Source organism: Cohnella sp. GbtcB17, assembly GCF_019091135.1.
In the GTDB taxonomy this organism is placed as follows: Bacteria; Bacillota; Bacilli; order Paenibacillales; family Paenibacillaceae; genus Cohnella.
On the sequence record NZ_JAGXJW010000045.1, the window covers coordinates 1 to 57503 of the forward strand.

Here is a 57503-nt window from a genome sequence, read left to right on the forward strand (position 1 = left end):
AAGCTGACCGACGAGGAATACGATATCATCAAGTCGCACACCCGGATCGGGCACCAGCTGCTCAAGGGCTCACGCCGCGAGCTGCTCGCCGCGGCTGCGATCATCGCGGAGCAGCATCACGAGAAGTGGGACGGCAGCGGCTATCCGAACGGGCTCGCCGGCGAGGACATTCATATTTTCGGCCGGATCACCGCCGTGGCCGACGTGTTCGACGCGCTTAGCGCGGAACGCGTCTACAAGGCCGCCTGGCCGCTCGACCGCATCGAAAAGCTGTTCCGCGAGGAGCGAGGCAGGCATTTCGATCCCGCCGTCGTTGACGTGTTTTTTGAAAAGCTGGACGTCCTGGTCGACATCCGCGACCGTCTGAACGACAGGCTTGGCGAGGAAGTCGGGTAATCAGTCCGGCTCCCCACTCCCCGCGCCTCATGCATTGCGCTGCGACTCGATGAACGGCGCCAGCGCCTCGAGCCAAGCGGCAGCCTTCTCCTCCAGCCCCTTGTGCTGCCGCGTCGGGATCGGGCTCGTCGACGGCAGCTTTAACACGACGCGCCGCAGCACTTCGGGATGCCGGCCGTGGTGCCTGGCGAGCGTATCGTACGCTATTCCCCCGTTGCACACAATGACCTCGATGCCCGGATACGCCCGCAGCAAGCCGGGAATATCCGTCGGCTCGGCCTCCCTTATATCGGCGTCCAGACTCCCTTTCCGCTCGCAGGACGCGATCGTATCCCAGAGCGCGCAGCCGTGCGCGAGCGCAAAACGAAGCCGATCCTCATAAGACTCGTCAGGCGCGCCTGCGCCGTACAGTCTGTAGAGGATCGGCCAAAAGTGGTTGCGGGCATGACCGTAGTAACGGCTCGCGGCAAGCGAAGCCGTCCCCGGCATGCTGCCCAAAAAAAGAATCCGCGAATTCGCGTCAACGACCGGCGGCATGGCATAAACCTTGTTCGACGTCGCCATGTCGGCTCACCTCCGTCCCTCCATTTTGTCATAGCGGAGAGGCGGAAGGCAAACGAGACTTGCTTGGAGAGAGCCGGGCTCGGGCGGTTCAGGCATCAGCCTTTGACGCTGCCTGCGGTCAGGCCTTCGATGATTTGCCGCTGCAGGAACGAATACAGGAGCAGCACCGGCAGCACGCTGAACACGATGCCCGTGCAGACGAGCGCGTAGTTGGTCTGGAAGGCGTCGCGGAAGCCGACCATGCCCGTCGGCAGCGTGCGAAGCGCATCGCGGCTGATGAAGAAGTTGGCGAGCAGGTACTCGTTCCAGTTGCCCAGGAAGTTGACGATAAATACGGTGACAAGCGCCGGAATCGTTAGCGGCAGAATGATCTTCCAGAACATGCGGATCGCGCCCATGCCGTCGATCGTCGCGGCTTCCTCGAGCTCGTGCGGGATATTGTGCATGAAGGCGACGAGCAGCAGCACGCTGAACGGCAGCGCGCCCGCCGTGTAGGGCAGGAACAGCGCCCAGTGCGTATCGAGAATGTGCAGGTCGCGGACCAGAAAATACTGCGCAATGAACAGCACGTTGCCTGGAATGAGCATGCCGACGAGCACGAGCTGGTAGATCCATTTGCTGATTCGCGTCAGCTTCATGCGCGCCATCGCAAAGGCGGTGGCGGCAGCCATCAGGACGCCGACGATTGCCGCGCTTGCGGCCAAATACAAGCTGTTGAAAAAGTAGACGCTGATTTTCGCCTTGACCCAGGCTTCCTTGTAGTTTTCGAACACCCAGGTTTTCGGCAGGCCGAACGGGTGCAGCGCGATTTCCGTATTGTTCGCTTTGAGCGAGGAAAACAGCACGAACAGGAACGGCACGAGAATGACAACGACGTAGACGATCATAAAAAAGTGCGGAATCGATTTTTTGACGGCGACCGGCATCAGAACTCAATCCTTTCCTGTCTTCTCGCGATGAGCAGCTGATACAGCGCGGTGAGGATGAGCGCGATGACAAAAATGATGATGGAAAGCGCGGAGCCGTAGCCGTAATCGCCGTACTTGATCGCTTTGTTGACCATGTAGGAGGCCATGACCTCGGTGCTGCCCGCGGGTCCTCCGCCCGTCATGACGAGGACGATGTCGACGACGCGCAGCGCGCCCGCGATCGACAGCATAATAACGACGTTAACGATCGGTCGGATGAGCGGCACGGTCAAATACCAGGCGCGCTGGACGCCGGTCGCTCCGTCGACCATCGCCGCCACGTCGATCTCCTTCGGGATGCCGAGAATCGCCGCCAGAATCAGTACGATATAAAAGCCCATCCACTGCCAGGCGTTCGTAAGCAAAATCGAGAACATCGCCCACTTGGGCTCGGCCAGCCAGTAGATCGGATCGATGCCAAATAAGCTCAAAAAGTTGTTGAGCAGCCCCACGTCCGGATCGTAAATATAGCCCCACAAGATCCCGATGATCGAAGTCGAAAGGATGGACGGCATGAACACCGTCGTTTTGTAAAAGCCCTGGAACCGCTTGATATTGCTGATCAGCAGTGAAAAAACGATGATCAGCGGCACTTGGATGCAGCAGGAAAACAGCAGAATAATGAGGTTGTTCCAGATGGAACTGCGGAATTCGGCGTCTTTAAAAGCGTTCACGAAGTTGTCCAGACCGATGAACTGCCTGGCGTTCAGTCCGTCCCAATCGGTGAAGCCGAAGACGAACGACGTAATCGTCGGATAAATAAAAAACAGGAAGTACATCGCGACCGTCGGCACGACAAACAGCATGTAGACATAGGGATTTTTTAGCGTAGTTTTCATTTCGGACCCTCCCCAGCCGTCTTCGAAGGTATAAAGAAAGCGCCGCCTGCGCTGATCGGGCGGCGCTTCTCGTTCGCTTCCGCCGGCGGCTTACTTCGCGGCGGCGTTTTCGGCGTCTTGCACTTTTTGAATGGCGTCGCCGACTTGCTTCGGCGTCGCTTTCCCCGCGATGAGCTTTTGCAGCTGCGTCTCGGTCTCGGTGTATACCTTCGACTGCACGACAGAGTCGAAGTGCGGGAACGTCTTGCCTGCGGACTTCAGCACGTCGAGCACTTGCTTAAGCAGCGGATCCGTCACCTGCGCGATGGATGCGTCGGACAGCTGCATCGAAGGCAGGACGCCGTCCTCGAGCAGGCCGCGGAGCTGCATTTCGTCGGAGTACATGTTTTTGATGAACGCCTTGACGGCGGCGAGCTCGTTGTCGTTCAGGTCGGCGGAGAAGCCGTAGCCTTCACCGTAGTTGGCGTTGACGGCGGTCTGATCGCCCTTGCCGTTCGGTACTGCCGGGAGCGCCACATAAGCGACTTTGCCCGCGATCGCGGCACCGACCGCGTCGTTCTTAAAGGCCGAGTTGCGCCAGGAGCCGTCGAACATCATGCCGGCTTTGCCTGCGACGAAGTCGTTCAGCATGTCGCCGTATTCCTTGCCGAGCTCGCCCTTGGTGAAGTAGCCCTTCTTCTCCCAATCCGCGTACAGCTGGTAGGCAGCTACCACGTCGGGCGAGTTCCACTTGGCTTCGCCGGACTTGAAGCCCGGGATGGCGGCTTCGCCCGCGACTCGGCCGATCAGCGTGTTCACGAGCATGTTGGGCACCCAAGCGCCCTTGGAGCCGACGGCGAACGGGGTAATCTTGTTTTGCGCCAGCGTGTCGGCCGCTTTGACCAGATCGTCCCAAGTGGTCGGCGGATTCAGGTTGTATTTCGCGAACAGATCGGTATTGTAGAAAATGCCTTCGGTGTTGCCGCCGATCGGCAAGCCGTACACCTTGCCGTCCACGGAGAAGGAGTCGAGGACGTTCAGGAACTGGCCTTTGATGCCCAGCTCGTCGAGAATCGGCGTCAAATCGAGCAATCTTCCGGCTTTGACGTATTTCTGCGCGTCGCCTGCGCCGCCGAACAGGGAGAATACTTTTGGCGGATTGCCAGCGGCCATCTCGGCCGGCAGCTTCGTGAAGCGGTTGACGCTGTCTTCGACACCGTCCAGCTCAAACTTTAGGCCGGGCACTTCGCTTTCCGTCTTTTTGACGACGTCGTCGAGGATCGCTTTGCGAAACTTTTGCGGCTCGCCGATCTGGATGTGACGGAGGGAAACCGTGAAGTTCTCGACCTTTGCCGGCGCGGAGGCGCTGGGAGATGGAGATGCGGACGCCGAAGCCGAAGCGCTGGGACTGGCTGACTCGCTTGCCGAAGGAGACGCTGCGCCGTTGTTGTCATTGTTGCTGCCGCAACCCGCCAGCACGGCGGACATGGCGACCGATGCGGCCAATACGGAAGTCAGTTTCTTTTTCACTCGTTGACCCTCCCAAAGTTTGGTTTGCTTTGACTTCTTCATTGTAGAAGGAATCGGCCGGTATGTAAGGACGTCAAACCCCTAACGGGGGGATACAATCCTATAGTAGCCCTATGATAGCCAAAAGGACGCGTCCGGACGCGCCGGCAGGCGGCTGTTGTCCGATAACGCGTCCTTCTCATGATGCTTGGCTGCGGTCTGCGGTCGATCAGAAGCGGAACGTACCTGTACCGATCGCGTCGTCGCCCCAAAGGAGCTCGACTTCGTCGCCGTCGGAAAGTCTGCCCACGCCTGCGGGCGTCCCCGTGAAGAGCAGATCGCCCGGACCGATCCCGTACAGATCGCCGACGTGCGCGGTCAGCGCTGCGAGATCGAACACCATGTCGTTCGCGTCGCCGCGCTGAACCTCTTTGCCGTTCAGCCGCATGGCGAACGTACGCCCCGTCTTCTCGGCATCCGCGCCATAAGGCAGCCAGGCGCCGAGCGGCGCCGAATGGCGGAAGCCTTTGGCCGCGAGCCAAGGGTATCCCTTCGCCTTCAACTCGTCCTGCACGTCGCGCAGCGTCAAGTCCAGGCCGACCGTAAAATGCGAATACAGCTCGTTCGGCGCGATGCCGGGCTCGTAGGGCCTACCTGCGATAAAGACGAGCTCGGCTTCATAATGAACGGCGCCGCGCCCCTTCGGCAGTTGAACGGCGGAGCCGTCCAGCCTTACCGCGGCGTGCGTAGGCTTCGCAAAGATCATCGGAGATTCGGGAACCGCGTTGCCCAGCTCCGCGGCATGCAGGCGATAATTGCGTCCGACGCAGTAAATATTCCGGAAATCGACTGCTTGAGGTGTCGTCATGCGATTGTCTCCTTATTTGACGGCCGCCAGCCAGCGGTCCGGGTAGTTCGTGCATAGCTGAAACGATTGCGTGTATGCGGCCAGCTTGTTCAGATCCCGCTGCTCGTTCACCGTCCAAGCCATCACCTCGATGCCTGCTGCCTCGGTCTGCGCCAATAAGGCGACGTTGACGTATTTGTGGTTGATCGACAGCAACTTCGCGCCAAGCGAATCAAGGACGGCCGCGATATTGGACGGCCGCCTGTCGACAATAAGCCCGGTGAGCGTGCGCGGCGCATGGCGCCCCGCGGCGAGCAGCAGCGCATGATCGAAGGACGTCAAGATCGAATCTTCTTCGCGTCCCTCCGCTCGCAGCAGCTCGCCGACTTTTCGCGCCAGCAGGTCCTTGTCCGGCTCGCCGTCCTTGAGCTCGATGTTAAGTCTGCATCTGCCGCGCGTCAGCTCCAGCACTTGCGACAGCGTCGGAATGCCTTCGCCCGCGTACATGCGGTGAAACCAGCTGCCGGCGTCCAGCGCGGCCAATTCGGCCGCGGTCTTGTCTCTCACCCTCGCCTTGACGCCCGTCGTCCGTTTGAGAGACGCGTCGTGAATCACAACAGGAATCTCATCCTTCGACAGGTGCACGTCAAGCTCGATCCATCCGACCGCTGGCTCGCTGAGCGCCAATCTGAACGCGGCCATCGTATTTTCCGGGGCCGCGCCGGACCAGCCGCGATGTGCGACGCACGGGTGCAAGGATGCCTTTTCCGTCACATTCATTCGATTCGTCCTTTCTATCCTTCTCCCTCAACTTCTCTCCATTTACTTCGCCGTAATGCGGCCCTTCGAATCGACGGACGCGCCGTAAGACACCTTGTTCAGTCTGGCCAGCAGCGCCCCTGCTTGTTCGGGCTCCATCGGCCCGGGCTGCGAAGCCTTGGCGTACATCGGGTCGAACTTCAGCTTGCATTTGCCGTCCCCCGAGCAAGTCGCGGTCAATACGCCTGTATCCTGCGTCTTGGAATATTCCGACTTCGTCGTAAACACGAAGTTGCCAAGGCTGTAGGCGATCCACTTGCCCTTGTAGGCTTCAAAGCCTTGCAGCACATGGGGATGGCTGCCGATGATCAGGTCGGCGCCAGCGTCGATCAGCGTATGGCCGACGTTGAACTGCGCGTCTTTGGGCGTGTCGGCGCGTTCGTTGCCCCAATGCACCATGACGACGACGATGTTCGCGAGCTCGCGCGCCTTTTTGACGGCCGCTACGGCGCGGGTCGTATCGTAAGTCTCGGCCACCCCCGGGTGATCGGGCCCCGCCTTCCAAGTGCCGTCCGGCACGACGTTGGAGACGCCGATGTAGGCGACCGATAGGCCGTCATGCTCGAAATAGACGGGCTCGAACGCTTCTTTGTCGTCGGCGCCCGATCCCATATGCTTGAGCTTGATGTCGTCGAGCGCGTCCATGGTGTCGCTCAGGCCTTCCCAGCCCTGATCGAGCGTATGGTTGTTGGCGAGGCTGACGACGTCCAGACCGGCGTTTTTGAGTCCCTTCAAGTATTCGGGCTTGCCTTTGAACACGAACTGCTTGTTCTGCGCGGGCGTACCCCGCGTCGTGATCGGCGCTTCCAGGTTGCCGGCCGCGATGTCGGCCGACTCCAGCAGCGGCTTCGCCAGCTTGAACGGATAGTCCACGCCGTTTTTTTCGATCAATTTGCCGACGGTCGACGCCGGCAAGATGTCGCCGACGAAGGCAAGCGTGACGGATGCGCCCGATGGCGCCGGATCGCTCGGATCGCCGGCCGTTCCGGCGTCGGGCGTAGCGGCAGGCTCTTCTGCAGAGGGCGAAGTCTGTTCGGTCTCGCCATCGCCTGCCGGCGCTCCGCCACCTTCCTCCTCGTCGCCGGGTTCCGCGGAAGGCGCAGAATCAGGCGATTGGGCTGGTTGCTCGGATTCGACGGGCGAGGCCGCTGGGCCCTCCGCGGTCGAATCGGGAGTCGTGGAAGGCGATGATGCGTCCGATGGCAAGGCGGACGATGTGGCCGTAGCGACAGGGGGCGACGCTTCGCCGCCGTCCCCGTCGCCCGAGACGATTGCCGCGTATACGCCCACGGCCGCGACCAGCACGACGGCAAGCGCCGCGAAGGCGACAATCGGCCAGCGGCGCTTTCTCTTGGATTTTTTCTTGGATTGAACACGGGAATAAGACATTCAAATGAGACCTCCGCACGATCGCTTAATGCCCGTAATTATACCATAGACTCGATCGAGACTCGAACGCCGAAGCGAAACTTCAATGCCGAAAGCTGGCAGGTCGACGTAAAGAAACCGTCCTTCGGCGTAAAGGCAGAAGGACGGCGAGCATCAAAGAAAGCGATCGTTAGAAGCTGGCAAACTCCCCGATCGTCACCGGCAACCGCCCGGCGCCAGGCATTCTGCCGATCAATACGCCAGCCAGCGCGGACATCATCGAAGGCTTGTTCTCGTAAGCGCAAATATAAACGGGAACCTGGGGGGCGGCCAGCAGATCGTACGGCGTTCGCAACGAAGCCAGTACGAAGGGTTTGCCCGCCGCCTCGGCCGCTTGATGCAGCGTCCGAATAAGCGCAGACTGGCCCGCGTAAAAGCCCGCGTCGTAGGAAGCGAACACGATCGCGCCCGCAGCTTCGGCGGCAGCCACGACTTCGGCCTTCTCCGCTTCCGTCGGCTCGAGACCGATCGCAAGTTCGGCCGTGTCCAGCCCTTCTGCGCGAAGCGCCGCGCCCAGCGTCCAGCGCTGTTCGACCGCTTCGACCACCTCCGTGCTCGCGCGGGGTTCCGTCCAGACGACCAGCGTGCGGACGTCTCGGCGCAGCGGTAGCCGCTCTCCGCCTTTTACGATCGTCACCGCTTGCTCGCTTAATATTCGCGCCACCGATTCGGCGCGCGCCGGATCCGGACTCGCCGGCGCCGACCGGGCGAACAGGCCGAGCTTCTCCTTCAGCGACCGGACGCGCCGGACGGCTTCGTCGATGCGGGATGCGGGGATTTCTCCCGCCAGCACGGCCTCGTATACCGCTTCGAGCGCCGCGATCTGCCGGTCGAGCCGATGGCTCACGAGGATCAGGTCCGCGCCGCCTTTAACGGCTTCGACTGCCCCTCTTGCAACGCCGATCGTCTCCGAGACGGCGTTCATCTCCAGACAGTCGGTGACGACAACGCCGCCGAAGCCGAGCCGCTCGCGCAGCAGGCCGGTCAGGATTCGCTTCGACATTGTGGCGGGAACTCCATCCGGCTCATAGGCCGGAAAAACGACGTGCGCCGTCATGATCGCATCGACGCCTTCGGCGATGGCGGCCCGGAACGGGACGAGTTCTACCGCATTCAGGCGGTCGGGACCATGCGGCACGACCGGCAGCGCGTGATGCGAGTCGACAGCCGTGTCGCCATGCCCGGGAAAATGCTTCGCAACCGCCGCAATGCCGCCCTCCCGATAGCCGCGAACGACCGCTGCGCCGAATTCGGCCGCCTTGCGCGGCTTCTCTCCGTAAGAACGGACGCCGATGACCGGATTAAGCGGATTGTTGTTCACATCGAGGCAAGGCGCGAAGTTCATATTGACGCCAATGGCCCTCAGCTCGGCGCCGGACAGCATCGCTGCCTCGCGGGCCAGTTCGACGTCGCCTGCCGCGCCGATGGCCATCGCGCCGGGCATGACCGTCACGCCCTCCTCGAGGCGCACGACCATGCCGCCCTCCTGGTCGATCGACACAAGCAGCGGCACCGCAGCCTTTTCCTGAAGCGCTGTCGTCAGACGGGACACCTGCTCGGCATCCTTCAAGTTGCGTCTGAATAAAATAACGCCGCCGAGCCCGTACGCCTCGATCAGCCGTACAACACCTTCGGCCGGATCATGTCCGTCAAATCCGCACATGAACAGCTGGCCGATTTTACATTTTAAGTCCAAGCCGTCCAACAGATTGTTAAGCTTCGCCATCCCGATTCATCTCCACTGCGCAAGCGCGATTATCGGCTGCGTTTATGATGGGCCGTACGCTTCCGTCCGGCCCTGCGTTTGCTCTCTGTATTCCGAGGGCAACTGCCCGGTATACTTGCTGAATACCCGGGTGAAATACCTTCGCTCGGCGTATCCGACCATCTGACCGATCGCCGTAATGCTCTTATCGCTGATGGCGAGCATCGACTTGGCCATTTCCATCCGCTGCTTGGTCACGTATTCGACGAACGTCTCGCCGAAGTGCTGCTTGAACAAAAGACTGAAGTAGCTTCCGCTGATTCCCAAATAATCGGCCATCGCATCGATACTAAGATCCGAGGACAGGTTCCGTTCGATATAATCGCGCGCGGACAGCATCAGAACGTCGCTCGTCTTCTTTTTCATCACATTGTCGATCGAACGGTCCACTAACCGGTTAATGACGGTCAACGTCTCGCGAATGCCCGGGTTGCGGTCTAGCTGCTTCCAGAACTCCGTCTCGTCCTCCCCCTGGATGACGTCCATCGAACGCATCTCCCGCAGCAGATGGAGGCAAAGATAGTGAAGGATCGGCTGCACGCGCTCATACGAATCGTCCGGCAACTGGCGGAAGCTATCGTTCAGCTCTCGCAGCGCGCCCTCCGTCTTCCGTCGGTCGCAGCGTTTGAGCCCCGTGACCATTTCCTCGATCCGATCCCACAATCGCTGCGAATGCTCCGATTGCTCCTTCGTACGCTCCGGCACGATAACCGCATCGTCCCTCCCGACATTCAAGCTGAGCGATCGCTGCAGATTTTTGTATGCCCGCGCCAGCTTTTCCAGCGATACGGGCGCCGGATGGAGCGCTACGCGCATCTGGATCTTGAGGTACCGAGCCACGGCTTCCCTCAGCTGTCGGCCCCATTCCTCGCACTGCGCTCTGTCAAACGTATCGGCAGGCATGCGTTCGATCAGCACGCACCACTCCCCGTTTCGAACCTGCAATGCAGTGTAAGGGATTTGTTGCGACGACAAATACTCCTGAAGGACGTTATGGACCGCAAAATTCCATAGCTTTCGCTCCTTATCGTCCCAATTCCGCTCCTTCTGCGAATAATCCGCCACGTCTGCGAGCAGCATCGCGAACGACAGATCTCCGCCGGACAGCTCATGCTGCTTCAGAAAAGGCTTCGCCGCGCCGCCCCCCACCTCCAGCAGCACGTCATAGAGCACCTTTTCGTAAGCCAGATGAAACACCTGATGCCATTCCCGCTGAATATTTTGCTGCTCCGCCTTGCGCTCCCGAATGCCCTCCGCGAGCCTGCCGATCGTTTGCCCCAATTCGTCGTAGTCCAGCGGCTTTAAAATATAGTCTTTGACCTCGTATCGGATGACGGAGCGGACATAACTAAAGTCCTGATAGCCGGTCATCATGATGACCTCGGCGTCCGAGCCCATCTCCCGCAGCTCCTCCAAAAACTGAATGCCGTCCATCACCGGCATCCGGATATCGCACAGAATCAGCTCCGGTGCATGTTCGCGCGCGAGTGCCAGCGCCGCCTCGCCGTTTTTCGCCGTGCCCGCGACGTCGACGCCAAGCTCCTCCCAAGGAATAACGGCCTGAAGGTTTTTCAAAATGTTGATCTCGTCATCCACCAACAGCGCTTTTAATCTCACGTTCGCCGCCTCCTGACTCGCATGGTATGACGCATTTGATAATCGTGCCCTGTCCCGGTCCGCTGCACAGCAACAAGCCGTAGTTGGCACCGTAATGAATGCGCAGCCGGTCGGCGACATTGCCTACGCCCATTCCGCGCCGCTCTCCCGTCTCAGGCGATTCGCCGTACAGCTGTTCGAGCGTCGTCACGCCGCTGGAAGCAAACAAGGCCAGCCGCTCTTCGGAAATGCCGATACCGTTATCTTCGACGTAAAATACGATTTTCTCGTTTTCCAAAGCCGCCGATACGCGAATTTTGCCCAAATAATCGATGCCTTCGAACCCGTGCTGAATGCTGTTCTCTACGAGCGGTTGGAGCGTAAGCTTCAATATCGAATGCGACATCAGTTCGGGCGGGACCTCGATCGAATACTCGAACAGCTCTTCAAAACGAAATTTTTGAATCTCCAGATAGCTGCGCAAATGCTCCAGCTCCTGCTCGATCGAGATTTCTTCCTTCTGCGTGATGCTGATGCGGAAAATGTTGCCGAGTCGCTGCACCATTTTGCTAACTTTCCGTCCCTCGTTCTGTATCGCCAATATGTTGATCGACTCCAGCGCGTTAAACAAGAAATGCGGCTTGATCTGCGCCTGGAGAAGCATCATCTCCGCCCTCCGCTTGCGCCGCTGCTCCGTCGTCACGTCGCTTAGAAGCTCAGATACCCGCTCGACGAGGCTGTTGAAGCCCTTGGCGAGGATAACCGTCTCATCGTTGCCCGTCACGGGCACCCGCGTCGTCAGATCGCCCCGCTCGACCTTTCGCATCGCGCCCACGACGCTCACGATAAAGCTGATCGTCCGGCGGACGAACATCAGGTTAAATACGAGCGCGCAGGCCAGACAGCCGATCGTGATCATGACGACAAACCGGAGTATCGAAGCGAGATCCCCCGACAAATACCCCCAGTCCGTCACGGTAACTAGCGTCCAATCCCCCGTCCCGAGACGTTTGATGTCTCCCAGGTTGTGAACGGACACGAGGCTTTTCTCGCCGTCGAACTTCATCTTGCGCGTCTGGAAGTTCCGCGCCAAGTCCAGCTTGCCTTCCGGATCGGTCTCGGCGAACGACCGTCCTTCCGTCTTCCCCGCGCTGTCGTATACGACGACGCCTCCTCGGCCTACGATCAGGTAACGGCGGTCGCCATCTCCTTCCGTATTGTAAAAATTAAACGTCCGCGCCAACTCGGTCATTCCGAAGCGCATGACGAGCACGCCTTTCGGCTGAAGCGTATCGATATCGAGCAGGACGCGAATTTGCGTAAACAGGTTGTTGGCACCCGTCAGCCTCGCATCCTCGTTCGGACCGATCCAGACCGGAGCGCCGTTTTTTTTCAGCACTTCTGGATAGATCGGGTTGCTCTCAAGCACGTCCCGCGGGATCGGCTCGTCGACGACGAACCTGAGATTCACGACTTTGCCGTCGAGATGATACAGCGTGACCGACTTAATCCCCGGATAAGTAAGAAGAACCCTGCCAGTCAGCTTCTGTTTCTCGAGCAGCTCCTCGTAATCTCCGCTTTCGGTTTCCTTTGATTGATCCGGTTTGCCCCCCGTGCTCTGCACGCCCGCGCCCAGCGCCTGCTCCACGCTCTCCACGCTGTCCTCCGTCGTCACCCAAAAGTCCGAAAAATAATTGGCTTCCTTGATCATGTTGTTCAGATTGCGGCCGATCGCGTTCATCGACAGTTCCATTTGATCCGAGTACTTCTGCTCCGTAATATGCTGGAAAGCCAAATAAGAGATCGTCCCAAGCACGACGAGCGGCATAATTATAAAGAAAAAAAAGGCGGTAAAAACGCGTTTGCCCAGACTCATCGGCCCCAGCCTTCCTCTATCCCGTTTTGCGCGGGTGATGGGATCTTCTAACTTCCTGGAGTCATTATAGCAGGATAAAAGCGGGCCGTAGTCACATTATAGGGCGCCGGGGCTGCGGGCATAAGCAGGCATTCATACGGTCGGGGGATAAAATCGTCTACAAGCAGCACCGAGGCCACGCGCCGAGGTTATATACCACTTTTTTTGTTTTCATACCATTATCCCCGTCGCTCAGAAAAGGCGCGTTCATTCATTCAATTGTGTCGAACAATTTAATTTTAACAGGAAATTGGAATTTTCCATTTGATTAGAGAACATATGTTTGGTATAATCGATTTGAAATATTTTCTAGAAGGGGCGTTTGTGCCATGGTGGAACCCCCGATGACGAACGACGAGTTTCTTGCTGCATTCGGCACGGAGCAAGCCTGCATTTCCGCCTTGTTCGACGCTCGCTGGCCGGTGGGATTCCGCTGTTCGGCATGCGGCAGTGCCCGATATTATGAAATAACGACGCGACGCCTCCCATTGTACGAATGCGCTTCCTGCCGTCTGCAGACGTCGCTGATCGTAGGCACGGTCCTGGAAGGTAGTCGTACGTCCTTGACGCGGTGGTTTTATGCCATGTATTTGTTGTCCCGAGAAAATGGCATTAGCGCTGTTCGGCTCGGCGAATTGATTCAAGTCACTTACAAAACCGCCTGGCTAATGGCCCATAAGATCAGGAGCGCCATGACCGAAGCCGACGCCTTCGTGCTGTTAACCGGCGATGTCAGAATCGACCGCTGCTTTTACGGCGACCCCACCTTCGACGACGCCCTGCAGCCTTTGCTGATCGGCGCTTCATTTAATGAGGAAGCCGAGCCTGTTGTGATCAAGATCAAACAACCGGATCCCGATCATATTTATGAAAATAAACGATTTATCAAACCGGAAGGCGTTCAAGCCTTCCACGAGGAACAAACCGACTGCTCGTCCATGCCTGACATTTCCCGTTATTGCAAAAATAACCCTGCGCTCGTCATGGTCGTTAAGCAATTGAAAGCTTGGCTCAACCTGACCTTCAACGGCATCGGCGCCAAGCATTTGCAACGATATTTGAACGAATTTACATACCGTCTGAATTGCAAGATTCGCGGCGGCTCGGCCTTCCAGGAGACGGTCGGCTGGTGCGCCAGCTCGCCTGTCATTACCTATCCGCAGCTCACCGCGTTCAAACGGACACTTCAGGTGCCGTGGTTGTATTTCGGAAGTAAATCCCGTTGGAGAGGCTCACATATTTCTCGATGGGGAGCCTGAGCAGTTCCGGTTCATCGCTTTTCGAGAGGTTTTATAGTGGTTTGCTACTTGGGGGTTACCAGAGTCGCCTTAAAACAGGCGTCTCATTCGCAATTTCCTGCATCGACTTAAGGAGGCACCCTCTCGCTTTTCGGGTTCCTAAGTCGCCTTTAAAGTGGTTTCCGCTCTGGATTTACTGAATTGGCTTTAAAAAGGTTCACCAAACGGGATTCTTTGATCGACTTTAGAGAGGCCCCCGTTCGAGATTTCTGAATTGACTCCAGAGGTTCCCTGCTTTGGGCTTGCTAAGTCGACTAAAGAGGCCCCCACTCGGATTTTTCTGAGTCACGGGGATAATGGCATGCTGGAGAAAAAAGCGAATCTCCCTCGCGAATATGGGTTTTATTAGAAAAATAAATCGCCGCTTCGCCAGCAAACGGCGGAACGGCGGTGGTTCGTTTCTCTATAGCCCGAGCATTTGGAGCGCAGCGGTACGGCCCATCTCAACGCAATCGGGCAGGCCAACCGCATCGAATGGAGTCCCGGTCGCGTAGACGCCGGGCAACGACGATTCGATGCGCGCCCGGAGTGCTGCGATAGCTTCGGTATGACCGACCGGGTATTGGGGCATCGAACGGCGAAGCCTCGTGATCTCTACGAACTCGGGAACTGCGGTTAATCCCATCAGCTCTCTCAAATCGCGTCGAACGGCTTCGGCGAGGCGATCGTCTGGAAGTTCGACGCCGGATTCGTCGCCAGCGCGGCCTATGTAGCAGCGGATCAGCCGCTTCCCTTCAGGCGCCGTATGCCGCCACTTGGCGGATGTCCACGTACTGGCCGTGATCGTCCGTCCTTCGGAATGGGGAACCAAAAATCCGGATCCATCCAGTCTATGCCCGAATGACTTGGCGTCGAAGCCGAGCACGACGTTCGCCACGGATACGTAATCGAGCTGCGCCAATGGGGAAACATCAACGTGCGGACTGAGCAGTCCCGACGCCGCGAATGCCGGCAAGGCGATCAGCACGCGATCCGCTTCGAAGGCTGAGCCGTCTTCTAATTGCAGCGTGTATACCGGGCCTTCATTCACGGATCGCTGCGTCGCATCATGCGTGTCAGCGTTCGAGACGCGTTCGAGCGAGCGGACGCCGACGCCGGTCCGAACGTCGCAGCGATAAGCCTGGAGCCTCGTTTGGAGAGCCTCGATCAAAGTGCTTAATCCGTCGCGGAAGGTCAGGAATGCCGTTGGCGGAATCGGATAGCCGCCGACCGCCTCGGATCTTGCGGCCGCTGCCTTCGCGCCGGTGGTGGGGGCTTTGCGCTTCGCATCGATCATGCCTCGAATGACGCTGCCGTACTTGCGCTCCATTTCCGCAAATTGAGGAAACGTCGCCCGAAGGCCTAACTTATACAGGTCCCCGGCGTGTATGCCCGCGAGAAGCGGTTCGGCAATCGCCTCGACCATCTCTCGTCCGAGCCTGCGTTCGAGAAAGTCGCCGACGGACTCGTCGTCGTCCGACATTTTTGGCGGCAATCGCAGCTCGTCGAGCGCCCGCAGCTTGCCGTGCGGCGAGATCAATGAATTTTGCGCGAAAGCGCCGAGGTCGTTCGGGATGCCCAGATTTAGACCTTTGGGCATTGGAGCAAGCTTGCCGCCATGGGCAAGGTACGTTTTAACGGCGGCCGGATTCGTGCCGACGATTTCGCCAAGTAGACCTAGATCTCTGGCCAGGTGAAGCATCGGAAGCTTGCGCCCCAAAAACGAATCCGGTCCGCGTTCGATAACAAAACCGTCGCGACGAAGCGTGTTGACTTTACCGCCAAGCCTGTCCGAGGATTCGAATACGGTGACGCTCGCACGGATTCCCGCTTCGTCGGCCAAGCGGCATGCGTAAAACGCCGCGCTCAACCCGGTCAGTCCGCCGCCGACGACCGCGATTCGCAGCGAACGTTCCCCGCTCATGCCCGGTTCGCTCCGGTGGCGCCAGCCGTCTCGTCGAACCGGCCTGCCTCCCCGATTACCGAATCCGCGAGCGCCTGCATGTATTTGGGATCGTCGTTGAGCATCTCAATGCGCTCCAAGGAAATGCCAAGCTCCGACGCATGGCGTTTGGCCTCGATGTCGATATCGTACAAAACTTCCAGATGATCGGATACGAATCCAACAGGCGTCACGAGCACGAACTTGACGGTTTCCTTGGCAAGCCCGTTCAGCGTCTCCAGAATGTCCGGTCCGAGCCACGGCTGGCCGGTTTGTCCGGCGCTCTGCCAGGTAAACTGCCAACGCGAGATGCCGGCGGCTTCGGCGACAGCCTTTGACGTTTCGAGCAACTGATCCTGATACGGGTCGTTCATTTCCAAGATCCGTGCGGGCAAGCTATGCGCGCTGAACAATACCAGACCGTCGGCGGCGAACTCGCCTGCCTTGTCCAACCCGGCACGGACCCGGTCGGCCAACGCTTCGATGAGCACCGGATGAAGATGGTATTTCTCCACGCCGGCAAAAGCAATGCCGTGCTTGCCCGCCGCTTCCTGCGCCCGCTTCAAATATCCGCCGACGCTCATCGACGAGTATTGCGGCGTCAGGACGATGCCTACCGCTTGCTCGATGCCGTCGCGAGCCATCGCCTCGATGCCGTCCTCGATAAACGGAGATGCATGCTTCAATCCCTGATAGCATACGTAACGTCCTTGGCCCGCCAGTTCGTCTAAACGGCGCTGAAGCGCCTGCACCTGCCGATTCGTGTTTTCCCGCAGCGGAAATACGCCGCCGACGATCGCGCGATACCTGGACGTCAAGTCCGCAAGCTGCTCCTCGGTCGGCGGATGCCCCCGTCTGATATGCGTATAATAAGCCTCGACGCCCTCCAAACTTTCGGGCGTGCCGTATGACATGACGAGGACGCCGATCGGCGCCCGGTCGGAAACGCTCATAGGGATACCTCCGATGCCAGCTTCTGGCCGGTATAATCGTGGACGTAGTCGGTCAGCGCTTTAAGCTTCTCAAGCGAAGCTTCCGGGAACAAGCCGTGACCCAAATTAAAGATGAAGCCCGGCTCCCGCATGCCTTCGTCCAAAATCTCGCGCGCTCTCGCATGGATGACCTCCTGCGGCGCGGTTAGCACGTACGGATCGAGATTGCCTTGAACGGCGAACCGACCGCCGGTGCGCGCACGGCCTTCGGCGATCGATACGCGCCAATCGAGGCCGATGACGTCGGCCTGCAGGCTTTTCATATAAGGAAGCAGCTCGCCGGAGCTCACGCCGGGAAAGTAGATCTTCGGAATGGCGATATCCGCAGTTTTTGCGAAGATGCTCTCGACGTGCGGCAGCACGAATTCCGCAAAGTCGCGAGGCGCCAGGGCGCCTACCCAGCTGTCGAACAGCTGCACCGCTTGGGCGCCGGAGGCGGCGTGCGCGCGCAGGTAGGCGGCAGCCATATCGGCAAGCTTGCCCATCAGCTTGTGCCAAACGGCGGGTTCGCCGTACATCAAAGCCTTGGTCCTGATATAGGACTTGGAAGGCCGGCCCTCGACGATGTAGCTGGCCAGCGTGAACGGCGCGCCGGCGAACGTAATCAACGGCACGTCAAGCTCCCGGTTCAAAATGCGAATCGTCTCCAGCACATGCCCAAGGTCCCGCTCGGCATCGATCGGCTTCAACCGGTCGACATCCGCCTCGGAGCGTACCGGATTGTCGATGACAGGTCCGATATCCTTGACGATATCGAAGTCGATGCCGATCGAGGCGACAGGATTCATAATATCGGAGTATAAAATCGCGGCATCGACGCCGAGCTTGCGAACGGGCATCATCGTCACTTCCGCCGCAAGCTCCGGCTGCCTGCAAATTTCGAGCAAGCTGTATTTCTCTTTGATTTTCCGGTATTCGGGGTCGTATCTTCCGGCTTGCCGCATGTACCAGACGGGCACCCGATCGACGGGCTCGCGCCTGCACGCCCGGAGGAAGCGGTCATTCATATTGCAGTATCCCCTTTAATTAATAGGATGGGTCCCGATCATGAAGCGATCATTCGGTATTATTATGCCCTTTTTGACCGAATGCCACAACCTTCCGCTCTCGGGTCCTTATGACAATCCGTTGACAAACGTTCAATATCCCTTAAGGAAGAGGCGAGGTGCGAGGTTGGAGCGCTGGAAAATCAATTTGGCGGTGCTGTGGCTCGGCAACTTTCTGGTGATGGCCGGCATGACGATGATCACGCCATTTTTGTCCCTTTATTTGCAGCAGGACCTCGGCGTCGTCGGCGAGCATGAGATCGGTGTCTGGGCGGGGCTCATTTTTGCGGCGAATTTTGTCACTTCTTTTTTCTTTCAGCCGCTCTGGGGCAAGCTGTCGGACCGCTACGGACGCAAGGTCATGCTGCTGCGCTCCGGATTCGGCATGTCGATCGTCATGGTGCTCATGGGCTTCGCGGCGACGCCGCTTCATCTGCTGCTGCTTCGGATGGCGAACGGGATTATCTCCGGCTACTCCCCCGCCGCCGTCTCGCTCGTCTCCGCCTCGACGCCAAAAGAGAAAATCGGCTTCGCCATGGGCACCTTGCAATCCGGCGGCACCGCCGGTACGATCCTGGGTCCCCTGATCGGCGGATTGATGGCCGATACGCTCGGTTTTCGCCCCATTTTTTATATGACGGGCTCGCTCATGTTCGTCGCGTCCACGCTCTCCTGGCTGCTCGTGCGCGAGCGCTTCGACCGGGCGGCCGCCCGCATCGCGCCGCAAGTCAGTCTGGCTGCGGCTCTTAAGCAGTTGACCGCGATCCGGCAGCTGCCCGCCCTGTTTTCCGTTACCTTCCTCATTCAGTTCGCGATGCTGAGTCCGATGGCGCTTATTCCGATCTACGTGCAGCACTTGCACGGTGCAACGGAAAATCTCGCCTTCTGGGCCGGCTTCGTCGGCTCGGTGACGGGCTTTTCCAACATGATCAGCGCGCCTCTGCTCGGCAAACTGAGCGACCGTAAAGGAGCCACGCGCGTGCTGGTCTACTCGCTTCTTGGCGCCGGTCTGCTATTTATTCCACAGGCCTTCGTCGCGAATGTGGGCCAGTTGCTCGTTTGCCGCTTTTTACTGGGCTGCTTTGTCGGGGGCCTCATCCCCACGGTCAATGCGCTCATCCGCCGGCATACCCCCGACGACCAAGTGAGTATGGCGTTCGGCTTCAACAGCAGCGCCGTCGCTCTCGGCAACATGGCCGGTCCCGTCATCGGAGGCGCTTTGTCCGGATACATCGGCATCGAAGGCCTCTTCCTCGTCTCGGCCTCCGCGCTTCTCGGAACCTCGGTCTGGGCACGAAGCTCGCTAGTCAAAAGATCGCCCGCTGCGGCTAACGGACCATAAACAGCGCGAGTCCGTCGTACGAAGGCAAGTGCGTGCCGAGCAGGCGGGGATCCGTCGCCAATCGGCGATTGAAGTCTCGCACTGCCTGCACGGCCGGTCCTTGCTTCGTTTCATTTAGCGTGCGGCCTCTGAGCAGCGTATTGTCGGCGGCGATCAACGCGCCGGGCGCCGCAAGCTTGATCGCGCGTTCCAGGTAATTCGGATAATTTTCCTTGTCGGCGTCGATGAAAAAAAAGTCGAAGCGTCTGCCGGCCGCCTGCAGCTGGTCGAGCGACGTCAACGCGTCGCCCACGATCATTTCCGCAAACGCGCCGTAGCCGGCCGTCGCGATATTCGCGGTCGCGAGCGCCGCATATTCCGGCTTCAGCTCGAGCGATGTGAGCCTGCCGCCTGCCGCCAATCCGCGTGCCAAACAGATGCCGCTGTACCCGGCCAGTGCGCCGATCTCGAGCACGGCCTTGCACCGCACCGCGGTGACCAGCATCGTCAGCAGCCGGCCGTAACCGGGCGCCACCGATATGTCGGGCATCCCCCGCTCCCGAATCGACTCCCTCACGCGAGCCAGATCCTCGTCTTCGCCGAACAAGCCGTCCAAGTACGCTTCGGGACTAAGCGCCCCTTCGTTTTCTTTGTTTTCCGTCATACGCGCTTCCTCCTCGAATACCGGATTCACGAGCTTTCCTGAGTGTACCAAATTATAAACGCTGCGCGGCTTTCCTGCAAAATTCGGCATCGTTCAAGCGTGAAAAAAACATGTCAAAGCGTTATACTGTTTTCTGTATGTAAACGCAGCCGCGGACGCGGCGAACAACAACGGAAACGGAATCTCGGTCCATCCGGAAAGTGAGGAATCATCATTTTATGAATACGCAGCTTCGAACGACAGCCGGCAAGGGCGTTAAGCTGGCGGCGAGCGGTCTGGCTTCCTGGCCCTACTGGGGCGCCATGCTGGTCGTCCTTTCTCTTGTATACAAGCTGAACTGGCTCGATCACCAGCTGAACGTCGGGGGTATGAACGAGTGGAAATGGAAGGTCAACTACGGCGCCATGGTCATCGCGACCTTCTGGGTCGTCTGGCTCGGGCGACGAGCTCGCGCAGTATCGCTGGCCCTTCTCGATTTGGTTTTATCCGTTCTTCTGTTCGCCGATCTCGTCTACTTCAGATACTTTAAAGATTTCATATCCATCCCCGTGCTGCTGCAAGCGAATCAAGTCAGCTCGCTCGAAGACAGCATCTGGAGCCTGATCCATCGGGGAGACCTGGTACTGCTGTGCGACATACCGGTAGCGCTCGCATACGCGGTATGGGCGTGCTGGTACTGGCGACCGGCACGGGTTGCCCACCGCAATGGTGGCGTGCAGGTACGCAGCAGATCCCGCTCCCGCCTCATGCTGAACACCGCGCTGGCGGGCCTTCTGCTCGCGATTGGAATATCCATGATCGTCGGCCCTGTCAATCAACAAAAAAACGGTTGGGCCAGCGGTCTTTTCGTCGGCAACTGGTGGAACATTCCCATTTACAACGTGACCGGCCTGCTCGGCTTTCACGGCTACGATACGTACCGGTACGCCAAGGAGCATTGGTTCAGCGGCGGCGTCAGCGAATCGCAGGTTCAAGAAGCGAAGGAATGGTTCGATGCTCGCAAACCTCTCCAGGAGCAAGCCGAATCGGAGCCGCTTTACGGTGCAGCCAAGGGTAAAAACATCTTCATGATCCAAGCCGAGGCGTTCCAATCGTTCGTCATCGGCCAATCCGTAGGCGGACAAGAGATTACGCCGAACTTAAACGCACTGATCGGCAAAAGCCTTTATTTCCCCAACTTCTATCATCAGACCGGTCAGGGCCGCACCTCGGACGCCGACTTCCTGACCAGCTGCTCGCTGCATCCGATGCCGACGGGCTCCGTATTCATCCGGTTCGCGGACCATGACTACAACTGCCTGCCCGAGCTCCTGAACGCCGAAGGCTACGATACGACGGTTCACCATGCCTACGACGGCAGCTTCTGGAATCGCAACAATATGTACCACAATATGGACTACGGCAAGTTTTACAGCATCAAGGACTTCGACGACGACGAGCCGCTCGGTTGGTCAATCGGCGACAAATCGTTCCTGCAGCAGACGGTCGATCAGATCAGGGAGCGCGGCGCATCGCCGTTTTACGCCTTTGCGATTACGATCTCCGGCCATCATCCGTTTAACCTGCCCGACTACAAGACCGAGTTCGAAGTCGGCGACTTCGACGGCACGACGTTCGGCGATTACCTCCAGGCGGCGCACTACGTCGACGCGGCGATCGGAGAGCTCGTGGACCGGTTGAAAGACGAAGGCCTGTGGGACGACACGGTACTGATGCTGTACGGGGATCACGACAACTCGCTCTACGACAAAAAGCCGTACGAGCAGCTGCTCGGAAAGTCGCTGTCTGAAGAAGAGATGGACGCAATCATTCGCAAAGTGCCTTTCTTTATCCACTTCCCGGGCGACGAGTACGCGGGCGTCAAGGAAAAAGCGGTCGGACAGCTTGACACGGCCCCGACCGTCCTGCAGATGCTCGGTATCCCGATGGGCGACAACAAAATGATGGGCGTCAGCATGCTGTCCGCCGCGGAAAAGCCCGTCGTCTTCCGCACCGGGGGCTTCACGGACGGCAAGGTGTATTATATGCCTTCAAACGGCGGTACGAACGACGGTACGAGCGGCGGCTCTTGTTACTCGCTCGCGGATGGATCGATAACGGACGTATCCGCATGCGCGGCAGGCAAGGAAGCGGCCGATAAGGAGCTTCGCGTCTCGGACATCGTCGTCGAGCACGATCTGCTGCCCGAGCTTAAAAAGGAAGAATGAACGAACAAAAAAAGAGCGCATCGGCCGCATTAAACGGTCGGGCGCTCTTTCGGTTTATTTGCGGGCTTTGATAAACGGCTTGACCTTCTCGAGCGCCTCGTCTTCCGTCGGGGCGGCGATATACCGGCCGTTGATGAAAATGAACGCCCGCTTGGCGCAAGGGCCGCAGTACGACTTGCAGCCGACGCGAATCTCGGCGGACGGATCGAGCTTCTGCAGCTTGCTTGTCAGCGTCTTGACCCGTGTATGATTGCATTTGTCGCAAATGCGGATATCGTTGGGGCTCGGTCCCGCAAGCGGGTCCGCGGCAGGAATAACGCGGACCTCGGGTGGCGCGGCTCGATTAATGGTCGCCATGGTTCCCCTTGCTCGGATTGGTGATCACAAAGCCCTCCTGCGGGAAGTAGAGGTAGTCGATCTTGACGCCGTCGAGCAGCTCGACGCCCTTGGCGAGCACAACGTCGATACCTTTATCTGTAGAGACGATCTCGTCTTCCTCCGTCGGCTTGGACATGTCCAGGCCGTAGTGGGCGTGATCGCCGTGGCTGTGCGTAATCAGGACGCGGAGATACAAGTCTTCGTTCTCCGGCTTGTCCAGCTCGAGCTTCAGAATCTTGGCCGCATTGCGCGTAATCTTGCATTGCATGATCGTATTCACTCCAATCGTCGGCATCTCTCCCTGCGGATGCCGTGCCTCGCCGGGGAGATCATGTTCTATTGTATATTCACCCCGGGCTTAAGTCCAGCGCTTCCGTAAGCAGCCGAACACAATTGTCGTATATATCCTCGAAGTCGGATAGCGGCAACGGATTGTGCCCCCAGCCCGCCTCGACGGTAAAGCCGGGACGGCGATAATTCGCGATGAACCAATCCTTGTAGCCTGCGTCGCTGCCCGTGATCTCGACGGGCCTATACCCGGAGGCGAGTCCCAGGCGATGCGCCCATGCCTTCGATTCCTGCGGCTCCAGCCCGCCGTAATTCCAATAGATCTCCTCGCCTTGCGTATGCAGCGCGATGACCGCATCGAAGCTATGCGCATCGGTGAACGCCGCCAGCGCCGCCGCTTCCGGCTCGGAGAGCGGCGCTTCGCCTCCATAATCGCGCGGTGCGGGGCCGTGGACGGCGCGGCGACGGCGCTCTTCCTCCCAGCCTGCGGGAAATTGATCGTTGAGATCGACCCCTCTGGCGTTGGCCTTCCAATTGCGAAAAGAAGCGGAGCCGCGGTTCCATCTGCCGATCCGCGCGCCGAGCGGATGCTCCGGTCGCAGCCCTTCCTGCACCAGCTCGACGCCGTCGGGATTGACCATCGGTACGACCCACAGCGTCGTCCGCCTATACAGGTCGGCCGCTTCGAAGCCGCCGATCTGCGTCTTGCGGCGGCAAGCCCGGCCGTAGTCCTCCAGAAAGCGCATCGCGACGAGCGACGTGATCCATTCGTTGGCGTGCATGGCCGCATTCACGTGCCAGCGGAACGGACCGTCACCGATGCCGGCGGCGAGGATCGGCTTGCCCAAGACGCTGCTTCCGATCGCAGCCGTCCTGATAAAGGGAAATGCGCTCGTCAGACGCTTCAAATCGGCGGCCACCCGGTCCGGCCCGTAAGCGGACGAAGGCATGACGATGCGGCCTGCCGCCGCGGGCAGTGCGATTTGCGTTCCCGGCGCCGGTTCGGCGGTTTCGGCGGTTCCGACTGTTTCGGCGGACCATTGCGGATTAAGCTCTCTAAGCCGTCCAACCGTGCAGCCGCACCATTCGGCGATCGCGGCCAGCGTATCTCCGGGTTGCACGACGTACATGCGATTCTGCGCCGGCACGGCGGGCACGTACAGCAGCTCGCCCGCGCGAATCGGCTCATCCGCAGGCCGCTGCGGGTTCGCGCGGACGAGCTCGCGGACTCCCACTCGGGCCGAGCGGGCGATCGATCTGTACGTATCCCCGAGCGCCGCCACGTATTTTTCCATGCGCATCTACATTCCCTCCCTGCGTTCGCTGCGCACTGCGTCCGGCTCGTCTTGCTTCCGCCGACGCGGTATATTTTTGTATGCCTTGACGGGCGGGGATATGACGCCGAAAAAAACGAAGCCCTCCGATCGTCCGCGGGACGACCGAAAGGCTTCGGTGAATGAACTGCTTATGCGCCGATATGCGGCACCTGCCAGACGACCGGCGTCAGCCGAATCTGCTCGCCGAGCCAGGTCTGGGCGATCTCCCGGAACTTCGCGGGATCGCCGCTGCAAAAAAACTGGTGCAGCGGCGCGTCGTCCGCCTCCGCAAGCTGGCCGGATCGCTCCAAAATCGCGCGGATCTCTCTGGCGGTCTCGTCGGCCGAGCTGATGAGCGCGACGTCCGGCCCCATCGCCTCCGAGATCGCGTCGGCAAGGAACGGATAATGGGTGCAGCCCAAGATCAGGCTGTCCAGATCCTTGCCTTTGAGCGAAGCGAGCGAGGACTCCACGATCTCCTGCGTGCGCGCCGAGCGAAAATTGCCGTCCTCGACGAGCGGCACGAAGTCCGGGCAGGCCCGGCTCACGACTTGAACGCTGTCGCCCGACAGCGTACGCAGTGCCGCCTCGTAGGCGCCGCTGCGAATCGTGCCCTCCGTCCCGATGACGCCGATGACGCCCGTTCGCGTGCGTCCGAGCGCGGCGCGCGCGCCGGGACCGATGACGCCGACCACGGGCACGGAGACGCGGCCCGTGATATCCTCGAGCGCGACGGCCGTTGCCGTATTGCAGGCGATGACGATCATTTTCGGATTGAATTGGACGAGATAGTCGACAATCTCCCGGGTAAATTCGACCACTTGCTCGGCTGAGCGGGACCCGTAAGGCGTGCGCGCCGTATCGCCGAAATATAAAATCTTCTCTCGGGGTAGCTGACGCATCACTTCTTTGACGACTGTCAGTCCGCCCACGCCGGAGTCCAGGACTGCGATCGCTTGTTGCACGAGAACACCGCTTTCTGCTAAGGAGATGACGAATCTAGATAAATTATGAGATTTTCGCGCAAAAGGTACCTACATATTAGCGCATATTCAGATGCGGTTCAAGGCGTGAAGCGGCGCCGCCCGGACGCTCCGGACGGCGTTAAGGGGAAGCGATGCCGCGCTATCGTTATCAGATCGCTGCTTCTTCTTCGGATGCGGGAACGGTCTCCTCGACGCTATTTTTGCCGAACCTGGCGCGCACGCTGCCGGCCCAATCCGCGGACTTTTTCGCTACATTTTGCGCGGCGCTGCCTGCCGCCTTGCCGATATCGGCCGTCTTCGCGCCGACGAGCTGGGCAGTGTCTGCGATATCCTTGCGAAGTTCTTTACCCGGTTTCGGCGCAAATAGCAACGCGGCGGCGGCGCCGAGCGCAGCGCCGGAAACGGCGCCAAAAAGGAATGATTTAACAACCTTGCGTTCTGCCATCGTGAATCCCTCCGATTTTCAAGTTACGTGCGTTGGCTGCCTTCCGATCCGCGCTTGCGGCGTCAGACGGCCCTGCCTTCGTCTTCCGGAGGAGAGACTTCGGCGGACGACTCGCCGTATGACGAGCCCGCAGAATCGGCACCGCCCTGCGTCCAGCGCGCGAACCGTCCGCGCCACGCATCCAGGAACGCCGCCGCCGTCTCGGCCGATCTCGCGGCGGCTTCGCCGAACGCTCTGCCGCCCTCCGCGAGTCTGGCCGCGGATCGGGCTGCGCCGCGGCACAGTTCCGCTGCTTCGGCGGCGCCAGACGCCAGCCGGCGCATCTGCCGCAGCGATTCGGCGCCTTCGGTCTCCAGCGTCCTGGCGGCCTCCCTGCAGGCGCCGAGCGCACGCGCCGCCGCCACCCCCGCGAGCAGCGCCGCGACCGCAACGGCCGCAAACATGACCGCCGCAGCATATCCCGCGATCGTCCAAGCCATCGTCTCTCCTCCTTTCGAATCGAACCTCCGTATGTGAAGCCGGGCATTCGCCCATGCGCTTAACACAGTATAAGAAGTTGCGGCCCGTCCTGACACAGCGGACTGGCTTTATTTTTAAACCGGCGTTCGCTCGCCTGGAGCAGTCGTCCAACGCAATCGCTCCCGGAAGCCATGCATACTTCCTCGACTGGCGCCATAAGCGCCACCGGACAGCAAAAAGCCGGCCCGAGGCTTCCACCCCTGCCGACTTCGATTATCGCTCTATAGAACGCGCGCTAAGATGTCGCCGCTTTTTCCGCTGTCGGACGCCGGATCGCATAGGCGCATTTGACGCCGCCGTCCGCCATGCATTCGGTCCGCTTGACCTCGACGCCCAGCAGCGCCTCGAACAGCTGCTGCTCGCAGCGGCACGCCTCGCGATACTTGCCCGCGACCTGGGCGATCGGACAGTTGTACTCGTACAACATGTACCGCTCTCCCGCCCCGTCCCGCTCCCAGTGGGACATGTAGCCGCCCGCCTGCTGGATCGCGGCCAGCTCGGCCACCCGCTCCTCGAGCGTCGCGCCGGCCATCGCCGCCTTGTGCCTCGCGATGAGCTTGTCGCGTCGCCCCGCGAACATGCGGCCGATAATCGCCTCGCCCGCAGGATCGTCGTCGAGCTCTCCGAGCAGATCGAGCGCAAGCTGCGGATACTTTTTGGGAAACAGATCGTCCGCGCGCGGCGTAAGACGGTATATAGAAACGGGCCTGCCCATCGCTTGCTTCACGGTCTCGGCTTCGACGAGTCCCTCGCGCTCCAAGGCCTGAATGTGGCGGCGGACGCCCATCTCCGTGATCGACAGCGCCTGCGAGAGCGACGCGATGCTGCCGCCGCCTCCCGTCCGGAGCGTCTGGAGCAGCTGCTGGCGTGTTGTCCTTCCTTCGTCGTGCGGCAGCATAGGCCTCTCCTCCCACATGCGAACGGCGTCAAACAAAAAAGCCGCCCGCTTATTCTCCTATTGTATAGGAATAAGCGGACAGCGTAAATTGCCAATCCACGTCAACGCGGCTGCTCCCATGGATCGAGCTCGCGGCGCAAGTACAGCTTGACCGACTCAGAAAACGAGTCGAGCAGCTCCTTGAGCTCGCCGGTCATCGGATGCAGCTGCTGACGCTGCCACAGATCGTAGTCCTGCACAAGCGGTCTGCGAAGCGATACGAGCGAGCGCAGACGCTCGGCCAGGCGTTCGTCGATGACGCCCTCGCCGCCGATGACGCCGACGATATCCTCGTAGCTGCCCGCGTCCCGCATCATGAAGCCGTCGATGAGGAAGCTGCCGACGTCGGTCACGATCTCGAGCGCCAGATGCAGGCAGCGCTCCTGCGCCAGCCCCTGAAGCAGATCGCCCTTCCAGGCGCCCGCGATTCCGGATGCAGCTTCGCCCAGATCCGGCACGCAGCGCAGCCGGCTCGCGATCGCTTCCCTGTTTACATAATACATGCCATCACCCTCAATCCTTCTTGCCGCGCTTGCTGCGCCCTTTGCGCCGCAGCCAGTAGACCATCACCAGCGCGCTGATGATGATCACCAGCAAATAAGTCATCATTTCGTACAAGTCACCGGCGCCGGAGTCGGTCGTCGTGTTCACGCGCTTTCGCTCCCTTTAGCTCTCGTAGTCGACGACGGCCTGCGCTTCGCGCGCGACCGACATATGCTCGATAACCTTTTTGTGCTCCGGATGCACCTGATAAGCCTGCATGTCCTCGAGCGAGGCGAACTTCGTCACAAGCGAGATATCGTAGGAGCGTTCGGAATGAACGACGTCCGTGCCGACCTCGATCGACAGCAGCTGTTCGATTTTCCCTTCCATGTTGCGCAGCACGTCCGCCGTTCTGGCGACGCTCTCGGGGCTGCGATCCTTCAATTTAAACAATACGATATGGGTCAGCATACGTTTGTCCCCTTTCTGGATTGTGCGCATGTATCCGTCCGACTATCCCGCATGTCCGTCCGGCGCGGCGCGCATACTATACGCATTCTCGCTGGACGCCGCGGAAGGAGGCAGGTCATGCGGCTCACTTATACGATTGTCTTCACGGTGATCGGACTTGCGCTATGCTTGTTCAACGCGACGGGATACGATCCCCACAACGCCTTTTTGTTCATGTTCAGCGTGCCGATCTGGTTCGTGGAGCTGTTCGGCGACATTCACAAGGTCAGCGTGATCGGCATGTACGCGCTCACCGTGCTCAGCTACGCCGTCATCGGGGCGGTCTGCGATTATTTGATCGCCAGGCTCTACCGACGAAGAAGCGCCTGAAGACTGGGACGGGAGCGGACAAGCAGCGTTATGAAAAAAAGGAGCCGGCAACGGCTCCTTTCTCCTTTGCGCAAGGATCGTTATTCGACGACGATCGTGGACTTCATGGTCGAGTGGCCTTGTCCGCACATGATCGAGCAATGAATCTCGATCGTCTTGCCCTTGTCGCTCTCCGGGAACGTGTAATCGGCCTCGGGATTTTCCTGGGTGAGGTCGAGATTGGCGGCCTGGATTGCCGCGCCGTGCACGCCCAGCTTGTTCGAAAATTTGATCTTGTAGTTGGTGCCGGCCTTCACGTGATACTCCGCTTGATCGAACTTGTACCCTGCCGATGTCGCGGTGATCTTCAGCAGCTCCTGGCCTTCGGCCAAGCCAGCTTCCTCGCTCTCGGGCTTCGCCGGCAGATCGTTAGCCAAGAGGTACACAGCAAAAAGACAGGCCACGACAAGCAAAGCCGGCATGATCCATTTAAACATCGTTGCTCCCCCTGCTTCCTCGGAATGTCTACCTCTTATATTACCTAAAAGGGGCGCTTTAACTCAACTATTGACGACGTGAAAGCGTCAACTTTTTTTCACATTTGACAATTTAATGAACGTCCTTCTAATAATTTTTTCCATTTTTACGATTTTAAATCATCGTCCTTGCTTTTGCTTTTCAACGCCTGAATGGCCTGCTTCAGCCGCTCCGGCAGCGGCAGGCCGAGCCGCCCGCAGTTTTCGACGACGGAGATCAGCTCGTTGGCCAAATAAAAATAGGTGGCGCCTCCCATGACCGCGTTCGTGCCGAGCAATTGGTCGATCCGGTGGCAGACGAGCAGCACGAGCAGCATCAGCCCCTTTTTCGCCAATCCCCTGAAGCCCGTCCGGCTGTTCAAACCGGGACCCGACCGAATCGCCGCATACACGCCCGTCACATAATCGACGCCCATCGCGACGACCAGCAGCGTCAGCGCCTCGCTCCACAGGCCGAATGCAAAAGTGAGCACGGAGCCGGCCACGGCAATCGCGCAATTCATCGTCCAGGACATCCTGCTTCCCTCCCCCGAGCCGTATTGTTGTCCGGTGTACGCCGGCAGGCTCCGTACAGCTTATGCGTTCAGGACAAGACCCGAGGCGGCATAGTCCCTCCGGAACTTGTCTTGATCTGCATCAGCGTGAGGTTGCTTGGATGGGGGTAAGGACCCTTGAACGGATCACAAGTCTATTTCAATTAGATGGAGCAGGAGGGATCGCGATGTCGCACTATGTGGAAAGCGAACAAGGTATCCGTATTTTCGTCGAGGATATCGGAGCCGGCACGCCCGTCATCTTCCTTCACGGCTGGCCGCTCAATCACAAGATGTTCGAATATCAATTCCTTGAGCTCCCAAGGCTCGGCTACAGGTGCATCGGTATCGATCTGCGCGGCTTCGGCAAGTCCGACGCGTCGTGGGACGGCTATAACTACTGCAGCTTGGCTGACGACGTGAAGGCGGTGATCGATCGGCTTGGCATTACCGGCGCCACGCTTGTCGGCTTTTCCCTCGGGGGAGCCGTCGCCGTCCGCTACATGGCCCGCCATTTAGGACACGGTATTTCCAAGCTGCTGCTTGTCGGGGCCGCCGCGCCTTCGTTCGTGCAGCGCGAGGACTTTGTGCTCGGCACGCCGCCGGACAAGGTCGACGATATGATCCTGCAAGCGTACGCCGACCGGCCGGCGCTCGCCGCCCAATTCGGCAAAATGCTGACGGCCGCCAAGCCGAGCGCCGGCATGGCCGCCTGGCTGCAGTCGCTCGCCTTCGAAGCGTCCGCCGTCGGCACCTACAAAGCGCTGGAGTCGCTTCGCACCGAAGACCTGAGGGAGGACTTGCCGCTCATTCGCGTTCCAACGGCGATCTTCCACGGGGTCCAGGACGAGATCTGTCCGTTCGGGCTGGCCGAGGAGATGCACCGCCTCGTCCCGGGATCGGCGCTCCATCGCTTCGAGGAAAGCGGACACGCGCTGCTGTTCGACGAGCCGCAGCTGTTCAGCGAGCGCTTGACGGCGTTTCTCGCGGATACGGTCGTCGTGCCCGAGCCGATCGAGGTAGCGCCCGAACAGACGCCGATTTTATAATAGCAGCGCCTATGCGTAAAGAAGGCTTGCTCCGGATGATCGTCCGGCGCAAGCCTTCTTTTGCGGATAGCCTTCGCGACTTAAAATCCTTGCGTCTTCAGCCAGGCCGCCGCAGCCGACGTCCAGCCGGACGCGAACGGATGGTCCTCCGCCAATCCGATGCCGTGCGCGCCCTTGCTGTATACATGCAGGTCGAACGGCACGCCCTTCTCCCGCAGCGCGGCCGCGAACAGCAGGCTGTTCTCGACCGGAACCGCGGCGTCGTCCGACGTATGCCACAGAAAGGCCGGCGGCGTCTCCGCCGTCACGCGGCTCTCCGCGGACATCGCAGCTACGAGCGCGGCATCCGGCGACTCGCCGAGCAGATTCTGGCGGCTGCCCGCGTGCGTGTGCGGGTCCTTGAGCGTAATGACGGGGTAGCAGAGCACGATCAGGTCCGGCCGATCCGAAGCGCGCTCGATCTCGTCAGCCGCTTCGGGATTCGGACCTTCCCACTGCGTGCCTGCCGTAGCGACCAGGTGGCCGCCGGCCGAAAATCCGAGCAGACCGACCCGGCCCGCGTCGATGCCGAATTCGGCGGCGCGGGCCCGCACCATGCGAACGGCGCGCAGGGCGTCGGCAAGCGGCGCAGGGTGCTTGTAAGGCGCGACGCGATAGCGCAGCACAAACGCGGATATGCCGAGTCCGTTCAACCACCTCGCGATCGGTTCGCCTTCATGGTCGGCTCGCATGCCGTAACCGCCGCCCGGGGCTACGATGACGACCGGACGACCGGTCCCCTCCAGCAAATAAGGAAATAAGGCGGGCCGGTCCTCCGGTCCCTCGCCCTCGGCATACGGAGCTCCGTCCGGCCAGAGAAGCCGTTCATCTGGGGTAAGCGCTGACATTTTCGCACCTCGATCGAATAAGAATCGTCTTTCATCATCCTATATCCTAGCACAACGCTCTCCATTTGCCGATAGATTCGCCGCAATTCGCAATCATCCGTTGCCAAGCCCGCGCGCTCGTGCTACTATTGTTAAAATTTATCGAGCGAGAGCTATGGGAGGACGATAGACTGTGGCCAAATATTATACCGAACCTTCGCGCACGTTCAGCGAATATTTGCTTATTCCGAACCTGACGAGGCGCGATTGCACGACCGAACGCGTCTCGCTCCGAACGCCGATCGTCAAGCACGGCCGCGGCGAGCAGCCCCGCCTGTCGCTCAACATCCCCTTCTCCTCCGCCGTCATGCAATCCGTGTCCGACGACGTCATGGCGGTCGCGCTCGCCCGCAGCGGCGGCATCTCGTTCATCTTCGGCTCCCAGTCCGTCGCCGAGCAAGCCCGAATGGTCGGCAAAGCCAAAGCGTTCAAGGCCGGCTTCGTCGTAAGCCGCTCCAATCTTACGCCGGATCACACGCTCGCCGACGTCAAGGCGCTCAAGGCGTCGACCGGCCATTCGACCGTCGCGATCACGGACGACGGCACGCCGCGCGGCAAGCTGCTGGGCATCGTCACGAGCCGGGATTACCGCGACAGCCGCGACCCTGCAGACAAGCCGATCCGAGCGTTCATGACGCCCTTCGCCTCGCTCGTCTGCGGCCGGTCGGGCATCACGCTCCCGGAAGCGAACGACCTCATCTGGGAGCACAAGCTTAACGTCCTGCCGGTCGTGGACGAGACGCAGCGGCTCGAGCATCTCGTTTTCCGCAAAGACTACGACGCCCACAAGGAATATCCCCTCCAGCTCCTCGACGCCAACAAAAGCTACGTCGTCGGCGCCGGCACCAACACCCGCGACTACGAAGAGCGCGTGCCCGCCCTCGTCGCGGCCGGCGCGGACATCCTCGTCATCGACGCCTCCGACGGCTACAGCGAATGGCAGCGCGATACGATCGAATATATCAAGTCGAACTTCGACATCCCGGTCGGCGCCGGTAATATCGTCGACCGCGAAGGCTTCAGGTATCTCGTGGCGGCCGGCGCCGACTTCGTCAAGGTCGGGATCGGCGGCGGCTCCATCTGCATCACCCGCGAGCAGAAGGGCATCGGACGCGGCCAGGCTTCCGCACTGATCGAGGTTGCCGAGGAGAGAGATCGTTATTATGAGGAGACCGGCATCTATGTCCCCCTTTGCTCCGACGGCGGTATCGTTCACGATTACCACATTACGCTCGCGCTGGCCATGGGCGCCGACTTCGTCATGATGGGCCGTTACTTCGCCCGGTTCGACGAGAGTCCGACGCGCAAGCTGAAGGTCGGCAACAACTTTGTGAAGGAATTTTGGGGCGAGGGCTCGAATCGCGCGCGCAACTGGCAGCGGTACGACAGCGGCGGCAAGGAAAACCTGCTGTTCGAGGAAGGCGTCGACTCTTACGTGCCTTATGCGGGCGGCCTGCAGGAGAATCTCGACAAGACGCTCGGCAAAATCAAGTCCACGATGTGCAATTGCGGCTCGGTCAGCATCCCCGAGCTGCAGCGCGAGGCCCGCATCACGCTCGTGTCCGCGACCAGCCTCGTCGAAGGCGGCGCGCACGACGTCATGATCAAAGAAACCGGCTTGTCCGGGGATTGATGCATACGAGCTTCGGCCCGCGTTCCGGCGACGGAACGCGGGCCGATTTAAATTTAAATTTTTGACGGATTAGACGTGCCAGAATCGCCTGCCTTCGCCACGAACGATGCCAATTTTTCTCCTGCATGCCATTATCCCATTCGTTCAGGATGAGGTTATTCGCCGAAATTCCGGACCAGCTATCGCGCAAAAGTACACGATTGATTCCAGCAGCCATAAGCAATTTCGCCCATCGCGCAAAAATGCAGGATCTTCACCATAAAACACTCTATTTCTCCGACAAAGACCTGCTGCCATACACTTTCTCCTAGGCCCCTAATCGGATTGGAATCTCCCCCTCTTTCATCTAAAGTCTTCACCGTCCGGCCAGATATAGCGAATCTAGGAAATGCGCCGCCTGAGCGAATGGGATAATGGCATGAGCGGGCGAAAAAGGCATACTAGGCTGCGGCGGGCGGCGAGTATCGGGCCAACCAAGTCCCTTCTCGCCCGGTACAACGGCTTCCAAAATAAAAGAAAAACCCAAGGCTGTACTTCGCCTTGAGCTCAAAACGCTTGTTCACCCGGCATCAGCCGAATCGCCCGCTAATATAATCCTCGGTCCGCTGGTCGGACGGGTCGGAAAACAGCTTTTCCGTCGCGCTGTACTCGACGACTTCTCCGTTCAGGAAGAAGACGGTCTGGTGGGAGACGCGCGCCGCCTGGTGCATGTTATGCGTGACCATGACGATCGTGTAGCGGTCCTTCAGCTCCTGCGCGAGCTCCTCGATCTTGATCGTGGAGATCGGATCGAGCGCCGACGTCGCCTCGTCCATGAGCAGCACGTCGGGACCGACCGCCAGCGCGCGGGCGATGCATAGGCGCTGCTGCTGACCGCCCGAGAGGCTAAGCGCGGAGCGCTTCAGGTGGTCCTTGACCTCGTTCCAGAGCGCCGCGGAGCGCAGGCTGTTTTCGACGATCTCGTCAAGCTCGCGCCGCTTCGTGATGCCATGCAGCCGCGGCCCGTACGCCACGTTGTCGTAGATCGACTTGGGAAACGGATTCGGCTGCTGGAACACCATACCGACCTTTTTGCGCAGCGTCTCCACATGCACGTCTCCGCCGTAAATATCAGTTCCGCCGATCTCGATGCTGCCCTCCACCCGCGCGCCGGGTATCATGTCGTTCATCCGGTTCAGCGTACGGAGGAGCGTCGACTTGCCGCAGCCCGACGGGCCGATAAAGGCGGTAATCGCCCGCTGCGGAATTTCCAGAGAAACTTGCTTGAGTGCCTGAAAAGCGCCGTAAAACAAATTCAGTTTATTAATTTCGATGAGCGCCGTTGCTTGCACGATAAATTCCTCCTTGAGTGCGAAAAAATAGCTAGCCTTTCATTTTGCGCGCCTTCATCCATAGCGGCAAACGGAATACGAGATTGATGGCCAATACGATCATAATAAGCACGGCCGTCGCCTTTTGGGCGATGTCGCCGGCGTCCGGCACGATCGCTTCGGACTGGACGTACCACAGGTGCACCGCAAGCGTCTCGCCCGGCGACAGCAGATTGAAGTCCCATAGCTCGCCGGAAGTAGTTACGCCAGCCGTCAATATGATGACGGCACTCTCGCCGAAGGCGCGTCCGGCGGTCAGACAGATGCCGGTGATGATGCCGTTCAAGGCGACCGGGATGAGCACGGTTCGAATCGTCTGCAAATGCGTGGAGCCGAGCGCGAATGAGGCATTCTTCAGCTCCGTCGGCACCGATCGCAGCGACTCCTCGGTCACGCGCGTCAGCATCGGCAGGTTCAGGAAGGCAAGGCTGACCGCGCCGCCTAAGATCGTCAGATCGAGATGGAAAATATCGACGAACAGGGAGATGCCGAACAGGCCGAAAATGATCGACGGCACCGAAGACAGACCTTCGACGCATATGCGGATAAAAGCGATAAAGCGGTTGTCCGGCGCGAACTCCGCCAGGTAGATGCCAGCGGCCATGCCGAGCGGGATCGAGATCGCGAGCGAGAGGAACAGGATGTAAAAAGAGTTGAACAGCGCCGGGCCAATGCCCCCGCCTTCTTCGATCTCGCTCGGCAGCCCGGTCAGGAAGTCCCAGGTCAGATTCGGCAAGCCCTTGCGCAGCAGCATGAACAGCAGGCCGAGAATAAACAAGATGACGACAATACCCAGCGCCCACACGAAAACGTTAAATATCCGGTCGTTGCGGGCGGCCGCGCTTGACGATCTCGCGAACGCGTTCGCGCGGCGAACGGCCGCGGCTCCCGGATCGGAGCCGGGTGCCGGCGCGATCGGCGCGCCGTTTTTGGAGGAGTCGCTCACGAAGCCTTCGCTCCCTTCTTTTGCAGCAGACGGACCGCGACGATGAGCAGCAGCGAGATCGCGAGCAGCAGGAAGCCCATCAGGTAAAGCGCGTAATTCCACGTCGAGTCGAACTCCACGCTCGTAATTTGCATGACGATGTTGCTCGTGAGTACGGCGGTCGGCGTGAACAGACTGTCGGCGAGCTGCGGCGTGTTGCCGATAACCATGACGACGGCCATCGTCTCGCCGATCGCACGCGCCATGCCGAGGATGACTGCGTACACGATGCCGCTGCGGGCCGCAGGCAGTACAACGCGGAATATCGTCTGGAAGCGCGTCGAACCGAGCGCGTACGAGGCGTCCCTGTATTTTTTAGGCACGGCGGAGATCGCGTCGTCGCTGATGCGGGCGATCGTCGGCAGCACCATGATCGCCAGCACGATTGCCGCGGCGAGCAGTCCGTCTGCCAGATCGCGTCCGGTCAGCTCGCGCAGCATCGGGATCAGAATTGTGAGGCCAAGATAGCCGTAGACGACGGATGGGATGCCGACGAGCAGGTCCATGATGGGACGCAGCGTCCCGCGAAGCCAGACCGGGGTGATCTCCGCCAGGAACACGGCGATCAGGACGGCGATCGGAACGGCGAGCACAAGCGTAAGCGTGGTCAAGGCGAACGTGCCGAAAATAAAGAGCAGCGCGCCGAAGTGTCCGTTTTCGGGGTCCCAATCGGCGGAAAAGAAAAATTCCTTGAACGAAACCGTTTCGAACGTCATGACACCCGTCCTGAACATCAGGATCAAGATGCCGAACAGGACAAGGCAAACGAATACGGCCGCGGATACGCAGACCACCTTGAACGTCGAATTGAAAAACTTAAGCCGGGATCTGCGGTCAAGCGGATCGCCGCCGGTTTGGCGCAAGCTGTTGCCCAGCTCCGCCGGCGCGATGACGCGGCTTTGCGCGTTCATCTCAAGCATAGGACGAATCTCCTCTCCGAGGTCAAAACGTAAAGAAAAAGCCGGCCTTAAGCGCTTTGACGCTGCAGCCGGCTTGATGGCGTGTGACGATCGAATCCGCTTCGATTACTTGACGGCGGCCAGCGGGATGAACTTCAGCTTTTTGAGCGAGCCGTTTTGGAACTTGGCGCTTTGGATGTACTCGATGAACGCCTTCGTCGCGCCTGTCGGTTGGCCCTTCGTCATAAAGTAGCCGATGCCCCATACCTTGTACGTGCCGTTCAATACGTTCTTCTCCGTCGGCGCTGCGCCGTTGATCGACAGAGCCTTCATCTTGTCGGTCACGTAAGGCAGGTCGATGTAGCCGATCGCGTTAGGCGTCGTTTCGATGGCGGTCTTCATGTCGCCGCTCGATCCCGTTTCCTTGTAGTTGTCGCCCTTCGTCATGAAGTCCTTGCCGTCCAGCGCCTTCAGTTGGAAGTTGACGCGCGTGCCGGAGCCGAACTTGCGATTGACGACGACGATGTTGGCGTCCGAGCCGCCGACGTCTTTCCAGTTCGTAACCTTGCCGGAGAAAATGTCCTGCAGCTGCTTGGTCGTCAGGTTGCTGACGCCGACGTTTTTGTTGACGACGGCCGCGAATACGGTGACGGCGACCGGGTTGGCCACTTGGCCGTCGAACTTCTTGAAGCCCGGCACGTCGACGGATGCGTCCCAGTCTACCGCGCCGATGTCGGCGATGCCTTTGCGGACCGATTGGGGACCTGCGATGGAGCTGACCGCGGATGCCGAGATCTTGACCTTCGGATTCAGCTTCTGGAATTCGCTCTTCGCTTGCAGCGTCAGCGGCAGCAGCGCCGAGGAGCCGTTAATGACAATCTTGCCTTTAAGCGAGCTTGCCGCGGATGCGACGGACGCACCGCCGGCCGTAAGGGAGACCGCGAGCGCGATCAGCGCGGCGGGTTTGAACCATTTTTTCATAAGAATAAGTGCTCCTCTCGTATTTGGAAAAAGATTATCGGGTGATCGGCTTCCAAGCGCCGTTCGCGTTCACGTACAGGCCGTCTTCCAGAGCGATGATGATTTGCGAGCCGTTCACGGCAAGACCGGATGCCGAAGCGGGCACGTTGTACAGCTGCGTTTTGGCTGCCGTAGCCGGATCGACCTCGTAGATCGCGGATTGGGCGTCGCTCACCGCGGTCAGGGCGTACAGCTTGCCGCCGGACAGGACAAGCTCTTCTACGTCGCCTTCGGCCAGCAGCGTAGTCGTCTTCTTGTCCTTGTCGACCGATACGACCGTGGCGTTCGCGTTTTCGTCTGCTACGCTTACGTAGTAAACCGTGCTGCCGTCAGCCGAGACCACGAACAGCTTGTCGTCCTTCGCCGACGTCAGCGCGACAGCCGCCGGCTTTTCGGCCGAAGTATCGTACAGGTTCACTTGCACCTGCTCGCCGCTCGCGTCGATGTCGACCGTATCCTTGTCCAGATCCGTGCCGTCTGCGGTCGCCTTTGGCGGCGTCGTGACCAGGTACGCGAACTTCTTGCCGTCCGGCGAGACGGACAGCGCGGACTTGTAATCGACCTTGTCTTCGACGATCTTCGAGATCGTGCCCGTCGCGATGTCTACCTTGGCGATGACCGAGCCTTTGTCGCCTTGCAGGAAGTAGAGCGCGGAGCCGTCGGCGGACCATACGAGCTCGGTCTTGATCGACGTGTCGGCCGTGATTTGCTTCGTTTGCTTGCTCGCCAGGTCGATCACGTATACGGCGCCTTCTGCGTCCGTATAAGCTGCCTTGGCGCCGCCCGGCGCGACGACCAGGTCCGATCCGCCTTCGGAAGAGAGCAGCTCGGCCGACTTGCCGGTCGCCACGTCCACCAGATAGTCCGTGCGCTTCGCGTCCGACTCGACGGAGACGATCGCTTGGCTCGCGCTTACGAAGCGCGCGTTGTCGCCGCCAGCGAGCAGCTTGATCGTGTTGATGGCGAGCTTACCGTCCTTCATCAGCGCCATTGTGCCGCCGAGCGCTTGTACGAGCGGCTTGACCGCTACGAACGCCGTTCCGTCCAGCACCCTGGCCGCCTGGTTCAAATTGATGATGCTGCCGTCGACCGATGCTTGCTTGACCCCCGTCTTAAAAGCAAAGGAATGCGAATCCAGCGTAACCGTCGTGTAGCCGTTCACGGCCGACAGCTTAGCGCCGATCGCAGCGCTCAGATCGCGTACCGACACCAGCGTCTCTCCGTTCGACAGCGCCGTGCGGACTTGCACGTCGTTGTAGTTGACGACGAATACGGATGGCTTGACCGTCAGCGCTACGGCTTTTGCCGTGACCGCTTTGGCGGAAACCGCCGAGCCCGCTTGCGCCGCGCCTGCCGTTCCTGCCGCCGCCGTACCCAAAGCCGCTACCAGAATCGTTGCCGCGATTGCTTTCTTCATCACCATGTGCGCCCAGTCACCCTTCTTTTGATTGATCTGTAACTCATTATAGGCAGGCTTTGTAAACCGGGATGATGGCCTATATTTTGGATATGTAAATTTTTCCGCGCGTTATCAATTCGGACGAAGTCGGGACTTCAGTTGCGATTTAAACGCAAAAAGTCCCGGCGATCGCTCCCATGCGGGGGCGTCTCCGGGACCCGGTTGGCCAAATCGGCCTGCTTTTTGTATGTCGCTTGCGTTATACGTAGTCGAGCGTCTTCACCTGATTCAAGCAGGCGACCTTAACCTCTATGCCTTCCGGCAGCCCGCCTTTAAGGATAATGTCGCGCTTTTCGCCAGCTCGCAGATCGAAGTAGTTGTCCGAAAGCGTGCCGGGCAGATCGACAAGCCCCACATCCTTGGCAAACGTGTCTGTCGTCAGCGTAAAGCGCGTATCTCCGTTCTTAAGCGTCTCTTGCGTCGCGTGCACGGCCGCAGGCTTCAGCGCAAGCTGATGCGGCTTGCCCAGCAGGTACGTGTTCGCGGCCAGACGCGTCTCGCCTTGATACAGGCTGACGCAGACGATCGTCCTTGCGGGATCGAAGCCTGCCACGGAAAACGTGCCGACGAGCGTCGACCGGTGACCCGTCCCTCGCACCTCGTTCACGACGGACTGCACGACACTGTCCGTGTCCAGATCGTAAAACTCGACGACGATGCGTCCTTCGAAGTCGCCGTGGTCGTGAATCAGGTACAGTTCGGCCTCGGCGACACCCGGCGCGATCTTGGCGTACGCATTGGGCGATTGAAAGCTTCGTTTCATATAAAAATAGGAAGGCTTGTGCACCTTGGCGTAGTCGACGAGCGCCCAGCTGATGGACGGCCACAGGTCGCTCCACTGCCAGATAAGCGCGCCGGACGTGTCCGGCATCCGCGATACCCAGTGCTCGACGCCGAACCGGAGGGCGTTCGCCTGCAGCAGTTGGTTGACGTACACGAACTCATCCTTCGAAGCCGGCAGCTTGTAGTCGCCGACCGTATAATAGAACAAGCGCTGAATGCCGTTCGGCGCCTTCTGCATCGCGTCGAGCTTCGGATCGCGCAGCGTGCAGCTCGGATCGACCATGTTCAGCAGGAGATTGGACGGATACGACTGCATGCCGAACTCGGACAGGAAACGGCCGTTCACCTGACGATACTCCTCGTACGGATGCGTCTGCCCCCACACGTACCAGGAGTGCAGGTCGCCGTAATTGCCTTCGAGCTTCGTGTGGTCGAATGTGAGCGAATACGGGCTCGCCGGCCAGTACGGCCGCAGTGTGTCAACGGCGCAGGCGTCGTGCAGCACCTCGAAGTACAGCTTTTCGCCGTAGCCGTGCAAGCGGCGGGCGCGGCTGCGCTCGACGAACACCTGGTTCTCGTTGTTGCCGCACCAGAGCACGATGCTTGGATGGCTGCCGAACTCGGAGATGACGTAGTCGGCTTCCTTGCGCACGAGCGCGCTGAATGCGTCGTCGTCCGGATAGTCGCCGCAAGCGAACATAAAGTCCTGCCATACCATGACGCCGAGACGGTCGCAGGCGTCGAAGAAATCGTGATTTTCGTAAGTGCCGCCGCCCCATACGCGAATCATGTTCATATTGGCCGCCGCGATGCGCTCGATCTCGACCTCGTACTCTTCCCTGGTGTCCAGATTCGGGAACAGCTTCAGCGGAATCCAGTTGATGCCCTTGCACAAGATAGGCACGCCGTTCACCTGGATGATAAACTTGCGTCCCTGCTCGTCGTAGGGCATGTCGATGCGAATCTCGCGGAGACCGACCGCGCGGGACATCGTCGCGACCGCTTCCCCGCCCTCGTCCAGCACCGACGCCTCCAGCCTGTACAGCGCCTGCTCGCCGTGGCCTATCGGGTACCAGCGCTTCGGCTGCACGATCTCGAGCGCCGCTTCGTAAGCGCCGACGCCCGGGTCCAGGCTGACCCGCTCGGTCCGCTCGGCGACGACCGTGTCCCCGTCGAAAATCCGGTAGCGGAGCGCGGCTTCAACCGCTTCCGTGCCGGCTGCCGCTAGCTTGAACGACGCGTTCACGATCGCCTTCCGATCCGTCAGATGCGTGATCGCATAGCCGAGACTGTCCGTACGCACGACGTCGTAGGCTTCGATCGACACCGGCTTGTGAATGCCGACCGTCACGACTTTGGCACCCCAGTCCCAGCCATAGCCGTACTGCGCCTTGCGGCCGAACAACCGCGCGGGAATGCTGTTCCACTGGTTCAGCGGTTCGCCGAACGCCGCCTCCTTCGCCTTCAGCGTGTTCGTCGGCGAAGCGATGCGAACCGACAGCTTGTTGTCGGTCTTCGCGATTCCTTTGATATCGAAGCGGTAGGCGATGAACATATTTTCCGTCGAACCGAGCAATTGTCCGTTCAGCGTGATCTCCGCATAGGTATCGACGCCTTCGAGCACCAGTTCGAGCGCGTCGCGGGACAGCTCGTCTTCGCCTAACGCGAACTCGCGCGTATAGGTCCAATCGTCGAATTCGACCCACTCGATTTTCGGCTCGAACAACGTATCGAATTCATTGGCAAGAACCCCTTGCTCCATCAGGTCCTTCTGCACGAATCCGGGCACCGAGGCCCGATAGCGCTCGCCGGTGCGCTCGTTCGAGAGCGTCCAGCTTCCGTTCAACAACAACGTAGTCATGTGTTTTACTCCTAATCCCGGTAGGCTCGATATTTTTATTCTTGCCCTATTGTACCGTATTCGATCAGCAAAATTTAGGCTAATTGTTATTGTAATTTGACCTTTTATTCGAATAAATAGTTTACAAATCTTAAGAAACGCGAAAATGCCCCCGGCTGTCGCGCGGAGGCAAATCGTCAATAAATGGGATCAAGCGTCGGCTGCGCTCTGCTCATGCCGGGCAGGTTAATTTGTATCGACCCGAGCCGATCCTTAGTTCTACGAATCCTTCCCCTGTATGCAGGACCGCTGCGTCTTCCGAAGTGTCGGCCGGCTTGCCGTCAATCAGGATGTGTGCGACATCGGCGACGGGTAGTCGTACCGTGGCGGATGTGCCGGTCGGCAGCGCCACGTCGAGCGCGATCCCGTCGTCCGCGCGACGCCACCCCGAATGAATCGTGCCGTACGGCGATTCGAGCGTCGCGGCCGCATAGCTCAGATCCGATCCCCCGAACAGCGGCGCGATGCGGATGTCCCGGTACGCCGTCCCTCCGTCTCCCGCGTCCAGGCCGACAACGCGGCGGTACAGCCAGTCGCCGATCGCGCCGTAGGCATAATGGTTGTAGGAGTTCATATGCTCGCTCCAAAACGTTCCGTCCGGCTTCACGCCGTCCCAATGCTCCCAGATCGTCGTCGCGCCCTGCTTGACTGGATACAGCCAGGACGGGTAGCTCTCCTGCATAAGCAGCTTCATCGCCGTGTCGTGATAGCCGTTGTCCGACAGCGCGAAGCAAAGATACGGCGTGCCGACGAATCCGGTCGTCAGATGATAATCGTTTTTCACGACCAGCTCGTTCAGCTCGCGGGCGACCCGCGTCTTGACCTCGCCTTCGACGAGCCCGAAGACGAGCGCCAGCGCGTGCGCGGTCTGCGTAGGCGCTGCGAGCCTGCCGCCTGGCGTGACGAACTCGTGCCGGAACGCGTCGCTGACGCGATGGTACAGCTCGCCGAAATAGCGGACGTCGGCGGCTTTGCCCAATACGACGGCCGCGTCCCGGACCAGGCGAGCCGAATAGGCGTAATAGGCGGTGGCGATGAAGTCCTTCGGCGTGGCGCCGATGTAGCTGTTCTCCTTGGCGTCGAGCCCGAGCCAATCGCCGAAATGGAAGCCGGTATTCCACAAATATTCGTCTTCGCCCTGCGCGCGCATGTATTCGACCCAAGCCTTCATGCTATCGAACTGCTCCTCGAGGAGACGCTTATCTCCGTAGCATTGATAGATCGTCCACGGACAGATGACGGCCGCGTCGCCCCATGCCGCCGAGGAGTGGCCCTGAAGCACGTTCGGAACGACGAACGGCACGCCCCCGTCCGGATGCTGATCTGCCGCCAGATCGTGGAGCCATTTGGCGAAAAACGGTCCGACCTGATAGAGGAAGGCCGCCGTCCGCACGAAAACTTGCGCGTCGCCCGTCCAGCCGAGCCGTTCGTCGCGCTGCGGACAATCCGTCGGCACGTCGAGGAAGTTGCCCCGCTGTCCCCAGCGAATGTTGAGGTTCAGCCGGTTGATCAGCTCGTTCGAGCATTCGAAATTGCCCGTCTCGGGCATATCGGAATGGACGACCTCGGCTTCGAACGCCTCGAAGGGCAGCCCCGCCTCGTCTTGGCCGGGGTACCCCTCCACCTGGACGTAGCGGAAGCCGAAAAAGGTAAATGCGGCGGCATACGTTTCGCCTGCTTCGCCAGAAGCCGCATAGACGAGCTGTTGCCGCGCGCCCCTCAGATTGCCATAATACACGTTGCCGTCGCGATCCAAAATCTCGGCATGCCTGAGCCTGATCGTTGTCCCTGCCGGTACGTTCAACCGCAGCCGCACGCGACCGACTAAGTTCTGGCCGTAATCCAGCACCGTGTCGCCCGTCGGGGTCCGCAGCAGCGCGACGGGCAGGAGCCGCTCCGTCACGCGAACGGGCCAATTCTCCTGCGCTACAAGACGACCTGTCCCCGGCTCGACCGCCGTCGCCGCATGCCATGCCGAATCATCGAATTCGGCCGTACGCCATCCGGCCGGCTCCAGCTGCGCATCGAATGTTTCCCCGTGGTAAATTTCTGAGAATCGGATGCCGCCCGTCGACGTCTTCCAGGACGGATCGGTGACGACGACATGTTCGCTCCCGTCCGCAAACATGATATGCAGCTGCAGCAAAGCCGCCCGGCGGTCGCCGTACCGATTGTTCTTTTTGGCCAATTCGCTTTTGTACCAGCCATTGCCCAAGGCGATGCCGATCGCGTTGACGCCTGTTACTAGCGCGTGCGTCACGTCGTACGTCTGGTACTGCAGACGCTTCGCGTAGCTCGTCCAGCCGGGCGCCATCAGATCCTCGCCGACCCGCTCGCCGTTCAGATGCAGCTCGTACAAGCCGGCCGCCGTCGCGTAAATGCGCGCCGCCGCGATCTCGCCCTTCAACTCGAACGTCTTGCGCAGCAGCGGCGACGGTTCGTCGTCGGGATCGAACGCGGCCGGGTCCGCCCCGATCCAGGTCGCCTGCCACTCGTCCGCGGACAGCAGCGCCGTCTCCCACCAGGCCGTCTCGCTCCAAGCCGATTCCGCTCCGTCTCGCCCCCATGCCTTGACCCGGTAATAATACCTCGTCCGCGAGCGCAGTTCCGGACCGGCATACGGGACCAGTACGGATCCCTCGCTCTCTACGCGGCCCGAATCCCACAGCGGCCCGTCAAAATTCGCAGCGCCTGCCGAGACCTGGATACGGTACCCGGTTTGGACTTCTCCGCGCTTTTCGCTTTCCAGTTTCCAGGACAGCCTCGGGTGCAGCGTGTCGATGCCTAGCGGACAACGCTTATATTCGCAGGTCGTTTCCTTGATCGTTAGCGGCATACTCAGACTCCTCTCGCTTTTCATGCAACCGCCTACATCTTATAATGAAAACTAGCGGTTGAATCGCGGCGATCCCGACATTCGATCAGGGGAAATCCGACATCCGCTCGCAAGGGAGGCGACCTGCATGGCCAGGCGGGACATTCGTATCTTGTTCGGGGAAAAATATTTTGAGGACGACCTGCCGATCTCCATCAATCGCGCGGTCGAAACCTATGACTTGCACGAGCATCGTCATGACTTTCTCGAGATCAGCTACGTCTCCGAAGGCAGCGGTGTCCACCATACCGATCAGCCGCCCGTCGCCGTAAAACAAGGAGACGTCGTCCTTATCCCGGTCGGCGTCTCTCATGTATTCAGACCCGTCTCACCTTCCCGTTCCCGTCCGCTCGTCGTCCGCAATTGCCTGATCCAAACGGAACGGTTCGGCGAACTGCTGCGCGGCATACCGGGCAGCGCCCCTTTGGCTGCACTGCTCGAACAGCCGAGCATACGCTACTTCCGCGACGCGGACGGGGAATGCGAGCGGCTTTTCGGACGGATGCATCTCGAGCACCGCGCCAGACGCTCCGCACGCGTAGCCGCGCTGCACGTGCTGCTGCTCGATCTGCTGATTCTTCTTCTTCGCCTTGGCGAAGAGCGCGCACCCGCTGCCGCGACGATGCCGGTCGGTCTCGAAGAGGCGCTTCGCGTCCTCCACGGGGCGTATGCAACGCCGCTCTCGACATCCGCGCTGGCAGCCGCAGCCGGCATCGGCGAACGACAATTCCAACGGCTGTTCGTCCGATATACCGGCATGACGCCACTGGCCTATCAGCAGTCGCTGCGCATGCGCGAAGCCTGCCGGCTGCTTCGCGACACCGATTGGAAGCTCGTCGCCGTCGCCGAGGCCGTTGGCTATCAGGACATGTCCCACTTCGCAGCGCTATTCAAGCGCGTCGTCGGCTGCGCGCCCGGGCAGTATCGCAAGCAAGCCGGGACGGTGCCTTCGCCCCTCGCAAGCGGCGGATTCGGCCATCCCGGCTGATCGTCGCCGGCAGCTCTCGTTTTCCGGCACTGCCGCTATTCAGGCTTCGGCTACGCTAGCGCTCCGGATCTCAAGCTTGGCCTGCCGTCATCGTCTTCGCCTTCCTCCGTTGCACCCGTAGCGTTCGGACGTATTCCATCGGCTCGACTTTATATTTATCCTTAAACATTTGCACCAGGTGCCGCGGACTGATCTTGGACAATCCGGCGAGCCGCTTGACCGACAGCGGTTCATAGTAGTGCTGCTCGATATACGTCCGCAGATGCTCCAACGCGATATTGAGCTCGTCGCTGGGCTCGGCCATCCACTCGTTAAATACGCGATGGAGCAACTCCTGGAACAGGAACTGGCTGCGAAAACGCTCGAGTCCGCTCTGGCCCGTCATGCTGCCGTATACGGCACGGCTCATCGCGGAGAGCGATACCGGCGGGATGCGCAGGGGCTTTCCCGCTTGGGGCATCGGCTGAAGTTCCGCCCGCGATTCGCCGGCCATATCCCGGCTTCGGTCCCGCATAACGTCGAAGGAAAACAAATAGAGCTCCGTCGTCGCTTCTCCCTCCGGCAAGAGGGTCATCGATGCGCCTGGCTCGGCGACATAGATCGTCCCTTCATCGACGCCGAACGCTTGACCGTCGGTCAACAGTACGCCGCGTCCTTCCGTCACCGCAACCAGCGTATAGAATCCCCTGCCTTGCGACAGGGAAATCCCGGCTTGCGCATTGCTTTTCGCGATTCGCTTCGTTCTTCTAAGCTTGAACCAAAGATGATCGAGCTCTTTCCATCCGTCAGCCTGCACGGCTGCTCCCCTCCTTCGCGTAGCGTCGATCCGTAATCGGAGAAGCGCAGTACATCATCAACTTCCTTTCCGGCACGCCAATTATTCGTTTAGCTCTATTTTATTGATAATGATTCTCATTGTCAAACCAATTATAACCCGACACGCGATCCGCAGGGTGGACGAACGTCGGGTGAATGAATTCCAATTAAGATACGGCCCACTCCATCGCAGATTCCGGCGCTTCGCCGCCGTAACCGAGCCTTGCACGATCGAGAAGCGGATAGTCGTACAGGCGACCTTCGTACACCGTCTCCAACTCGGCATGCCCTCTAAAATGCTCCGGCGTCACGAGCGCCGACGGCCGTTCCCAGAGCCGCACCCCCGCTTCGCGCAGCGCCTCCGCGACGAATTCCGAACAAAAATACGCATCGTCCGCGCCCATCTCGCGACCCATCAGCACGCCGAAAAGTCCGATCAGGTTATAGCTGTACCGCTCCCGCTGACGCTTGAACGCGCCCACCACACGGCGCGCCTCCTCGTACTGCCGCTGCGTAACCCGCAGACGCAGCAGCGCGCACCCCGTATTCGGGAAATGCCGGAACGTGCCCGTATAAACGTCCTCTTCGACAAATCCGCCCGCAAAAGGATTGGTCGGCTTCTTTCGTCCGAAGCTGTAGACCTCGCTCAAATCCGCGCCGAAAACGAGCGAAGCATGATTGTAGGGCGCAGCCGTGAACCGTTTGATCATCGTGGTGAACAACGTCCCCGTATCGGTCAATAAAATATAAATGCTTTTCTCCCGATGTTCCTTGCGCATTCCCTCGATCATTTTCGCCCGCTCCCCGCCATTCATTCTCTATGGCTTTAGCTTATCAAAGCGCCGACGCGCGGAAATCTGGCGCAGGTGCAGTTTGCGGGACAGACTTTGGTCTTGGAATAAACTGGACTCTGGAGACAACGATCTGCAAAGCAAACGCAACAAAAAGACCCCGCAACCGACAATCGGCTGCGGGGCGATGCGCTGACAGATATACGATTTAAAATACGAAGTCTTCGTCGCGAAGCTGCTGCACGTTCGTCGTCCGAACGTAGCCGTTGCCCTTTTTGGAGAAGAAATCGTGCTGCTTGGTTCGCGTGCTGATGCCGTTCTGGACGATCGGATTGATGTCCTCGTCTTCGAACAGCGGCTCGAGGCCCATGTTCATCATCGCCTTGTTCGCGTTGTAACGGAGGAACGCCTTCACCTCGCCGGTCAGGCCAAGCGTCTCGTACAGACTCTCGGTATACCGCTCCTCGTTGTCGTGCAGGTAGCGGAGCAGTCCCTTGAGCGTCTCGTACGCGGCCGTCTGCTCGTCCTCGTCGAGCTTCGCGTAGATCTCTTGGGCCAGCAGGCCGACATAGACGCCGTGGATGCTCTCGTCGCGCAGGATCAGGTCGATGATCTCGCCGCTGCTCGTCATCTTGCCTTGTCCGGCCAAATAAAGCGGGTAGAAAAAGCCGCTGTAGAACAGGTAGCTCTCGAGCAGCACCGAAGCGCCCATCGCGAGATACAGATCCTTCGGCGTGTTGATGTTGTTGTAGTATTGGGCGATCGTCTCCGCCTTCGTCTGCAGATGCGGATTGCGCTCGACCCAAGCGAACACCTGGTCGATCTCTTCGGTCGTCGCCAGCGTCGTGAAGATGCTGGAGTAGGACTTGGCGTGTATTTGCTCCATCATTGCCATGAAGCCGAGCACGGCTTTGCGCTGCAAGCCTTCGACATGCTCCAGAATCTTCGGCATGCCCACGCCGCCCTGCACGGTGTCGAGCAGCGTGAGGCCGCCGAGCACCTTCATGTACAGATCGCGCTCGTCGTCGTTCAGTTCCATCCACGACATCTTGTCGTCGGACAGCGGGATCTCCTCGTCCGTCCAGAACTGCATGATGTTCTGGTTCCAGAACATCGCGGAGAAGTCGTCGTCGGGCCGGTTCCAGTTGACCGCCTTGTGCGTTGCCATAGCTCTAATCTCCTTCACATTCGCCTGCGCCGTCTTAGACGGCGCAGGCGATGCATTCTTCGACGGACAGGCGGTTCGTCCGCGTATAGTAGAGGGACTTGAGTCCCAGCTTGTCTGCGTAAATGTAGTAGCGGGCCAGCTCGCGCGTCGTCACGTTGCTGTTGACGTGCAGCACGGTCGAGATGCCTTGGTCCACGTGCGCCTGAATCTCCGCGATCAGGTCCAGCACTTTGAACTGGTCCATCTGATAGGCCGACTTGTAATAGAAGAAGTTGTCCTGGCGCATGAACGGCATCGGATAATACGTCGTCGAGTTCGCATACGTCCGCGTCTCGATCTGCTCGACGATCGGCATGACGCTTGAAGTCGCGTTCTGTACGTACGAGATGCTCTGCGTCGGCGCGATCGCGAGACGGTAAGCATGGTACAGACCGTGCTTCATGACGTCGGCCTTCAGCTGCGCCCAATCCTGCCGCGTCGGGATCGCGATGCCGGCGAACAGCTCCTTGACCTTGTCCGTATGCGGCGTGTAGTCGATCTCCGTATAACGGTCAAAGTATGTGCCTTTGGCATACTCGGATTTCTCGAAGCCGTCGAACGTGATGCCCGATTTTTTCGCGATATCCATGCTCTTCTCGATCGAGTGGAAGTTGATGCTCATGAAAAACGTGCGGGCGAAATCCTTCGCCTCTTCGCTCTCGTAGGCAATCTTGTTTTTCGCGAGATAGCCGTGCAGGTTCATCGCGCCGAGGCCGATGGAGTGCAGCTCGCGGTTCGCCTTGGCGACGCCCGGCGCGTTGGCGACGGTCGTCATGTCGCTCACGGCGGTCAGGGCCATGACGCCCTCATGGACCGATTCCTTGATCTTCTTGTGCTCCATGACGTTCGCGATGTTCAGCGAAGCCAGGTTGCAGCTGATGTCTCGGCGGATGACGTCAGGCCGGCCATAGTCGCCGATCTCGCTCGTCTCCTGCAGCTGGAAGATCTCCGTGCACAGGTTCGACATCTTGATGGAGCCGATATCCTTCAGCGCGTGGTTTTTGTTCGCGTTGGAGCGGTTCATGATGTATGGGTAGCCGGACTCGAGCTGCGTCGTCGCGATCTTGACGAGCATGTCGCGGGCGGTCATGATCGCCTTCTTTTTCACCCGGTCGTCCGCGAGCAGCGTGTCGTACATCTCGTCGAGGTCCATGTCGTCGAGATGTGTGCCGTATGCCTTGAATACCGTGTACGGCGCGAAGACGTGCAGCGGCTTGTTCTCTTCTGCCAGCTTGTAGAACTTCGACGGCACGATCAGGCCGATCGACAGCGTCTTGAGGCGCGTCTTCTCGTCGGCGTTGATCTTCTTGCTGTCGAGGAACTCCATGACGTCCCAGCCGAAAATGTTGTAGTAGCCGGCGCCGGAGCCCTTGCGCTGACCCATCTGGTCGGCGTAGGAGAAGGCGTCTTCCATCAGCTTGAGCACGGGCATGATGCCCTTCGCGGCGCCCTCGACGCCCTTGATGCTCTCGCCGCGTCCGCGCAGCTTGGACAGGTTGACGGCGACGCCGCCGCCGATCTTGGACAGCTGCATGCAGGTGCCGAGCACATGGTTGATCGAATTGAGCGCGTCGTCCATCTCCAGCAGGAAGCAGGATACCATCTCGCCGCGGCGGCTCTTGCCCGCGTTCAGGAAGGTCGGCGTCGCCGGCTGCACGCGCTGCTCCATCATCGCCTGCGCCAGCAGGTGCGCCGTATTGACGTCGCCGCGTCCCAGATGCAGCGCGACGATCGCGACGCGGTCCGGGTAGTGCTCCAGATAGATGCTGCGGTCGTTGCTCTTCACCGCGTAATCGGTGTAGAACTTCGAAGCCGCCATATAGGAAGGAAATTTAAAGTCGTAGCCGTGCGCAACCCGGTATACCTCTTCGACTTCGTGCTCCTTGTACTTCGCGAACACGTCCTCGTAATAGTCGTTCTCGATCATATAATGAACCTTGGACAGATGCCCCGTGAACGACAGGCTGCGCTGCTTCACTTCTTCCATAAACGCATCGACGGCCTCCAGATCCTTGTCCAGTTGAAAAAATCCGTCAGCGTCGCGCTGCATCAGCAGGTTGTTCAATTCAATATGCCGCAACTGCGCTCACCTCCCGCTTGAAATTGTCGACGTCGCGCTGCGTGCCCGACAGTTCGAACTTGTAAAGCACCGGCACCCCGTACCGCTCCGAGATCGTGTCCGCGCTCTTCGCGAAGCTGTCGCCCCAATTGCGGTTGCCGCTGGCCGATACGCCGATCATCTTGCTTGCGTTGCGCTCCAGGAAGGAGACCACGTTGTCCGGCACCTGCCCGAATCCGGTCGTGTAGGTCACGAGGACGAACGGCTCGTCCAACGTCTCGTTTCCGTCGATCGGCACCGCCGGCAGATTCAGCTTGTTAATGAACCTCCGAACGTTTCCCGTCTTCGATGCGTATGCGATCAGCATGGCGCAACCCTCCTGAATTGTTGAAAATATGTAATAAATTTGAAGAAACGGCGCGCAGAATTCCGCTATTCGGGCACCCCGAAAAAGCTTTCGCCAATGCTGCAATGCAGCCTTCGAAAACCCGCCGAATATCCTGTTGTTCGAACCCTCCGGCGCTGACTGGCCGGGTCAACCTATCGTCATTTTCCGCTACCGTTTATTAACCAGCGGCCGCGGAGTTTAAACCGATATGTTGAGGACATTTATAAATTTATATCAATATATTGTGGCTGTCAATCCATGGAGCGGCCTAAAATTTATGGACTGCCGGCAGGAATTCGCAAAACCCGCGCCCCGTAAGGGCTGCGGTCGATTGGGGCCGACTCGCAAAAAAACGGCGGGCCGAAAATTGACGGCGCCGGCCCGCTTCTACTACATATAGGGGGAGTTCTTGTCCGATTTGTCAAGGGATTGTTTTCGAATTTTCCGCCGTCAATTGCGCATCCGCTGCCTGAACTCTTTGGGCGAATGCTGGTTGTGCCGCTTGAACAATTTGTAGAACTGCGCCATGTTCCAGATGCCCACCTCGAAGCTAACCTCCATAATGCTGAGGTCGGTCGTGAGCAGCAGGCGCTCCGCTTTTTTGATCCGGTTGTAGTTAACGTAGTCCACGAACGGGATGCCCATCGTCCGCTTGAACGTCTTGATGAAATGGTGGTAGCTCATGCCCAGCAGGCGGCGCACGTCGTCCACCGCGATCTTCTCCCCGAGGCGGCTTTCAACATAATCGAGCACGGGCCGCATCCGCACGATGCCGGCCTCCTCGGTGCCGCGCAGCATCCCGCGGTCGTCCCCGCGCAGCAGCAGGAGCAGCAGGCGCTTGATCGAAGCGCTGACGGCGATCTCGTAACCCGTCCTCCCGCTGTACGTCTCATCGTAGATCTCCGCGATCAGCGCATGGGCCTCCGCTCTGGCGGCCGGATTGACTTCGAATATGTAGTTCAGGTCCTCGAGCGGACCGGTCAGCTCCGAAAAATGATGCAGGTACGGCAAGATGCTCTGGTCAAAATGCCGCACGAGATCGACCTGGAATACGATATATCGCACGGTCTCGCCATGCGCGCTCCAGGTCCGGTGCGGCCGGGAGGAGCCGATCACCATCACGTCCCCGGGACCGAGCGTCGTCAGCGACGTCATCGTCTGCACCTCGAGACCGCCCTCCAGAATCGCCAGAAACTCCACTTCTTTATGATAATGCCAGGGCCAGGCATCCGTTGGCCTGCGAAGCCGCTGAACGCCTCGAAGCTCCCATACTTTGAGGAACAACAGCGGGTTCTGGTATACGACTTTTTCGTTCACCGCAGCGGTGTGCGTATCGATGGCGTTCGGCATCTTCTATCGTTCACCTCATTAATAGCTTCATCAAGCAGTATAACACTTTTGAATACAAATGAATTAAGATCAGACATATTCCGGCAAGCCCGGATTGACTATACTGATAACAAGAAAGCATAAACATGAAACTAAAGATCGGGAGGCTTCAGCCAAATGACACAACGCATCAGAGTTACCGTATGGAACGAAAATCGCCACGAACAAACGAACGAAAAGGTACGCGAGGTGTATCCGGAAGGCATTCACGCCGCGATCGGACAGGGTCTCGGAACGCAGGACTTCGAAGTCCGCTATGCGACGCTCGACCAGGACGGAGAGCACGGCCTGTCCGAACAATTGCTGAGCGAGACGGACGTGCTGTTCTGGTGGGGGCATATGGCGCACGGCGACGTCAAGGACGAGATCGTCGATCGCGTCCATGCCCGCGTGCTGCGCGGCATGGGACTCATCGTGCTGCACTCCGGCCACTTCTCCAAAATTTTCAAGAAGCTGATGGGTACGTCCTGCGACCTCAAGTGGCGCGAAGCCGACGAGAACGAGCGCATCTGGGTCGTCGCGCCGAACCATCCGATCGCCGAAGGCATCGGCGAGTACATCGATCTTCCCGCGGAAGAAATGTACGGCGAGCACTTCGACATCCCCGCGCCGGACGAGCTGGTCATGGTGAGCTGGTTCGAGGGCGGCGAAGTGTTCCGCAGCGGCTGCACGTTCCACCGCGGCCAGGGCAAGATTTTTTATTTCCGCCCGGGTCATGAGACGTACCCGACCTACTACAACGAGCAGATTCGCCGCGTGCTCGGCAATGCCGCCAAGTGGGCCGCGCCTTCGACACGCGAATACCCGAAGTACGGCAACCACAAGCCGCTCGAAGCGATCAAGCCGAAGTCCTGATCGCCCGTCCGCGTCATACGACCGCAGCCTCGCCGGTTCTCGCCGGCGAGGCTGTTTTTTCTCGTTCGCAGGCTGGCCCTCTCTTCCCTTCCCTTCACTGACGCGGGCAACTGCGGTACAATAGATCGATGCCTCCGTAACGGGACATGAACGCCATGGGACGAAATGGAGATGAACCACTTGCCGGAACTGACGGAGCAATCCGCGCAAAAAGAAAAGACGGGACTTCGCGCCGAAGCGCGCGTGCTTGTCATGACGGCGGTAGAGGCGGAACGCGATGCGGTGCTCCGCGGCCTGAACGGCGACAGCCGCTTCGACGTGCGGCTGTGCGGCGTCGGACCGGCGAGCGCGGCCGCACGCACGGCCGCCGCGCTCGGAGACGGCGAAGACTGGACGCTCGTCGTGAGCGCCGGCATCGCGGGCGGGTACCCCGAGCTGGCGCCCGTGGGGACGCTCGCGGTCGGCACCGCCTCCATCGCCGCCGATCTCGGCGTCGAGACGGCGGACGGCTTCGCCTCGGTCGACGAGCTCGGCTTCGGCGCTTCCGCGCTCGAAGCCGACGCTGCGCTCGCCGAAGCGCTGCTGCAGGCGCTGAACCGCGCCGGACTGGTCGCCGCCTCGGGTCCGATCGTGACCGCGTCCACGGCGACCGGCACGTCCGCTACGGCGGCCGTCCGGTCCGCGCGCGTGCCCGGCGCCGTAGCCGAGGGCATGGAAGGCTACGGCGTAGCTGTCGCGGCTTCCTATGCGGACAAGCCGTTTATCGAATTGCGCGCGATCTCGAACGCGGTCGGTCCGCGGGATCGCGACGCTTGGCGCATCGGCGACGCGCTGGCCGCGCTGTCCGCCGCATTCGCCATTATGAAGGAGGTCGAGCTCGCTTGAAAATCGCCTATTCCCCTTGTCCTAACGATACGTTTGTCTTCCATGCGTGGTCGGCGGGCCTGATCCCAGGCGCCCCTAGCCTGGACGTGACGTACGCCGACATCGACATCACCAACGGCTTGTCCGAAGGCACGGAAGGTCCGGAGGTCATGAAAATCTCCTACGCGGCGCTGCCGTGGACGCATCCCGACTACGCGCTGCTGCCTTGCGGCGGCGCGCTCGGCCGCGGCTGCGGGCCGCTCGTGCTTACGGCCGGCGGAGCTGCGGACGGGCAATTCGACCCCGCCCTGCTGTCGGGCAAGACGGTAGCCGTGCCGAGCGAGCGCTCGACCGCCTACCTGTTGTTCCGCTTGTGGGCGTCTCAGAACGTTCCCGGCGGCGTCGGCCGCATCCTGGTCATGCCTTTCCACCAGGTCATGCCGGCGGTGCAGCGCGGCGAGTTCGACGCTGGCCTCGACATCCTCGACGCCCGCTTCACCCACCAGCACTATGGCCTGACGATGCTGCAGGATCTGGGCAGCTGGCGGGAGCAGGATACCGGCCTTCCGATCCCGCTCGGCGCCATCGTCGCGAAGCGCTCGCTCGATCTGGAGGCGGTAGCCGGCTGGATTCGCGCTTCCGTCGACTATGCATGGGCGAATCCCGAAGCTTCGCGCGAGTACGTGATGTCGCATGCGCAAGAGCTGTCGCCCGAGGTGGCCAAGTCGCATATCGACTTGTATGTGAACCGCTTCACCCGCGATCTGGGCGAGGACGGCTTCGCGGCCGTCGACGCGCTCCTCGGCCGCGCCGCCGCGGAAGGCCTCGTGCCCGAAGCGCGCCTGGCGTCGCTCCGTCTGCGCAGCGGCGCAAACGCCCGCTAAACCTGCTCGACCGCGCCAAACGGCCGCGCACGTCCCTTATGGACGGCGCGGCCGTTTTTTTGCGCCGAACGGCGATTCACATAGCCGTCTGGCGTGTATGTACTAAACAGCGAAGCAGGCTGCGAATCGCAGCAACTGGAGGTTATGCGAGTGGCGTCAAGCAGGTCGCAAGTTCCCTTCGAGGCGGTCAAATCGGCGGTCGCCGGTTCTGCCACGTATGCGTCGGGGGGCCGGTTCGGGCCGCGCAAGCAGCGCGATTTTGAGCTTTTGCTGCTGGATGCGGGCGAGATGCGCGTCACGATCGACGGCGCGCCTCAGCAGGTCAAGGCCGGACAAGCCATATTGTTGAAGCCCGGACATGTGGAGTCCTTCGATATAACAGGCAGCGACGTGACGCGGCACAATTGGGTCGCCGTGCAGATCGACAAGCGCTCGCTCCCCGGCGGCGATGCCGCCGAGCCCCCCGACGTATGGCCCGTGTCGCCGGAGATGAACAAGCTCGTCGAACTCATTCTCACCGTGCAGAACGAGCTGCCGAGCGACGGCGCAATCATGCGGAGCCTGGGCGCCGCCGTGCTCCGGCTCCAGCCCGAAGCGGACGGCGCGTCGGCGGAAGGCATCGAAACTTCGCCAGGCTCGCCTGCCGTCGAACGGGCGTTAGCCTGGATCCGCTCGCATTACGGAGGCGAGATCAAGCTGAGCGATCTGGCCTGGGAGGCCGGGGTCACGCCCGAGCATCTCGTGCGGCTGTTCAACAAATACGAGCACGAGACGCCGATTCATTATGTGTGGCGGTACCGGACCGAGCGGGCCGTGGAGCTGCTCGAGCATACGGGGCTGCCCGCCGCGGAGATCGCGCGCCAGTGCGGGTTCAAGACGCCCCATCATTTCTCGCGCACGCTCAAGCAGATCACGGGACGCACGCCGTCGGAAATCCGCAGGGCCAGCTGGAACGGCGAAGAGCTCTAGCCTTCGCCCGCTTCCGCTTGTCCGGCCCCGGCGACTCCGGAGCCCCGGACGTTGGCCAGCGCTTGGGCGATCCTGTTCAGACCTTCCTCCAAGATCTCGCGCCGGGTCGCCAGATTGATGCGGATGCGCCCTTCTCCCTCGCTTACGAACGCGCCGCCGCCGCTTACGGCAACGCGCGCTTCCTCCACCATTAGACGGCCCAGCTCGGCCTGGCTCAGACCGAACGGCCGCATATCGATCCACAGCAGATAAGTCGCTTCCGGCACGTAGACGAGCGCCTCGGGCAGTCGTTCGGCGAAAAAGGTGGCCGCGAACGACGCATTTTCGCGCAAATACGTCAGGCATTCCTCCAGCCAGGCTTCTCCTTCCCGGTAAGCCGCCTCCGCCCCCGCGATCGACAACGGATTCGGCCCCCGGTAACCGAGCGCCTGATCGAGCCCTTTCCGAAGCGTCTCGTCGGTCGCCACGGCGAACGACGTATGCAGCCCCGCCATATTAAACGTCTTGCTCGGCGCGATGAACGTAACGGTGCGCTCCGCCATGCCGGGCAGCGATGCGATCGGCTTATGCGCGCCCGACAGAATCAGGTCCGAATGGATCTCGTCGGATGCGACCGTCACGCCGTAGGCGCCGCAGAGCTCCGTGAGCCGGTTCAGCTCGGCCTCCTCCCACACGCGTCCGGTCGGATTGTGCGGACTGCACAGCAGCAGCAGCTTCGCTCCCGTCAGCTTCAGCTTGGCCTCCAGATCTTCAAAATCGATCGTATACCTTCCATTCTCGATCTTCAACGGATTCAGCACCAGCTCACGGCCTTGTCCGGTCACCGCCTCGCCGAAAGGCCCGTAGACCGGGGGTTGCACGATGACGCTGTCGCCAGGCTGCGAATAAGCTTGCACCGCCGCCTTGAGCAGCGTCACGACGCCCGGCGCGAACAGCAGGTCGCTCGTGGCGACCTTCCATTCGAATCTGCGGTCCAGCCAGCCCGCCACCGCCTCGAACAACGAAGCGGGCAGCTCGGAATAGGTGAACAGTCCTTCGTCTACGCGACGCCGAAGCGCCTCCAATACGGGTGCCGGCGCTTCGAAGTCCATGTCGGCGACCCACAGCGGCAGCAGATTTTCTCCTTTGAACAGACGATCCGCACCGGACCATTTGAGCGAGTCGGGGCGCTTGAGCTCTACCTTTTTGTCAAACTTGTTCATTGAATCCCCTCCTGTTCGTCGTGTCGGTCACGGGCGGGCTTGATCAGCCTGAACGATTGGCCCGCGACCGCGAGAAATATCAAGCGTCCGTCCTCCAGCTCGCACGGCACGGCGCGACCGGCTCCGTCCTCGACCGCGGCCGCTGCGCTCCCCGGCAGCCGTACCGCGCAGCGGCCGTCACGGTCGGCCGCGATGCGGACCTCCGCCCAGTCGCCGTACCGCCAATCGATATCGACGCGATAGCCGCCCCGCGCGCGCAAGCCGCGCACGCCGCCGGCCGGCCAAGCCACGGGTAGCGCAGGCAAAATCCGCAGCTCGCCCGCATGGCTCTGCAGCAGCATCTCGGCAATGCCTGCCGCTCCGCCGAAGTTGCCGTCGATCTGAAAAGGCGGATGCGCGTCCAGCAGGTTCGGATACGTGGACTTGGCGAGCAGCTGCGAGACATAGCGATGCGCTTCTTCGCCGCTGCCCAGCCTTGCCCACAAATTGACGAGCCAGGCGCAGCTCCAGCCGGTATGTCCGCTGCCGGCCGCCAGACGGAGCTCAAGGCTGCGGCGAACCGCAGCGGCCAGCTCAGGCGTGCCCAGGCGGTCGATTTGCTCGGCCGGGTACATGCCGTACAGGTGGGAGAAGTGCCGATGGCCCGGCGACTCCTCCTCGAACTCCTCAGACCATTCGAGCAGTTGGCCCTTGCTGCCGATCCGGAACGGCTCGATCCGGTTCACCGCGTCCTGCAGCTCGAGTCGCCATGCTTCGTCCACACCGAGCTCGGCGCCGGCGTCGATCACGCTTTGCAGGAGCTCGGACAAAATAGAGAGGTCCATCGTCGTGCCCGCGGAGAGCGCGCATTGTCGGCCCTGCTCGTCCAGGAACAGATT

The 57503-nt window shown here is 60.2% G+C and carries 54 protein-coding genes (1 of these 54 running past the window's edge); 12 read left to right on the top strand and 42 right to left on the bottom strand.

Translation table 11 applies throughout. The features are described 5' to 3' along the window. A partial coding sequence (locus KVT38_RS22700; RefSeq protein WP_217596030.1) for an HD-GYP domain-containing protein occupies nt 1–396 on the top strand: 396 nt, incomplete at its 5' end. A gap of 27 nt (nt 397–423) precedes the next feature. Here KVT38_RS22700 and KVT38_RS22705 read toward each other — a convergent pair. From KVT38_RS22705 to KVT38_RS22750, 10 genes are all read right to left on the bottom strand, one after another. Next, nucleotides 424–960: a DNA-deoxyinosine glycosylase gene (locus tag KVT38_RS22705; RefSeq protein WP_217596031.1), complete on the bottom strand. Its 537-nt coding sequence runs from the start codon at nt 958–960 to the stop codon at nt 424–426. A 95-nt stretch (nt 961–1055) separates the two neighbouring features. Then, on the bottom strand, nt 1056–1886 hold the full coding sequence (locus KVT38_RS22710; protein ID WP_217596032.1) for a carbohydrate ABC transporter permease: 831 nt from the start codon (nt 1884–1886) through the stop codon (nt 1056–1058). Further along, nucleotides 1886–2767 (bottom strand): carbohydrate ABC transporter permease, encoded by an 882-nt coding sequence (locus KVT38_RS22715; protein ID WP_217596033.1) that lies wholly within the window; start codon nt 2765–2767, stop codon nt 1886–1888. Before KVT38_RS22715 ends, KVT38_RS22710 begins: the two co-directional genes overlap by 1 nt. A 90-nt stretch (nt 2768–2857) precedes the next feature. Continuing rightward, entirely contained in the window at nt 2858–4276 is a 1419-nt protein-coding gene (locus tag KVT38_RS22720) for an extracellular solute-binding protein (RefSeq protein WP_217596034.1), read from the bottom strand. A 208-nt stretch (nt 4277–4484) separates the two neighbouring features. Next, nucleotides 4485–5123, bottom strand: a complete 639-nt coding sequence (locus KVT38_RS22725; RefSeq protein WP_217596035.1) for a fumarylacetoacetate hydrolase family protein — start codon at nt 5121–5123, stop codon at nt 4485–4487. 12 nt (nt 5124–5135) lie between these two features. Further along, the gene (locus KVT38_RS22730; RefSeq protein WP_217596036.1) at nt 5136–5882 is read right to left on the bottom strand and encodes a glycerophosphodiester phosphodiesterase; all 747 of its coding nucleotides are present in this window, start codon (nt 5880–5882) and stop codon (nt 5136–5138) included. A 42-nt stretch (nt 5883–5924) separates the two neighbouring features. Beyond that, nucleotides 5925–7310 carry a CapA family protein gene (locus KVT38_RS22735; protein WP_217596037.1) on the bottom strand — a complete coding sequence of 462 codons (1386 nt, stop codon included), beginning with the start codon at nt 7308–7310 and terminating at the stop codon, nt 5925–5927. Nucleotides 7311–7479: 169 nt separating this feature from the next. Then, nucleotides 7480–9075: a beta-N-acetylhexosaminidase gene (gene nagZ / locus KVT38_RS22740; protein WP_217596038.1), complete on the bottom strand. Its 1596-nt coding sequence runs from the start codon at nt 9073–9075 to the stop codon at nt 7480–7482. A 42-nt stretch (nt 9076–9117) separates the two neighbouring features. Next, complete coding sequence (locus KVT38_RS22745) at nt 9118–10731, bottom strand: response regulator (RefSeq protein WP_217596039.1); 1614 nt, start codon at nt 10729–10731, stop codon at nt 9118–9120. Further along, nucleotides 10703–12586, bottom strand: coding sequence for a cache domain-containing sensor histidine kinase (locus tag KVT38_RS22750; RefSeq protein ID WP_217596040.1), 1884 nt, complete (start codon nt 12584–12586; stop codon nt 10703–10705). The genes KVT38_RS22745 and KVT38_RS22750 overlap by 29 nt, the downstream gene beginning before the upstream one ends. A 383-nt stretch (nt 12587–12969) precedes the next feature. Between KVT38_RS22750 and KVT38_RS22755 the strand changes: the two genes are divergently transcribed. After that, nucleotides 12970–13884, top strand: a complete 915-nt coding sequence (locus KVT38_RS22755; protein WP_217596041.1) for a transposase — start codon at nt 12970–12972, stop codon at nt 13882–13884. Nucleotides 13885–14326: 442 nt separating this feature from the next. Here KVT38_RS22755 and hemG read toward each other — a convergent pair whose 3' ends face one another. Genes hemG through hemE form a run of 3 tightly spaced genes read right to left on the bottom strand, consistent with a single transcriptional unit; the run spans nt 14327 to nt 17843 of the window. Beyond that, nucleotides 14327–15826: a protoporphyrinogen oxidase gene (hemG, locus tag KVT38_RS22760; RefSeq protein WP_217596042.1), complete on the bottom strand. Its 1500-nt coding sequence runs from the start codon at nt 15824–15826 to the stop codon at nt 14327–14329. Beyond that, entirely contained in the window at nt 15823–16797 is a 975-nt protein-coding gene (gene hemH, locus KVT38_RS22765) for a ferrochelatase (protein WP_217596043.1), read from the bottom strand. Before hemH ends, hemG begins: the two co-directional genes overlap by 4 nt. After that, on the bottom strand, nt 16794–17843 hold the full coding sequence (hemE, locus tag KVT38_RS22770; protein ID WP_217596044.1) for a uroporphyrinogen decarboxylase: 1050 nt from the start codon (nt 17841–17843) through the stop codon (nt 16794–16796). The genes hemH and hemE overlap by 4 nt, the downstream gene beginning before the upstream one ends. Before the next feature lie 166 nt (nt 17844–18009). On the opposite strand from hemE, the gene KVT38_RS22775 reads away from it, so the two are divergent. After that, the gene (locus KVT38_RS22775; RefSeq protein WP_217596045.1) at nt 18010–19224 is read left to right on the top strand and encodes an MFS transporter; all 1215 of its coding nucleotides are present in this window, start codon (nt 18010–18012) and stop codon (nt 19222–19224) included. On the opposite strand, the gene KVT38_RS22780 is transcribed toward KVT38_RS22775, so the two are convergent. Continuing rightward, nucleotides 19211–19867: an O-methyltransferase gene (locus KVT38_RS22780; RefSeq protein WP_217596046.1), complete on the bottom strand. Its 657-nt coding sequence runs from the start codon at nt 19865–19867 to the stop codon at nt 19211–19213. The genes KVT38_RS22775 and KVT38_RS22780 overlap by 14 nt on opposite strands. Nucleotides 19868–20085: 218 nt before the next feature. On the opposite strand from KVT38_RS22780, the gene KVT38_RS22785 reads away from it, so the two are divergent. Continuing rightward, a complete protein-coding gene (locus tag KVT38_RS22785) occupies nt 20086–22074 on the top strand; it encodes an LTA synthase family protein (protein WP_217596047.1) in 1989 nt (662 codons plus the stop codon). Nucleotides 22075–22128: 54 nt separating this feature from the next. On the opposite strand, the gene KVT38_RS34925 is transcribed toward KVT38_RS22785, so the two are convergent. From KVT38_RS34925 to KVT38_RS22835, 10 genes are all read right to left on the bottom strand, one after another. After that, entirely contained in the window at nt 22129–22389 is a 261-nt protein-coding gene (locus KVT38_RS34925) for a YuzB family protein (RefSeq protein WP_368859151.1), read from the bottom strand. Nucleotides 22390–22417: 28 nt separating this feature from the next. Beyond that, nucleotides 22418–22720 carry an iron-sulfur cluster assembly accessory protein gene (locus KVT38_RS22795; protein WP_217596049.1) on the bottom strand — a complete coding sequence of 101 codons (303 nt, stop codon included), beginning with the start codon at nt 22718–22720 and terminating at the stop codon, nt 22418–22420. A gap of 79 nt (nt 22721–22799) precedes the next feature. Continuing rightward, complete coding sequence (locus tag KVT38_RS22800; protein WP_254639459.1) at nt 22800–24041, bottom strand: M14 family metallopeptidase; 1242 nt, start codon at nt 24039–24041, stop codon at nt 22800–22802. A 164-nt stretch (nt 24042–24205) separates the two neighbouring features. After that, complete coding sequence (gene racE / locus KVT38_RS22805) at nt 24206–25021, bottom strand: glutamate racemase (RefSeq protein ID WP_217596050.1); 816 nt, start codon at nt 25019–25021, stop codon at nt 24206–24208. A 169-nt stretch (nt 25022–25190) separates the two neighbouring features. After that, a complete protein-coding gene (locus KVT38_RS22810; RefSeq protein WP_217596051.1) occupies nt 25191–25487 on the bottom strand; it encodes a YtxH domain-containing protein in 297 nt (98 codons plus the stop codon). A 62-nt stretch (nt 25488–25549) separates the two neighbouring features. Then, a complete protein-coding gene (locus KVT38_RS22815) occupies nt 25550–25966 on the bottom strand; it encodes a hypothetical protein (protein WP_217596052.1) in 417 nt (138 codons plus the stop codon). Between the two features lie 275 nt (nt 25967–26241). Further along, a complete protein-coding gene (locus tag KVT38_RS22820; RefSeq protein ID WP_217596053.1) occupies nt 26242–26904 on the bottom strand; it encodes a helix-turn-helix transcriptional regulator in 663 nt (220 codons plus the stop codon). Nucleotides 26905–27005: 101 nt separating this feature from the next. After that, the gene (locus KVT38_RS22825; RefSeq protein WP_217596054.1) at nt 27006–27446 is read right to left on the bottom strand and encodes a DUF86 domain-containing protein; all 441 of its coding nucleotides are present in this window, start codon (nt 27444–27446) and stop codon (nt 27006–27008) included. A gap of 10 nt (nt 27447–27456) precedes the next feature. Beyond that, nucleotides 27457–27594, bottom strand: coding sequence for a hypothetical protein (locus KVT38_RS22830; protein WP_217596055.1), 138 nt, complete (start codon nt 27592–27594; stop codon nt 27457–27459). Between the two features lie 15 nt (nt 27595–27609). After that, nucleotides 27610–27897 carry a Dabb family protein gene (locus KVT38_RS22835; protein ID WP_217596056.1) on the bottom strand — a complete coding sequence of 96 codons (288 nt, stop codon included), beginning with the start codon at nt 27895–27897 and terminating at the stop codon, nt 27610–27612. Nucleotides 27898–28014: 117 nt separating this feature from the next. On the opposite strand from KVT38_RS22835, the gene KVT38_RS22840 reads away from it, so the two are divergent. After that, complete coding sequence (locus KVT38_RS22840) at nt 28015–28266, top strand: hypothetical protein (protein ID WP_217596057.1); 252 nt, start codon at nt 28015–28017, stop codon at nt 28264–28266. A gap of 80 nt (nt 28267–28346) precedes the next feature. Here the strand turns inward: KVT38_RS22840 and KVT38_RS22845 are convergent, their stop codons facing one another. Both KVT38_RS22845 and KVT38_RS22850 read right to left on the bottom strand, forming a co-directional pair. Next, nucleotides 28347–28742, bottom strand: coding sequence for a cupredoxin domain-containing protein (locus KVT38_RS22845; RefSeq protein ID WP_217596058.1), 396 nt, complete (start codon nt 28740–28742; stop codon nt 28347–28349). A gap of 146 nt (nt 28743–28888) precedes the next feature. After that, the gene (locus tag KVT38_RS22850; protein ID WP_217596059.1) at nt 28889–29296 is read right to left on the bottom strand and encodes a phage holin family protein; all 408 of its coding nucleotides are present in this window, start codon (nt 29294–29296) and stop codon (nt 28889–28891) included. A 206-nt stretch (nt 29297–29502) separates the two neighbouring features. On the opposite strand from KVT38_RS22850, the gene KVT38_RS22855 reads away from it, so the two are divergent. Continuing rightward, nucleotides 29503–30363, top strand: coding sequence for an alpha/beta fold hydrolase (locus KVT38_RS22855; protein ID WP_217596060.1), 861 nt, complete (start codon nt 29503–29505; stop codon nt 30361–30363). Between the two features lie 80 nt (nt 30364–30443). On the opposite strand, the gene KVT38_RS22860 is transcribed toward KVT38_RS22855, so the two are convergent. After that, nucleotides 30444–31250, bottom strand: coding sequence for an alpha/beta hydrolase (locus KVT38_RS22860; protein WP_217596061.1), 807 nt, complete (start codon nt 31248–31250; stop codon nt 30444–30446). A gap of 172 nt (nt 31251–31422) precedes the next feature. Here KVT38_RS22860 and KVT38_RS22865 point away from each other — a divergent pair, with 172 nt between their 5' ends. Next, nucleotides 31423–32922: an IMP dehydrogenase gene (locus tag KVT38_RS22865; RefSeq protein ID WP_217596062.1), complete on the top strand. Its 1500-nt coding sequence runs from the start codon at nt 31423–31425 to the stop codon at nt 32920–32922. 569 nt (nt 32923–33491) lie between these two features. On the opposite strand, the gene pstB is transcribed toward KVT38_RS22865, so the two are convergent. The 7 genes from pstB to KVT38_RS22900 all read right to left on the bottom strand — a co-directional run bounded on the left by pstB (nt 33492) and on the right by KVT38_RS22900 (nt 44174). Then, a complete protein-coding gene (gene pstB, locus KVT38_RS22870; protein WP_217596089.1) occupies nt 33492–34256 on the bottom strand; it encodes a phosphate ABC transporter ATP-binding protein PstB in 765 nt (254 codons plus the stop codon). 28 nt (nt 34257–34284) lie between these two features. Then, on the bottom strand, nt 34285–35112 hold the full coding sequence (gene pstA, locus KVT38_RS22875; RefSeq protein ID WP_368859152.1) for a phosphate ABC transporter permease PstA: 828 nt from the start codon (nt 35110–35112) through the stop codon (nt 34285–34287). A gap of 122 nt (nt 35113–35234) precedes the next feature. Then, on the bottom strand, nt 35235–36197 hold the full coding sequence (gene pstC / locus KVT38_RS22880; protein WP_217596063.1) for a phosphate ABC transporter permease subunit PstC: 963 nt from the start codon (nt 36195–36197) through the stop codon (nt 35235–35237). Between the two features lie 105 nt (nt 36198–36302). Further along, a complete protein-coding gene (locus tag KVT38_RS22885; protein ID WP_217596064.1) occupies nt 36303–37157 on the bottom strand; it encodes a phosphate ABC transporter substrate-binding protein in 855 nt (284 codons plus the stop codon). Between the two features lie 34 nt (nt 37158–37191). Continuing rightward, nucleotides 37192–38613, bottom strand: coding sequence for a stalk domain-containing protein (locus KVT38_RS22890; RefSeq protein ID WP_254639460.1), 1422 nt, complete (start codon nt 38611–38613; stop codon nt 37192–37194). A gap of 241 nt (nt 38614–38854) precedes the next feature. After that, complete coding sequence (locus KVT38_RS22895) at nt 38855–41299, bottom strand: beta-mannosidase (protein WP_217596066.1); 2445 nt, start codon at nt 41297–41299, stop codon at nt 38855–38857. Between the two features lie 211 nt (nt 41300–41510). Then, nucleotides 41511–44174, bottom strand: coding sequence for an alpha-L-rhamnosidase (locus KVT38_RS22900; protein WP_217596067.1), 2664 nt, complete (start codon nt 44172–44174; stop codon nt 41511–41513). A 127-nt stretch (nt 44175–44301) separates the two neighbouring features. On the opposite strand from KVT38_RS22900, the gene KVT38_RS22905 reads away from it, so the two are divergent. Continuing rightward, nucleotides 44302–45201 carry an AraC family transcriptional regulator gene (locus KVT38_RS22905; RefSeq protein ID WP_217596068.1) on the top strand — a complete coding sequence of 300 codons (900 nt, stop codon included), beginning with the start codon at nt 44302–44304 and terminating at the stop codon, nt 45199–45201. Nucleotides 45202–45271: 70 nt separating this feature from the next. On the opposite strand, the gene KVT38_RS22910 is transcribed toward KVT38_RS22905, so the two are convergent. The 6 genes from KVT38_RS22910 to KVT38_RS22935 form a co-directional block, all read right to left on the bottom strand. Beyond that, on the bottom strand, nt 45272–45997 hold the full coding sequence (locus KVT38_RS22910; protein ID WP_217596069.1) for a cupin domain-containing protein: 726 nt from the start codon (nt 45995–45997) through the stop codon (nt 45272–45274). Nucleotides 45998–46184: 187 nt separating this feature from the next. Further along, the gene (locus KVT38_RS22915; protein ID WP_254639461.1) at nt 46185–46808 is read right to left on the bottom strand and encodes a C40 family peptidase; all 624 of its coding nucleotides are present in this window, start codon (nt 46806–46808) and stop codon (nt 46185–46187) included. A 208-nt stretch (nt 46809–47016) separates the two neighbouring features. Next, the gene (gene nrdF, locus KVT38_RS22920) at nt 47017–47976 is read right to left on the bottom strand and encodes a class 1b ribonucleoside-diphosphate reductase subunit beta (RefSeq protein ID WP_217596070.1); all 960 of its coding nucleotides are present in this window, start codon (nt 47974–47976) and stop codon (nt 47017–47019) included. 34 nt (nt 47977–48010) lie between these two features. Continuing rightward, a complete protein-coding gene (gene nrdE, locus KVT38_RS22925; RefSeq protein ID WP_217596071.1) occupies nt 48011–50095 on the bottom strand; it encodes a class 1b ribonucleoside-diphosphate reductase subunit alpha in 2085 nt (694 codons plus the stop codon). Next, nucleotides 50082–50441 carry a class Ib ribonucleoside-diphosphate reductase assembly flavoprotein NrdI gene (gene nrdI, locus KVT38_RS22930; RefSeq protein WP_217596072.1) on the bottom strand — a complete coding sequence of 120 codons (360 nt, stop codon included), beginning with the start codon at nt 50439–50441 and terminating at the stop codon, nt 50082–50084. The genes nrdE and nrdI overlap by 14 nt, the downstream gene beginning before the upstream one ends. A 471-nt stretch (nt 50442–50912) precedes the next feature. After that, nucleotides 50913–51812, bottom strand: a complete 900-nt coding sequence (locus KVT38_RS22935) for a helix-turn-helix domain-containing protein (RefSeq protein WP_217596073.1) — start codon at nt 51810–51812, stop codon at nt 50913–50915. Between the two features lie 156 nt (nt 51813–51968). Here KVT38_RS22935 and KVT38_RS22940 point away from each other — a divergent pair, with 156 nt between their 5' ends. From KVT38_RS22940 to KVT38_RS22955, 4 genes are all read left to right on the top strand, one after another. Next, nucleotides 51969–52706 (top strand): ThuA domain-containing protein, encoded by a 738-nt coding sequence (locus KVT38_RS22940; RefSeq protein WP_217596074.1) that lies wholly within the window; start codon nt 51969–51971, stop codon nt 52704–52706. Between the two features lie 171 nt (nt 52707–52877). Continuing rightward, nucleotides 52878–53591 carry a futalosine hydrolase gene (locus tag KVT38_RS22945; RefSeq protein WP_254639462.1) on the top strand — a complete coding sequence of 238 codons (714 nt, stop codon included), beginning with the start codon at nt 52878–52880 and terminating at the stop codon, nt 53589–53591. After that, nucleotides 53588–54454: a 1,4-dihydroxy-6-naphtoate synthase gene (locus KVT38_RS22950; RefSeq protein ID WP_217596076.1), complete on the top strand. Its 867-nt coding sequence runs from the start codon at nt 53588–53590 to the stop codon at nt 54452–54454. The genes KVT38_RS22945 and KVT38_RS22950 overlap by 4 nt, the downstream gene beginning before the upstream one ends. 150 nt (nt 54455–54604) lie before the next feature. Continuing rightward, nucleotides 54605–55423, top strand: a complete 819-nt coding sequence (locus tag KVT38_RS22955; protein WP_217596077.1) for a helix-turn-helix domain-containing protein — start codon at nt 54605–54607, stop codon at nt 55421–55423. Here the strand turns inward: KVT38_RS22955 and KVT38_RS22960 are convergent. Both KVT38_RS22960 and KVT38_RS22965 read right to left on the bottom strand, forming a co-directional pair. Further along, entirely contained in the window at nt 55420–56625 is a 1206-nt protein-coding gene (locus KVT38_RS22960) for a MalY/PatB family protein (protein ID WP_217596078.1), read from the bottom strand. The genes KVT38_RS22955 and KVT38_RS22960 overlap by 4 nt on opposite strands. Further along, nucleotides 56622–57503, bottom strand: the 3' end of a protein-coding gene (locus tag KVT38_RS22965; protein ID WP_217596079.1) for a glycoside hydrolase family 95 protein. Its footprint extends 1521 nt past the window's final position; 882 of the gene's 2403 nt are visible here — the last part of the coding sequence; its start codon lies beyond the right edge, outside the window — the gene reads right to left on this strand; it ends in the stop codon at nt 56622–56624. The genes KVT38_RS22960 and KVT38_RS22965 overlap by 4 nt, the downstream gene beginning before the upstream one ends.

Bases quoted from the DNA above. Each gene is read 5' to 3' on its own strand.
- KVT38_RS22715 (WP_217596033.1), bottom strand. From the start codon at position 2,767: ATGAAAACTACGCTAAAAAATCCCTATGTCTACATGCTGTTTGTCGTG.
- KVT38_RS22810 (WP_217596051.1), bottom strand. From the start codon at position 25,487: ATGGCAGAACGCAAGGTTGTTAAATCATTCCTTTTTGGCGCCGTTTCC.
- KVT38_RS22795 (WP_217596049.1), bottom strand. From the start codon at position 22,720: ATGCAATGCAAGATTACGCGCAATGCGGCCAAGATTCTGAAGCTCGAG.
- KVT38_RS22725 (WP_217596035.1), bottom strand. From the start codon at position 5,123: ATGACGACACCTCAAGCAGTCGATTTCCGGAATATTTACTGCGTCGGA.
- KVT38_RS22900 (WP_217596067.1), bottom strand. From the start codon at position 44,174: ATGCCGCTAACGATCAAGGAAACGACCTGCGAATATAAGCGTTGTCCG.
- KVT38_RS22820 (WP_217596053.1), bottom strand. From the start codon at position 26,904: ATGCTGCCGCACGACGAAGGAAGGACAACACGCCAGCAGCTGCTCCAG.
- KVT38_RS22785 (WP_217596047.1), top strand. From the start codon at position 20,086: ATGAATACGCAGCTTCGAACGACAGCCGGCAAGGGCGTTAAGCTGGCG.
- KVT38_RS22890 (WP_254639460.1), bottom strand. From the start codon at position 38,613: ATGAAGAAAGCAATCGCGGCAACGATTCTGGTAGCGGCTTTGGGTACG.
- nrdI (WP_217596072.1), bottom strand. From the start codon at position 50,441: ATGCTGATCGCATACGCATCGAAGACGGGAAACGTTCGGAGGTTCATT.
- KVT38_RS22730 (WP_217596036.1), bottom strand. From the start codon at position 5,882: ATGAATGTGACGGAAAAGGCATCCTTGCACCCGTGCGTCGCACATCGC.
- KVT38_RS22750 (WP_217596040.1), bottom strand. From the start codon at position 12,586: ATGAGTCTGGGCAAACGCGTTTTTACCGCCTTTTTTTTCTTTATAATT.
- KVT38_RS22705 (WP_217596031.1), bottom strand. From the start codon at position 960: ATGGCGACGTCGAACAAGGTTTATGCCATGCCGCCGGTCGTTGACGCG.
- KVT38_RS22885 (WP_217596064.1), bottom strand. From the start codon at position 37,157: ATGAAAAAATGGTTCAAACCCGCCGCGCTGATCGCGCTCGCGGTCTCC.
- hemH (WP_217596043.1), bottom strand. From the start codon at position 16,797: ATGAGCGTTTCCGACCGGGCGCCGATCGGCGTCCTCGTCATGTCATAC.
- KVT38_RS22960 (WP_217596078.1), bottom strand. From the start codon at position 56,625: ATGAACAAGTTTGACAAAAAGGTAGAGCTCAAGCGCCCCGACTCGCTC.
- pstC (WP_217596063.1), bottom strand. From the start codon at position 36,197: ATGCTTGAGATGAACGCGCAAAGCCGCGTCATCGCGCCGGCGGAGCTG.
- KVT38_RS22755 (WP_217596041.1), top strand. From the start codon at position 12,970: ATGACGAACGACGAGTTTCTTGCTGCATTCGGCACGGAGCAAGCCTGC.
- KVT38_RS22850 (WP_217596059.1), bottom strand. From the start codon at position 29,296: ATGTCCTGGACGATGAATTGCGCGATTGCCGTGGCCGGCTCCGTGCTC.
- KVT38_RS22840 (WP_217596057.1), top strand. From the start codon at position 28,015: ATGCGGCTCACTTATACGATTGTCTTCACGGTGATCGGACTTGCGCTA.
- KVT38_RS22895 (WP_217596066.1), bottom strand. From the start codon at position 41,299: ATGACTACGTTGTTGTTGAACGGAAGCTGGACGCTCTCGAACGAGCGC.
- KVT38_RS22710 (WP_217596032.1), bottom strand. From the start codon at position 1,886: ATGCCGGTCGCCGTCAAAAAATCGATTCCGCACTTTTTTATGATCGTC.
- KVT38_RS22855 (WP_217596060.1), top strand. From the start codon at position 29,503: ATGTCGCACTATGTGGAAAGCGAACAAGGTATCCGTATTTTCGTCGAG.
- hemE (WP_217596044.1), bottom strand. From the start codon at position 17,843: ATGAATGACCGCTTCCTCCGGGCGTGCAGGCGCGAGCCCGTCGATCGG.
- KVT38_RS22800 (WP_254639459.1), bottom strand. From the start codon at position 24,041: ATGCGCATGGAAAAATACGTGGCGGCGCTCGGGGATACGTACAGATCG.
- KVT38_RS22860 (WP_217596061.1), bottom strand. From the start codon at position 31,250: ATGTCAGCGCTTACCCCAGATGAACGGCTTCTCTGGCCGGACGGAGCT.
- KVT38_RS22915 (WP_254639461.1), bottom strand. From the start codon at position 46,808: ATGATCGAGGGAATGCGCAAGGAACATCGGGAGAAAAGCATTTATATT.
- nagZ (WP_217596038.1), bottom strand. From the start codon at position 9,075: ATGGCGAAGCTTAACAATCTGTTGGACGGCTTGGACTTAAAATGTAAA.
- nrdF (WP_217596070.1), bottom strand. From the start codon at position 47,976: ATGGCAACGCACAAGGCGGTCAACTGGAACCGGCCCGACGACGACTTC.
- KVT38_RS22935 (WP_217596073.1), bottom strand. From the start codon at position 51,812: ATGCCGAACGCCATCGATACGCACACCGCTGCGGTGAACGAAAAAGTC.
- KVT38_RS22845 (WP_217596058.1), bottom strand. From the start codon at position 28,742: ATGTTTAAATGGATCATGCCGGCTTTGCTTGTCGTGGCCTGTCTTTTT.
- KVT38_RS22735 (WP_217596037.1), bottom strand. From the start codon at position 7,310: ATGTCTTATTCCCGTGTTCAATCCAAGAAAAAATCCAAGAGAAAGCGC.
- KVT38_RS22780 (WP_217596046.1), bottom strand. From the start codon at position 19,867: ATGACGGAAAACAAAGAAAACGAAGGGGCGCTTAGTCCCGAAGCGTAC.
- KVT38_RS22940 (WP_217596074.1), top strand. From the start codon at position 51,969: ATGACACAACGCATCAGAGTTACCGTATGGAACGAAAATCGCCACGAA.
- KVT38_RS22905 (WP_217596068.1), top strand. From the start codon at position 44,302: ATGGCCAGGCGGGACATTCGTATCTTGTTCGGGGAAAAATATTTTGAG.
- KVT38_RS22945 (WP_254639462.1), top strand. From the start codon at position 52,878: ATGAACCACTTGCCGGAACTGACGGAGCAATCCGCGCAAAAAGAAAAG.
- hemG (WP_217596042.1), bottom strand. From the start codon at position 15,826: ATGAGCGGGGAACGTTCGCTGCGAATCGCGGTCGTCGGCGGCGGACTG.
- KVT38_RS22835 (WP_217596056.1), bottom strand. From the start codon at position 27,897: ATGCTGACCCATATCGTATTGTTTAAATTGAAGGATCGCAGCCCCGAG.
- KVT38_RS22825 (WP_217596054.1), bottom strand. From the start codon at position 27,446: ATGTATTATGTAAACAGGGAAGCGATCGCGAGCCGGCTGCGCTGCGTG.
- KVT38_RS22815 (WP_217596052.1), bottom strand. From the start codon at position 25,966: ATGGCTTGGACGATCGCGGGATATGCTGCGGCGGTCATGTTTGCGGCC.